Consider the following 57,671-nt stretch of genomic DNA (forward strand, 5'->3'; position numbering starts at 1 on the left):
CGTCGCCCCAGACGCCGGCCGCCTTGTCGGCGACGATCGCGTCGTCCTCCCAGCTGTCCCAGAGCTTCAGCGCCACGTCCAGGAACTCGGCGGCGCGGGCGTACCGCTCGGCGTGCGCGGGCTCGGCGTCCAGGCCGAAGTTGCGGGCGGCCTCGGCACCGGCGGTGGTGACGATGTTCCAGCCGGCCCGGCCGGCGCTGATGATGTCCAGCGAGGCGAACCTGCGGGCCAGGTTGTAGGGGGAGTTGTAGGAGGTGGAGGCGGTGGCGATCAGGCCGATGTGCTCGGTCGCCGTCGCCAGCGCGGTCAGCAGGGTGAGCGGCTCCAGGGCACCGGCCGGCCGCTGGGCGAGGCTGCCCCACAGCTGGGGGCCGTCGGCGAGGAAGAGGGAGTCGAAGGTGCCGCGCTCGGCGGTCCGGGCCAGGCCGACGTAGTGGGCGAGGTCGACGTGCGCGTACGGGTCGCTCTCCGGGAGCCGCCACGACGCCTCGTGGTGGCCGGTGTTCATCAGGAACGCGTTGAGATGGAGTTGCCGGGTCATGCGTGGTCCTCCGTGACGCCGAGCGCGGCCAGCAGCCGCTCCCGGTACTCGCCCAGCACCGGCTCCCGGTAGGAGCGCGGGTGGGGACGGTCGATGATCAGGTCGAGGCCGATCCGGCCCCGGTCCAGTACGAGGACGCGGTCGGCGAGCACGATCGCCTCGTCCACGTCGTGCGTGACGAGCAGCACGGACGGCCGGTGCCGCTTCCACAGCTCGCGCAGCAGGCCGTGCATTTTGATCCGGGTCAGCGCGTCCAGCGCGCCGAACGGCTCGTCCGCCAGCAGCAGTTCGGGCTCACGCACCAGGGAGCGGGCGAGCGCCGCCCGCTGGGCCTCGCCACCGGACAGCTCGCCCGGCCAGGCCCGCTCGCGGCCCCCGAGGCCGACCTCCGTCAGCGCGGCCCGGCCGCGTTCCTCGGCGTCCTTGCCTTCGAGCCCCAGCAGGACGTTCGCCAGCACCCGGCGCCAGGGCAGCAGCCGGGAGTCCTGGAACACCATCGACACCCGCTCGGGCGCGGTGAGCCGCCCGCCGCCGGCGACCCCGTGATCGAGGCCGGCGATCGCCCGCAGCAGGGTGGACTTGCCCGAGCCGCTGTGCCCGAGCAGGGCCGTGAACTGTCCGGCCGGCAGGTCGAGGTCGATGCCGTCGAGGACCGTACGGCCCTCGAACGACCGGGTCAGGCCGCGCAGGCGCACGGCGGGACGGGTCAGTTGCTCAGTGTGCGGCGCCACGACAGCACCCTCCGTTCGATCAGGCGGACCACGCTGTCGGAGACCAGGCCGAAGACGCCGTAGATCAGCAGGCCGACCAGGATGACGTCGGACTGGCCGTAGTTCTGCGCCTGGAACATCAGATAGCCGAGGCCGCTGGTGGCGTTGATCTGTTCCAGCACCACCAGGCCCAGCCAGGAGCCGGTGACACCGAGCCGGAGTCCCACGAAGAATCCGGGCAGCGCGCCGGGGATCACGACCTGGCGGACGAAGGTGAACCTGGACAGCCCCTGCACCTCGGCGAGTTCGACGAAGCGGCTGTCGATGCCGGACAGCGCGGCGTGCGTGTTCAGATAGATCGGGATGTAGACGACGATCGCGATGATGGCGATCTTGAAGGTCTCGCCGATGCCCAGCCAGAGGATGAACAGCGGGATCAGACCGAGGGTGGGGATCGCCCGGTTGAGCTGCACCGTCCCGTCGATCAGCGCTTCCCCGGTCCGGCTGAGGCCGGAGGCGAGCGCGAGCAGCACGCCCGCGGTCAGGCCGATCGCGAAGCCGTACGCGGCCCGTTCCAGGGAGGTCAGCACGTCCGTGGGCAGCGTGCCGTCCGTCCACAGGTGGCCGGCCGTCCGCAGCACCGTCCACGGCGCCGGTATGGCCCCCGTGTCCAGCGTTCCGGCGGCCGAGGCCGCGGCCCACAGGACGAGCAGCACCAGGGGGCCGGCCAGCCGGGCGGCGGGCAGCCGGCGGCCGGGGGACAGACGCCTGCGCCGGCGCACCTGGGGGAGTTCGGCGGCGTCCGATGCCGCCACGGCGGTCGTGGTCGTGGTCACGGCGCTCACCTCCGGTACTCCGCCGGTACGGCCTTCGCGGCGAGGGACTCGAAGCGGTGGTCGAACAGGGCGGAGACGTCGAACTTCTTCACGAACCCGCCCTCGGCGAGCAGGTCGGCCGTCTCCTGCTCCCACTTGACCGCCTCGTCCCAGGCGGGCGGGAACAGCGGCTTGTTGGCGAGGGCGGTGATGGACCTCGCCTGCTCCGGGGTCAGGTTCTGCGTCTTGACGTAGAACTCCTCGTCCCACTGCTCGGGGTGCTCGTAGATCCACACCTGGCCCTTGGCCCACGCGGGGATGTAGGCGGCGATCGCGGCGGCCTTCGCCGGGTCGTTCAGCACGGACTGCGGCGCCCACAGCAGGTTCAGCAGGTCGACGACGTCGGTCTTGATGACCTGGGCGCCCTTGCCCTCGTACTGCTTCAGGTACGCCGGCGCCTGGCTGTTGGCGAGCGGGGCGATGTCCACCTGACCGGACTGCAGGGCGGTCAGGAACTGGTTGCTGGTCAGCGGGACCAGCTTCACCTCGTCGTACTTCAGGCCCGCCTGCTTCAGGGCCCGCAGCAGGACGACGCCCTGGGCCTGCCCCTGGGAGAAGGCGAGGCGCTTGCCCCGGAAGCCGGCGACCGTGCGGATGTCGCTGCCGGGCTTGGTGGCGAACAGGTAGTTGGGCTTGCGGGTGATGCCGATCGCCACGATCTTCGCGTCGAAGCCCTGGTAGTGCGCCTGGATCGGCGGGATGCCCGCGTTGTTGGCGAGGTCCAGGGACCCCGCGCGGAAGGCGTTGATGACGTCCGGACCCGCCCCGATGTTCACCCAGCTCGACACGGTGAAGGGCAGCTCGGGCAGCTTCGCCAGCCGGAACTGGAGCTGCTGCGTGTCCTGGTACGAGGCGATCTTCAGGCTGGTGCCGGCCGGGACCTTGCCGGCCAGCGGCCGGGTGGCGGCCCCGGCGTCGGCGGAGGCGTCGCCCTTGGCGCAGCCGCTGAGGCCCGCGACGGCGGCGGACGCCCCTACCAGGGAGGTGAGAAAGGCACGACGGTGCATGGGAGAACTCCCAGAGGAAAAGTGCGGAAAGGCAGGAAGAATTCCGGTGAGGCAGGCCGGAGGAAGGGAAACTCACACAGCGGGAAACACGCGCTTCACGCGCGGCAATATGTCAGCAACAGAAGGTGCGACAGCTGATGAGTACGTCCATGACCAGGATGTTCCCGGCCACGAACGCCTCCTGTCAACATTCCGAGTTTCTGAATTAAATAGTCTCAGGTGACGCGGCCAGTGGATCTTTGAACAACACGTCGAGCATCACGGAGCCGCCCGCGAGCGCCAGCACGGAATCCGGAAAACTGGTCGGCAGCACGGCCGCCGCACGGCTGTGCCCGGCCGCTTCCCGCAGCGCGTCCAGACAGTCCTCGAAGTGGCTGACGCCCACCTCGGTCACCACGACCGTCTCCGGGTTCAGCACGTCCAGCAGCAGCCCGGCCGCCCGCCCGGTCGCCCGGGCCCGGTCCACCAGCAGCCGCCGCGCCGCCGCGTCCCCGCCGGCCGCCGCGGCCACCACGTCCATCGGATCGGCCGAATCGCTCACCCCGGCCGCCCGGGCCCGCCGGCACAGCGTCCGCTCGCTCAGCTCCGCCTGGAGGCACCCGGTACGGCCGCACGCGCACGCCTCGGTGCCGCCCGGCACCGGCAGATGGGCGATCGTCCCGGCCGCCGACCGCGGACCGTGGTGCACCTCCTCGCCGGTCGCGAACGCCGCGTCGACCACGTTGCCCACGAACAGGTGCAGCACGCTGCGGCTGCCCCGGGCCCGCCCGAACAGCCGCTCCCCGTTCACCAACGCCCGCGCGTGGCCGTCCACATGGACCGGCAGTCCGGTGCGGGCGCCGAGCAGGTCCCGTACCGGCACGTCCCGCCAGCCCAGCAGTTCGTGCTCGACCACGGTGCCGGTCTCCCGGTCCACCCAGCCGCCGACCGCGACCCCGGCCCCCAGCGGGCGCCGGCCAGGCACCTCGGCGGACAGCCGCGCGAGCCCCTCGGCGGCCCGCGCCAGCACCCGGACCGGATCGGTCCTCTCGTGCTCCAGCTCCCGCCGGGCCACCACCCGGCCCCGCAGGTCCAGCAGCGCCACCGTGGTGTACGGCACGGCCACATGCACGCCGGCGACCAGGAACCGCGTGTCGTCCAGGTCGACCGGCACGTGCGGGCGGCCGACCCCGTTCGAGCGGCGGGGCGCGGCCGACTCCCGGAGCAGGCCCAGACCGCGCAGCCGGGCGCAGTGCTCGGTCACCGACGCCGGGGACAGCCCGGTCAGCCGGGCGATGGTGCTGCGCGCCACCGGCCCGTGCTCCAGCACGGAGCGCAGCACGACGCTGGCGCTGGTGCGCAGCCGGTCGCTGTCGGCGGCACGCGGGACGGGGGAGAGGAGAGCGGGGACCGCGGTACGGGGCATGGAGGACCGTCCTCGGGAACGGGGCCGACACGTCTCGGGGGCTCGAAAGCGGGCGAGGCGCGCCGGAAGAGTCCGCCTCTACCCCCGGCGGCGACAGGTGGCCGTGCCCTGGCGTCGCAGGTCGACATAGCGACGCGAGGTGAGGTTCCGGGACTGGGCGACCATGGCCGGAAGGGTAGGGCAGGGAAGGTGAATCCGACCAGATGGCCGGGATTCATTTGGCGAGACCGCACAGTTTCGTCGACGTCCCCGACACGTGAGCGAAACGTCCCTGCCTCAGTGATCAGCGTCACGCCGCGACCGGTGTAACCAGCACTCTTTGTCCGGAGCCCACCAAGCCCTCGTTGCGGCCTTTGTCGAGCGCTGACGGTGATCGTCCCGAGTCGCCTGGGATAGCGTCACCGTTGTCCCAGCATGTCCCCGTCACCCGCGGAGTCCCCATGAGCACCGCCACCGCCGTCGCCCGCCCCGGCGCAGTCCTCGCCGACCTGCTGCCGTCCCCCAGGCTCTCGGCTTCGCTGGGAGGCGCCTCCACTCGCGTCCGTGACGCCGCCCTCGTCGTCGGCGGCGCCGCGCTCACCGGCCTCGCCGCCCAGCTGTCCGTGCCGGTCCCCGGCTCCCCGGTGCCGGTGACCGGCCAGACCTTCGCCGCGCTGCTCGTCGGCACCGCCCTCGGTGCCCGCCGCGGCTTCCTCTCCCTCGCCCTGTACGCGGCCGTCGGGGTGGCGGGCGTGCCGTGGTTCGCGGACGGCAAGTCCGGCGCGGGCATGGTCTCCTTCGGCTACATCCTCGGCATGCTGCTCGCCTCCGCCCTCGTCGGCGCCCTGGCCCGCCGCGGTGCCGACCGCTCGCCGCTGCGCATGGCCGGCACGATGATCCTCGGCGAGGCCGTCATCTACGCGGTCGGCGTCCCCTACCTGGCCCTGGCGGCCCACATGTCCGCGTCCGCGGCGATCGCGGCCGGCCTCACCCCGTTCCTGATCGGCGACGCCCTCAAGGCCGTCCTCGCCATGGGCGCGCTGCCCGCCGCCTGGAAGTTCGCCGGCAAGCGCTAGGCGTCCGCTCCGCGGTTCCCGTGGCAGAGGCCCGCCCGGTCGTCGTTCTCCGCGACCCGGCGGGCCTTTGTCGTATCCGCGCCGTGCGCCGGAGGCGGGAAAACGGCATGGCCGCACAACCTGGGTCAGGTTGTGCGGCCATGCCCGGTCCGGGACCGGATCAGCCGATGGAGACCTTGTCGGCCGGTGCCTCGGCGACGGGCGCCGGGCGGTTCGCCGTGACCTTCTGCTTGACCAGCGCGACCACCAGCACCACCGCGGCGACCAGCAGGGACAGCAGGACCGTCTCCCGGCCGTCGTGCTTGGTGTCGAAGAGCATGTACACCAGGACGAAGACGATCATTCCGGCCGTCGCCCAGGTCAGGTACGGGTACAGCCACATCTTCACGACGAGCTTCTCCGGCGCCTCACGCTGGATGATCTTCCGCATCCGCAGCTGCGAGAAGCAGATGACGAGCCACACGAACAGGGCGACCGCACCGCTGGAGTTGAGCAGGAAGAGGAAGACCGTGTCCGGGTACTGGTAGTTGAAGAACACGGCCACGAAGCCGAAGACGACCGAGGACAGGATCGCCGCCATCGGGACACCGCGGGACGTGGTGCGGGCGAACGCCTTCGGGGCGTCACCGCGCTGGCCGAGCGAGAAGGCCATCCGGGAGGCCGTGTACAGGCCGGAGTTGAGGCAGGACAGCACCGAGGTCAGCACGATGACGTTCATGACCTCGCCGGCGTGGGCGATGCCGAGGGAGTTCAGCGCGGCGACGTAGGAGCCGTCCTTCTGGATGGACGGGTCGTTCCACGGCAGCAGCGAGACGACGACCAGGATCGAGCCCAGGTAGAAGACGCCGATCCGCCAGATGATGCTGTTGGTGGACTTGGTGACCGCGCGCTCCGGGTCCTCCGACTCGCCGGCCGCCAGGGTGGCGATCTCGCTGCCCATGAAGGAGAAGACGACCAGCAGCACACCGGTGAGGATGGCGCCCGGCCCGTGCGGCAGGAAGCCGCCCTCGCCGGTCAGGTTGGAGAAGCTCGCCTTGTCGGCGTGCACGCCCGGCAGCACGCCGAACACGGCGAGCAGACCGACGACGACGAACGCGCCGATCGCCACGACCTTGATGCCGGCGAACCAGAACTCGAACTCGCCGTAGGAGCCGACGGAGACCAGGTTGGTCGCGGTCAGGACGACCATCACGATCAGCGCCCAGCCCCATTGCGGGACGGCCGGGACCCAGCCTTCGAGGATCTTCGCGCCGGCGGTCGCCTCGACGGCGAGCACGACGACCCAGAAGAACCAGTACAGCCAGCCGATGGAGAAGCCGGCCCAGCGGCCCAGGGCACGGTCGGCGTGCGCGGAGAAGGAGCCGGAGGTGGGGTTGGCGGCGGACATCTCGCCGAGCATCCGCATCACGAGGACGACGAGGGTGCCCACGAGGGCGTACGACAGCAGGATGCCGGGGCCCGCCGTGGCGATGCCGGAGCTGGACCCGACGAAGAGTCCGGCACCGATCACACCTCCGATGGCGATCATCGTGAGATGGCGGTTCTTGAGGCCTGCTTGAAGTCCGGAACCAGGGGTCATGGACGGATTTCCTTTGCGCCGGTGGAGCGTTTCCCGTACGAGCGGGGGTGCCGTTGTGCGGCTGGGTACGGGGCCTCGCACGAGCGGTGTACGAGGCGGTCCAGTGAATCGGAGGCGAACGAATTCGGGAACCTCTGAATCCGTATCGTTACTTGAGGTTGCCTTGAGGTTCTATGGCCCGGCTCACATTTTCCGGGGGGAAGTTCGCGCCGACACCCGGGGCTGCTGCCCCCCTGCGGGCGTGTCACACTCGTTGCATGCGCGTGTATCTCGGCTCGGACCATGCGGGCTACGAACTGAAGAACCACCTCGTCGAGTGGCTGAAGGCCGCCGGGCACGAGCCCGTCGACTGCGGGCCGCACATCTACGACGCCCAGGACGACTACCCGCCGTTCTGCCTGCGCGCCGCGGAGCGGGCAGCCGCCGACGGCGACGCCCTCGGCATCGTGATCGGCGGCTCCGGCAACGGTGAGCAGATCGCCGCGAACAAGGTGAAGGGCGTGCGCGCGGCGCTGGCCTGGAGCGAGGAGACGGCGGCGCTCGGCCGTCAGCACAACGACGCCAACGTGGTGGCCGTGGGTGCGCGCATGCACAGCACGGAAGAGGCCACCAAGTTCGTCGAGGTGTTCCTGAACACGCCGTTCTCCGGTGACGAGCGTCACATCCGCCGCATCGACATGCTGTCGGCGTACGAGACCACGGGCGACCTCCCGCCGGTCCCGGCCCACCACCCGCAGCAGGACTGAAGCCACCCCCGGGCCCGGACGGACACCGGGCCCGGAGGCTCCGAAAGGAACAGGAAACCGTGCCAGAGGGGCACACGATCCACCGGCTGGCGCAGGACTACGCAGCCCGCTTCCTGGGCACGGCCCCCCGCGTCACCAGCCCCCAGGGCAAGTTCTCCGACGCCGCCGCCCTCCTGGACGGCACCGCACTGACCGCCACCGAAGCCCACGGCAAGCACCTCTTCCTGGGCTTCCGGGACGCCGACTGGGTCCACATCCACCTCGGCCTCTTCGGCAAGGTCGGCTTCGGCGACGCCCCGGCGCCCCCGCCCACGGACACCGTCCGGCTCCGGCTCGCAGGCGGCACCTCGTACGTCGACCTGCGCGGCCCCACCACCTGCGCCCTGATCACGGACGCCGAGAAGCGCGCCGTGCACGACCGGCTCGGCCCCGACCCGCTGCGCGCGGACGCCGACCCGGGCACGGCGTACCGGAGGGTCTCCCGCAGCCGCACGACGATCGCCGCGCTGCTCATGGACCAGAAGGTCGTCGCCGGCGTCGGCAACGTCTACCGCGCCGAGGTCCTCTTCCGGCACGGCATCGACCCCTACCGCGCGGGCCGGGACATCACCCCGGCCGAGTGGGAGGCGATGTGGGCCGACCTGGCCGGGCTGATGCGGGAGGGCGTGCGCAACAACCGCATCGACACCGTCCGCCCCGAGCACACCCCGGAGGCGATGGGCCGTCCGCCCCGCGTGGACGACCACGGCGGCGAGGTGTACGTCTACCGCCGGGCGAACCTGCCCTGCCACCTCTGCGGCGACGAGATCCGCACCGCCGGCCTCGCCGCCCGCAACCTCTTCTGGTGCCCCCGCTGCCAGAACCGGTGACCCCCGGCCCGGCTCCCCGGGAGTGCCCTCCCGGGCCGCGGGCGGCCCGTGTGCCGCACGCCGGCAGGGGAGAGGCCCCTTCCCGGCCCCGTCCGGCCGAAGGTCCCTAGAAGCCGTGCGGCAGCCACGGGGCCACCGGCGAGCCGAACGCCACCGACGCCTCCGCCAGCGCCCCTGGCCGCAGCTCCCGCACCCGCCCGGCCGACGCCAGCGACAGCAGGGCCACCCCGCCCAGGTAGGCCGAGCCCAGCTCCCGTACGGACAGGGCGAGATCGGCCGCGTCGGCCGTACGCTCGCAGGACGCGCCCTTCGGGTCGCCCGTCAGCCGCCAACGCCCCGCGTTCCACGGGCAGAAGGCGTCCTCGACCTCGAACACGACGTCCACCGGCGTCTGATAGGTCCGCGCCGACAGCGCCGCGCCGACGTCCACGAGCCGGAGGTAGGCGTCGTCGCGCAGCCGCGGCTCGCAGCGGCGGGTGTCGGAGACCAGGTGCCGCCAGGCGTCGTCCACCGGACGCGACCCCACCGACACGGTCGTCATCAGGTCGATGCCGCACAGGAAACGCCACAGCGCCGCCTCGGTCGCCGGGTCGAGCCCGGCCAGGTCCTTCACCCGCACCGTGCCGTCCGGGCCGCTCGGACTCCACTGGGCCTTGGTGTGGAAGCGGGCGTATCCGGTGATCTCGCCGTCCCGCTCGGCGACCACGCACTGCAGCGGCGACGCCCCGTCCCGCTCGCTCGCCGGGTCGACCAGGGGGGCCCGCTCCCAGTGCGGCCGCCGGACCAGCATGCCCGGCCGCCGCGGGACCAGGGCCGCGTACACCGCCTCACAGGCGTCCAGGACGTCGGCCGGCGCCGCGTACCGCAGCCGCACCTCCTCGGCGCCGGCGGGCAGGGCCAGGGTCACCCGGTTCGTGTCGATCTCCGCGCTCAGCCGGAAGGTCGCGGCGCCGTACCCGAACCGGCCGTAGATCGCCGGCTCCGACGCCGTCAGCATCGCGACCGGCTCGCCCAGCGCGCGCACGTCGTCCAGCTGCCGGCGCATGAGGGAGGTCAGCACCCCGCGCCGCCGGTGGGTGGCCGCCACGCTCACCATCGTCACCCCGGCCGCCGGGACCGCCGCCCCGCCCGGCACGGTCACCCGGAAGCTGAACGCCCCCGCCGTGCCGACCAGCGCGTCCCCGTCCCAGACCGCGAGCGAGCGGTCGAACTCGGTGACCGCCTTGTCCACTTCGCGCTCCTCGGCCGGGGCCGGCCCCGACCCGAAGGCCCGGTACAAGGCGTCGTACCACCGGTCCCACTCGTCCTCGCGCAACACCCTCAGCTCGGTTCCGTGAACAGTCCCCATGGGCCATGCCTATCAGGGCATTGGGGGACGAGCCAGTGAATTTCCCCGCTCCGGGAACCCGCCGGCGGGGGCCGGCGGGCGGCGAAAGCGGAATCTCGCACGGGGGACAAGTGGGACCTCCCGTGCCAAGCGGCCGGTCGGCTGGATAGGGTCCCGAACTGATGGCAGCAGGACGACAGCGGCGAGCGAAGGCCGACACGTTCACGGCCCGGTGGAAGATGCAGTGGCACCGGGCCCGGATCGGGCTGCGCAGAAGCGCCGTCGACTACTTCCGCGGCGACGGCTCCGACTGGATCGCCTTCGCCGGACTGCTGCTGACCGTCCCGGTCCTCGCGGCCATGACCCTCTTCGACTCGGTGTGGTGCTCCCCGGCCACCCTGGTGCTGCCGATCGTCGCCGGCGGCCTGGTGCTGCGCCCGGCGAGCCTGCTCGGCCTGTACGCGGCGGCGGCCACCGCGCTGATCGTGGAGTCGGTGCGGCTCGGCCCCTACACCGAGGGGCCCTCCCGGGTCACCCCGGGCATCGTCCTGGTGGTCGCCGCGTGCGGCTTCTTCGGGCTGCTGACCGCGCAGTTCCGCAGCCGGGTCGGCGTGCCGTGGCGGCGCGGCGGCACCATGCTGTTCGACCTGCGCGAGCGGATCCGGGTGCAGAGCAAGCTGCCGAAGCTGCCGAAGGGCTGGCACCACGAGATGGCGCTGCGCCCGGCGGGCGGCCAGTCCTTCTCCGGGGACTTCGTCGTCGCCTCCCGGACGAACGGCGGCCGGACCCTGGAGGTCGTGCTGACCGACGTGTCCGGCAAGGGCATGGACGCGGGCTCGCGCGCCCTGCTGCTGTCCGGCGCCTTCGGCGGCCTCGTCGGCTCCCTGCCCCCGCACGCCTTCCTCCCGGCCGCCAACGGCTATCTGCTCCGCCAGGACTGGGACGAGGGCTTCGCCACCTCCATCCACCTGGTGCTGGACCTGGACTCCGGGGACTACGAGCTGTACTCCGCCGGCCATCCGCCGGGGCTGCAGCTGAGCGCGGGCAGCGGACGCTGGGAGGAGAAGGCGGCCGAGGGCCCGCTGCTCGGTGTGTATGACGGCGCCCAGTTCGACTCCGTGAAGGGCTCGCTGCGGCCCGGGGACGTGCTGATGCTGTTCACGGACGGTCTGGTGGAGACCTCCGACCGGGACATCGTGGAGGGCATCGACCGGCTCACCGGCGAGGCCGACCGCTATGTGGCCGGGGGCTTCCACGGCGCCGCCTGGCACCTCATCGAAGCGGTCGCCAGGGACGTCAACGACGACCGGGCGCTGCTGCTGATCTGCCGTGAGGCGGCCGCCGCCCGCTGAGCCGGGTGAGGCCGCCGCGGCCCGCCCGCGCCGCAGGGGGCGTGCCGGGGCGGTGCGCGGGAGACACTGGGCGGCATGACCCACCTCACCCTGCCCGAGGTCGAGAGCCTCGCGCGCGCCGCCCACGAGGGGCAGACCGACAAGGCGGGACGGCCGTACGCCGAACACCTCGCGGCCGTCGCCGAGGGCGTACGCGCCCGCGGCGGCGACCCGGAACAGATCGCGGCGGCCTGGCTGCACGACTCCGTGGAGGACGCCGCGCTGAGCGAGGAGTGGCTGGCCGCGGCCGCCCTCACCGAGCGCACCAAGGCGATCGTGGGCGCCCTCACCAAGCGGCCGGGGGAGCCGCCGGAGGCGTACGCGGGCCGGATCCTGGCCACCCCGGGCGCGCTGCTGGTGAAGGAGGCCGACCTGGGGCACAACGCCGACCCGCGGCGCCTCGCGGTCCTCGACGAGCCGACCCGGAGACGGCTGACCGAGAAGTACGCCCGGATGCGCGCACTTCTCGGCCTGGAGGAGGAACCGGGCTGATCCGAACGCCTCCCTAGGCGCTGGCCTTCTCCCGCTGCTCGTGCCGCTCGCGGGCCGGCCCGGCCGCGTCCTGCCGGAACGCCCACTCCAGGCTCGGCTCCATCGCGAAGCGGAACAGGCGCCGCACCGGCCGCGTGCACAGCGCCGTGACGGCGGCCGCGGCGAGCGCGGTCACCAGGATCTCGCCGAGCGGGCGGTGCAGCCAGGAGTGGTCGTACCAGCCGCGGTAGTCGGCGAGCTTCACCAGGAAGCCGTGCAGCAGGTAGCCGTAGAGCGTGCCCGCGCCGAGCGCCGTGAACCACATCCTCCGGCGCGGCACCCAGGCGAAGAAGCCGGCCGTCAGCGCCAGCGAGCAGCCCATCAGCGCGAGCGTCATCACCGGGCCGCACCACCACGGGGCACCCAGTTCCTGTGCCGAGTCGCGGTGGTAGAACCACCCGGTGTTCATGCGCGGCACCGCCCACCAGCCGAACGCCAGCGCCGCCGCGAACACCGGCACCGAGGCGATCCGCACCCAGCGGCGGCGCACCAGCTGGAAGTGCTCGGTCTTCATGCACAGGCCGAGCACGAAGTACGGCAGGAACTGCAGGACACGCTGCAGGTCCAGATCGTCACCGATCTCCGGGCTGACGGTCGCCAGCATGGCGATGCCGACGGCCAGCGGCAGCGGCCGGCGCACCAGCTTCCAGACGGGCGTGGTCAGCCGCCAGACGAACAGGGCGACGAGGAACCAGGTCAGGTACCAGGGGTCGAGGAGGCTGATGTCCTCGTGGGAGCCGGTGACGAGGTTCTTGAAGAGCGGGTACGCCGTCTCGAACAGCACGTACGGCACGACGACCCCGGTGATCAGCCGCTTCAGCCGGTCCGGGCGCATGTCGAAACTGCGTGAGAAGAAGCCGGAGATGATGATGAACGCCGGCATGTGGAAGCTGTACACGACGGAGTACGCGGCCTCCACGATCCGGCTGTCGTCCTTCAGCGGTTCCCACGCGTGACCCATCGCGACGAGCACGATGGCCAGGTACTTGGCGTTGTCGAAGAACGCGTCGCGCTCGCCGCGGGGTCTGTCCCGCGCCGTCTGCCGCTCCTCCCGGGCACCGACCGGGGTGCGCGGGCCGGGCACTCCGTCCGCCGACGGCTGGGCCGGGGGGAGTGGACTGCGGTTCTGGCCGGGGGACGGGGCGGCGTCAAACATCTGAGGCACCCTAGCGTCGCCCGCGGGTATTCGTAAAACGCCCGTAGTCATTCCTGGCTATTCGCGTTCGAGTACCCGCTGTTTTACCGAACTTGCCCCCCGGTGCGCGTGATGGTGCGCACACCCGGGTCGCCAGTTCACCCTTGATGTACCGATTCATCCTGACTAATTGGGGCATGCCTCGCCCCTGTGTCGCCAATTCGAATTACCTGCGCACAAGATGTGTGGACACGGAAACGAAGTCGCGCAATTCCACGGCGAGTCACCTGCGGGTGCCCATTCGAATTGCAGTGCGGAAGATCGCCCGCGACGGGACGGCACCCGACGTTGTGTCACGGGCCGCATAGGGTGGCCGGGTTGGTGGCACGATGGTTCTGGCGGGGGTGTGCGGGCCGTACCCCCGGGCCGGGAGAGCGGACCGACCGAGGGTGTGATCAGTTGTGGCCATTTCACTGTCTGTGGTGCTGCTGTTGGCGATCATCCTGGTGGTGCTGATCCGAGGGGGGAACATCAAGGCCGGCCCCGCCATCGTCGCCATCCTCTTCGGTTTCTTCCTGGCCTCGACCGGCATGGCACCATCGATCAGCCGCTTCCTGAACTCGATAGCGGAGTCCATCAACTCGATCAGGTTCTGACCGGCGGGGGAGCCGGCAGGGGGCCGTGACGGGCTGAACAACTGAAACAACGGGGGGACGTACGGGAATGGCGCTGCGCGACTCGGACCCGGCGGAGGTCGGCGGCTACCGGATCGACGACCGCCTCGGCAGCGGCGGCATGGGGGTGGTCTACCTCGCCCGCTCCGCCTCCGGCCGCCGGCTCGCCGTCAAGGTCGTCCACGCCCAGTACGCCGACGACGACGAGTTCCGCATCCGGTTCCGCCGCGAGGTGGCCGCCGCCCGCCAGGTCAGCGGCGCCTTCACGGCCCCCGTGGTGGACGCGGACGCCGACGCGTCCCGCCCCTGGATGGCCACCGTCTACATCCCCGGCGAGGACCTCGGCACCCACGTCCGCCGGCACGGCCCGCTCCCGCCGGACCGGCTCCGCGAACTCGCCGCCGGCCTCGCCGAGGCCCTGCGCGACATCCACCGCGCCGGAGTGGTGCACCGGGACCTGAAACCGGCCAACGTCATGCTCGCCGAGGACGGCCCCCGGGTCATCGACTTCGGCATCTCCCGCGCGGCCGAGGCCGCCGGGATGGACGCCCTCACCCAGACCGGCCGGGTGATGGGCACCCCGCCCTTCATGTCCCCCGAGCAGTTCGCCGCCCCGCACGAGGTCGGCCCGGCCACCGACATCTTCTCCCTCGGCGCCGTCGTCGCGTACGCCGCCACCCGGCGCGGTCCCTTCGACAGCCCGAGCCCCTGGGAGACCGCGACCCGGGTGGTCGAGGGCGACCCCGACCTGGCCGGCGTCCCCGCCGACCTGCTGCCCTTCGTCCGCCTCTGCCTGGAGAAGCACCCCAAGTCCCGTCCCGGCCCCGACGAGCTCCTGCACCTGCTCCGCGAGGGCCGGCTGCCCGACCCCCGCCCCGAGGCCGCCCCGCCCGACACCGCGCCGCCGCGCCCGCGCCGGCGCCGCCGCTGGCCCGCCGCCGTCGCCGCCACCGCCGTGCTGGCCGCCGTCGCCGCCACCGGCACCCTCCTCGCCCGCGACGGCGGGGACACCCCGCACGCCCTGCCGGCCGGCTGGCACACCTGGCACCGGCAGGCCGAGGACCCCCTGGCCGGGGACCCGGACTCGATGGGCCCGAGCGGCCCCTTCAGCCGCTGCGTGCTCGCGGACGGGTCGCTGCTGTGCGCCGGCGACAGCATCATGGCCACCCGCTTCACCCTCGCCGACGGCCGCAACGTCTGGACCCGGCCCATGGACCCCACCCCCGCCGAGACCAGCTCCAGCGGCGGCGGCACGATCATCGGCACCCGCCCGGGCGCGGTGTACGTCTACGGCGCCGACGACCGCGACATCAAGGGCGGGGACGAGCCCGAGAGCCGCACCCGGTACACCGTGCAGGCCCTCGCCCCCGCCACCGGCAGGCCGATCTGGCGGACGGTCGTCGCCGACAACGTCGACGGCATGGGCCCGGACATCAACGGCGCCGTCGCCGTCCCGGCCGGGGTCATCACCACCTACGGAAACGCCTCCGACTCCTACGCCCTGCTCGACGCCACCGACGGCGGCGTCCGCTGGCACCACAGGCTGCCCGCCGGCGCCGCCCCCGACTGCCAGCTGACCGGCGCCGCAGGCCAGGTGTACCTGATCTGCCACACCTCCGACGACGACGGAAACTACGAGCGCACCACGGCCGCCCAGCTCGACCCCGCCACCGGCAAGGCCCGCTGGCGGATCACGGCCAAGGGCCAGCTCTACCTGTTCGGGCAGACCCGCGGCCACCTCGTCCTCGGCACCGACCCGCTGATGAACCGGCTGACCGGGCTGACCCTGATCAACGCCTCCTCGCACGTCCTGACGACCGTACGGCTGACCGCCCCGCGCACCGCGACGGGCGTCCACCTCGTCCGCGACACCCTCTACCTCACCCTGACCAGCGGCAGCGTCCACGCGGTCGACCCCTGGACCGGGCGGGAGCGGTGGCAGAGCAACTCCACCGTCGAGCAGCCGGGGCCGCCCACCGCCTCGGCCACCCGGCTCTACCTCGCCTCGCCCACCGGCCGGCTGGCCGCCCTGGACCTGCGCACCGGCCGGGTCACCGGCACCCTCCCCGGCCGCGACGACGGCGACACCGGCGGAGGCCCCGACAACACGGCGGCCCCCGTCCTGTCCGGCGACGCCCTCTACGTCCCCTACGGCATACGCGCGGTGTACAGCGTGGATGTCAGGGACCTGTGAACACGCCGGGGCCCGGCCCCACCGGTCCCCGAACGGCCGAAGGCCCAGGGAGAGGAAATCAATCTCTCACCTGGGCCTTCGGCATCCAGAGCGGGCGACGGGAATCGAACCCGCGTAGCTAGTTTGGAAGACTAGGGCTCTACCATTGAGCTACGCCCGCAACGCTGCGCCGCAGGTCGGTGACCGCGGCACTGAAGGCATCGTAGCGGGTCGCCCGCCGCCGAGGCCAACGAGTTCGGCGCGCGGCGATTCGCGCGCGCCGCCTCGGAGAATGCGGCCGACGCGAACCGCCCGGGCATGTACCCTACGTGTCGCACCAGACGGGGTGTGGCGCAGCTTGGTAGCGCGTCCGCTTTGGGAGCGGAAGGCCGTGGGTTCAAATCCCGCCACCCCGACCACCGGCTCGTGTCGTTGCGATGATCACCTTTTGGGGTGCTGACCGGCTGCGGTTACTATGCAAGCTGCGCGCCCGTGTGTCCCGGCCCACTCGGCCTACGAACTCCTCCGGGCGGCGAAATCCGCCGGACCAGTCTGGCTCCGGCAGAACCCAAGAAGTCAGCCACAAGGAGACCGAACCGTGAAGAGCGCCGTGGAGACCCTGAACCCGACCCGGGTTCGGCTCACTGTCGAGGTGCCCTTCGAGGAGCTCAAGGACAGCCTCGACGCGGCGTACAAGAAGATCAACCAGCAGGTCACGGTGAAGGGCTTCCGCAAGGGCAAGATCCCGGCCCGCGTGATCGACCAGCGGTTCGGCCGCGGTGCGGTGCTGGAGGAAGCCGTCAACGACGCGCTGCCGAAGTTCTACACCGAGGCGGTGAACGAGGCCGAGCTCTCCGTCCTGGGCCAGCCCGAGGTCGACATCACCGAGCTGAAGGACGGCGAGACGCTGAACTTCACCGCCGAGGTCGACGTCCGCCCGGCCCTGGAGATCCCGGACTACTCCGGTATCGAGGTCGAGGTCGACGCCATCGAGGTCACCGACGAGGACATCGAGAAGTCGGTCGAGCAGCTCCGTGAGCGCTTCGCCTCCACCTCCCCGGTCGAGCGTGCCGCCGAGGACGGCGACGTCGTCACCATCGACCTGGAGGCCAAGGTCGACGGCGAGGTGCTGGAGGACGGCATCGCCAACGGCGTCTCCTACACCATCGGCTCCGGCGAGCTGCTCGACGGCATCGACGACGCCGTCAAGGGCAAGTCCGCCGGCGAGGAGGCCACCTTCACCTCCGAGCTGAAGGGCGGCTCCGCCGCGGGCCGCGAGGCCGAGGTCACCGTCAAGGTCACCCAGGTCGCCGCCCGCGAACTGCCCGAGCTGGACGACGACTTCGCTCAGCTCGCCTCCGAGTTCGACACCCTGGAGGAGCTGAAGGCCGACAGCCGCAAGCGCCTCACCAACATGAAGCAGTTCGACCAGGCCACGCAGGCCCAGGAGCGCGTCCTGGAGAAGCTGCTGGACCTGGTGGAGGTGCCCGTCCCCGAGAAGCTCCTCGAGGACGAGGTCAACACCCGCAAGCACAACCTGGAGCACCACCAGCTCGGCCAGATGGGCCTCGACCTCGACAAGTACCTGGAGATCCAGGGCAAGACCGCCGAGGAGTTCGAGACCGAGACCCGCGAGGCCGCGGTCAAGGGCATCAAGACCCAGTTCGTCCTGGACGAGCTGGTCAAGAAGGAAGAGCTGAACGTCAACCAGGAGGAGCTCACCGAGCACCTCATGCGGCGTGCGGCCTCCTCCGGCATGTCCCCCGACCAGTTCGCCCAGGCCGTCGTCGAGGGCGGCCAGGTTCCGCTCCTGGTCGGCGAGGTCGCCCGCGGTAAGGCCCTGGCCGTCGTGGTCGAGGCCGCCACGGTGAAGGACACCAACGGCGAGGTCGTCAACCTGGACGACGAGGAGGAGGAGACCGAGGCCGCCGAGGCGTCGGAGACCTCCGAGGAGAACGCCGAGGGCTGAGCCGCCCCGCGGCGCCTCTGACGGCGTGGACGGGCCCCCGGGAGTGTCTCCCGGGGGCCCGTTCGTCACACGGGGGGCGTGAGCCGCCCCCAGGGGCGCGGGGAACCGCGCGAACAACCCGAACGCGCCCGCGGTCCGAAGACCACCCGCACCACCCCTGTGCACCGCACCGTCTCTCCGCGTGAGCGCTACGCCCCCGGCGAACACCCCCATCTCCGGGATTCCCCGAAGGGGCCTGAGCGTTAGGGTCCATAAATACGGGGGCAGGGGAGTCTTCTGAAACCCCCCGCCAAGCCTCCGGCAGGACGACGTGAGACGGCCCGGCGCCGTCGTAAGACGAGCAGGTGGATACGTGACGAATCTGATGCCCTCCGCCGCCGGCCAGCCTTCCATCGGCGGTGGCCTCGGTGACCAGGTGTACAACCGGCTGCTCGACGAGCGAATCATCTTCCTCGGTCAGCAGGTCGACGACGACATCGCGAACAAGATCACCGCGCAGCTGCTGCTCCTCGCCGCGGACCCGGACAAGGACATCTTCCTCTACATCAACAGCCCCGGCGGCTCGGTGACGGCCGGCATGGCGATCTACGACACCATGCAGTACATCCCGAACGACGTCATCACGATCGCCATGGGCATGGCCGCCTCGATGGGGCAGTTCCTGCTGACCGGCGGCACCGCCGGCAAGCGCTTCGCCCTCCCGCACGCCGACATCATGATGCACCAGGGCTCCGCGGGCCTCGGCGGTACGGTCTCGGACATCAAGATCCAGGCCGAGTACCTGCTGCGCACCAAGAGGCGCATGTCCGAGCTGACCGCGCTGCACTCCGGCCAGACGGTCGAGGCGATCATCCGCGACGGTGACCGCGACCGCTGGTTCACCCCGGAAGAGGCCAAGGAGTACGGTCTCATTGACGAGATCATCACGCACGCCTCGGGTGTTCCGGGCGGCGGCGGCACCGGTGCCTGACCGGCCAGACCGCGCCACGCACCGCCGAGACCGAAGCCCCCAGAACGCCACCAGGACGGTGAACACCCCATGAGCAACTTCCCCGGCGCCGCCAGCGGCCTGTACGAAGGGCCCCGCCCCGACAGCCGCTACGTCATTCCGCGCTTCGTCGAGCGCACCTCCCAGGGCATCCGCGAGTACGACCCGTACGCGAAGCTCTTCGAGGAGCGCGTGATCTTCCTGGGCGTCCAGATCGACGACGCCTCCGCCAACGACGTCATGGCGCAGCTGCTGTGCCTGGAGTCGATGGACCCGGACCGCGACATCTCGATCTACATCAACAGCCCCGGTGGCGACATGACCGCCCTCACGGCGATCTACGACACGATGCAGTTCGTGAAGCCGGACATCCAGACGGTCTGCATGGGCCAGGCGGCCTCCGCGGCGGCCATCCTGCTCGCCGCCGGCACCCCCGGCAAGCGCATGGCGCTGCCGAACTCGCGCGTGCTGATCCACCAGCCGGCGGGCTCCACCGGCCGCGGCCAGCTCTCCGACCTGGAGATCATCGCCAAGGAGTTCACCCGGATGCGTGAGCAGCTGGAGGACATGCTGGCGAAGCACTCGAACCAGCCGCTCGAGAAGATCCGCGAGGACATCGAGCGCGACAAGATCCTCACGGCCGAGGAGGCGCTGGAGTACGGCCTCGTCGACCAGATCATCTCCACCCGCAAGCTGAACAACGCATCGGTCCGCTGACGCGGAACCGAGCACTTCCGTCCCCCCTTGGCGCGGTGCACGTCAAAGTGAACCCTGCCAAGGGGGGCCCGAACACCGGGCCCGGCAAGGTACCGTCGGACATAAGGCAGCACCAGGAGCCGCTGGACTGATGACGTCCAGGCGTCTCCCAGGCGAAGGGGAAGCACACCGTGGCACGCATCGGTGACGGCGGCGATCTGCTCAAGTGCTCGTTCTGTGGCAAGAGCCAGAAGCAGGTCAAGAAGCTCATCGCAGGGCCCGGTGTGTACATCTGCGACGAGTGCATCGATCTCTGCAACGAGATCATCGAGGAAGAGCTCGCGGAGACCAGCGAGGTGCGCTGGGAGGAACTGCCCAAGCCCCGTGAGATCTACGAGTTCCTCGAGGGCTACGTGGTGGGCCAGGAGGCCGCCAAGAAGGCACTCTCCGTCGCGGTGTACAACCACTACAAGCGGGTCCAGGCGGGCGAGAACGGCGGCGCGAGCGGCCGTGACGACGCGATCGAGCTGGCGAAGTCCAACATCCTGCTGCTCGGCCCCACGGGCTCGGGCAAGACGCTCCTCGCGCAGACCCTGGCGCGGATGCTGAACGTCCCCTTCGCGATCGCCGACGCGACGGCGCTGACCGAGGCGGGGTACGTCGGCGAGGACGTCGAGAACATCCTGCTGAAGCTGATCCAGGCGGCGGACTACGACGTCAAGAAGGCCGAGACCGGGATCATCTACATCGACGAGATCGACAAGGTCGCCCGTAAGAGCGAGAACCCGTCGATCACCCGTGACGTCTCCGGCGAGGGCGTCCAGCAGGCCCTGCTGAAGATCCTGGAGGGCACCACGGCCTCGGTCCCGCCCCAGGGCGGCCGCAAGCACCCCCACCAGGAGTTCATCCAGATCGACACGACGAACGTGCTGTTCATCGTGGGCGGTGCCTTCGCCGGGCTGGAGAAGATCATCGAGGCGCGGGCCGGCGCCAAGGGCATCGGCTTCGGCGCGACGATCCTCTCCAAGCGCGAGCTGGAGGCCAAGGACGTCTTCGAGGACGTCATGCCGGAGGACCTGGTCAAGTTCGGCATGATCCCCGAGTTCATCGGCCGGCTCCCGGTCATCACCTCGGTCCACAACCTGGACCGCGAGGCCCTGCTCAAGATCCTGGTGGAGCCCCGCAACGCGCTGGTCAAGCAGTACCAGCGCCTGTTCGAACTCGACGGTGTGGAGCTGGACTTCGAGCGCGAGGCGCTGGAGGCCATCGCCGACCAGGCCATCCTCCGCCAGACCGGCGCCCGCGGCCTGCGCGCCATCATGGAGGAGGTCCTCCAGGGCGTGATGTACGAGGTCCCGTCCCGCAAGGACGTGGCCCGCGTCGTCATCACCGCCGACGTGGTCCTCTCCAACGTCAACCCCACCCTCATCCCCCGGGACGCACGGGGCCGGGGCTCGGGGGAGCAGAAGACGGCCTGAGCAACTCGACGCCGACGGGCAGGCACACCCCAGCGCGGGGTGCCTGCCCGTCGGCGTGTCAGACAATGGGCGGTCGTATACCGCCATCGTGCTGCCAGGCCCTGGAGCCGAATCCCGCTTTCATGATCCAATGAGTCGACCTATCCGAACGTTTGTTCGATAGGAGGCCTGCGGCTTCGGGGCGATCAAAACTCCCTTCGGCCCCATGCCGAGCCCGGGTTGTGAACTGGGCCTGAGCAAACTCAACATCAAGGGCGAAGTGTCGAGTCCCGCCTGCCGTCGCGCCTGACAAGCAGGACTGAGGCGCAGAGGGGTGCCCGTCATGCACCGGTGGGCACCCCTCCGGGGTAAACGTGGTTCAGATCTTCACTCGTACGTCGTTGCGGAGCTTGGCCGCGATCTCTGCGGCGTCGTCGACCGAACCCCCCTCGCCCGAGGCGATGGAGGCGACGCTGTACGACGAGACGATGGCGACGGTGCTGTGGTCGCCCCAGATGCAGATCGGCAGCTTCAGGGTCTTGGGTACCCCTGCCTCCGAGGACGCCGAGGCGCTGCTGTCGATCTGGGCCACCTGGCACTTCATGATGCCGTTGAAGTCCGCAGGGTGGACGATCTCGGGGCTGCCGACCAGCTTGCCCTTGGTGTCGGAATCGCCCTGGTCCTTCTCGGACTCCGTCTTGGCCTTGGCGAACATCGCGTCGACAACCGCCTCGGGGTCGTCGATCGTTCCGTACACGCCGCTGAAGCCGAGGCCCTTCATGGTCAGGCCCTTGCCGCTCTCGTACTTGGCGCTGACCTCCGTGGGGTTCTTGACCCCCCACTTCTCGAAGTCCGAACGGTCGGAGTCACTGATGTCGTCCGACGAGTCCGAGTTGCTGGACTTCTTGTACTCCGTCACCACCGTGTCCGGCGTCGTCAGCTTGTGCGGGCCGTCGTCCGCGACGTCGGTGCCGCTGCCGGCGAGCACGAAGTAGGCGCCCACCGCCAGCGCGGCGACCACGGCGACCGCGCCGATGATCAGGCCCGTCTTCTTCTTGCCCCCGGCAGGCTGCGGCGGCTGCGGAACGGCGAACCCCTGCTGGCCGTACGGGTTCGGCTGCTGGCCGTACGGGGCCGGCTGCTGCGGCACGCCCTGCTGCGGGTATCCGTAACCCGGCTGCGGGGCCGCGGGCGCCTGCTGGGGGTAGCCATAGCCGGGCTGCGGCGCCTGCGGCTGCTGGCCGTAGGGGCCCGGCTGGCCGTACGCACCAGGCTGCCCCGGCTGGCCGTAAGGACCCGGCTGCTGGGGCGGCTGGCCGTACGGGCCCGGCTGGTTGTGACTCATTCCTGGGTTCCCCTCCAGATGCCTTATGTGTTCCTGACATCCTGGCGCAGGCACGGGAGGCACACGGCACCGGGGGCCGCACCGTTACAGAACAAACGCGTTTCGGGACCACCCCGTGACACCTCTAAACTGACCCCCGTGACCGAGAACGCTCAGCAGCAGCCACCCGCGCCCGACCCCGAACTGCCGACCCAGTACGCGCCGGCCGATGTAGAGGGGCCGCTGTACGAGCGCTGGGTAGAGCGCGGTTACTTCGAGGCGGACGCGAAGAGCGAGAAGCCGCCGTACACGATCGTCATCCCGCCACCGAACGTCACCGGCTCGCTCCACCTGGGCCACGCCTTCCAGCACACGCTCATGGACGCCCTCACGCGCCGCAAGCGCATGCAGGGCCACGAGGCGCTGTGGCTGCCCGGCATGGACCACGCCGGCATCGCCACCCAGAACAAGGTCGAGCAGCAGCTCGCCGAGGAGGGCAAGTCCCGCCACGACCTGGGCCGCGAGGAGTTCGTCGAGCGCGTCTGGCAGTGGAAGGAGGAGTACGGCGGCAAGATCCTCGGCCAGATGCGCCGCCTCGGTGACGGCGTCGACTGGTCGCGCGAGCGCTTCACCATGGACGAGGGCCTGTCCAAGGCCGTCCAGACCATCTTCAAGAAGCTCTACGACGACGAGCTGATCTACCGGGCCGAACGCATCATCAACTGGTGCCCGCGCTGCCTGACGGCCATCTCCGACATCGAGGTGGAGTACCAGGAGGACGACGGCGAGCTCGTCTCCATCAAGTACGGCGAGGGCGACGAGACCCTCGTCGTCGCCACCACCCGCGCCGAGACGATGCTCGGTGACACCGCCGTCGCCGTCCACCCCGACGACGAGCGCTACCGGCACCTCGTCGGCAAGCGCATCAAGCTGCCGCTCACCGACCGCAGCATCCCCGTCGTCGCCGACACCCACGTCGACCCCGAGTTCGGCACCGGCGCCGTCAAGGTCACCCCGGCCCACGACCCGAACGACTTCGCCATCGGCCAGCGCCACGGCCTGGAGTCCATCACGGTCATGGACGAGCGCGGCGTCATCACCGCGCACGGCCCCTTCCAGGACCTCGACCGCTTCGAGGCACGCAGCGCCATCGTCGCGGCGCTGCGCTCCCAGGGCCGGATCGTCGCCGAGAAGCGGCCGTACGTCCACAGCGTGGGCCACTGCTCCCGCTGCAAGACCACCATCGAGCCGCGCCTGTCGATGCAGTGGTGGGTCAAGGTCGGCCCGCTGGCGAAGGCCGCCGGTGACGCCGTCCGCGACGGCCGGGTCAAGATCCACCCCGAGGACATGTCGAAGCGGTACTTCGACTGGGTCGACAACATGCACGACTGGTGCATCTCGCGCCAGCTGTGGTGGGGCCACCGCATCCCGGTCTGGTACGGCCCGGACGGCGAGATCGTCTGTGTCGGACCGGACGAGGAGCCGCCGGCCGGCGAGGGCTGGCGCCAGGACACGGACGTCCTCGACACCTGGTTCTCCTCCGGCCTGTGGCCGTTCTCCACGCTCGGCTGGCCCGAACAGACCGAGGACCTGCAGAAGTTCTACTCGACCGACGTCCTGCTGACCGGCCACGACATCATCTTCTTCTGGGTCGCCCGGATGATGATGTTCGGCCTGTACGCCATGGACGGCGAGGTCCCCTTCAAGACCATCGCCCTGACCGGCCTGGTCCGCGACGAGCGCGGCAAGAAGATGTCGAAGTCCTTCGGCAACGTCGTCGACCCGCTGGACTGGATGGACAAGTACGGCTCCGACGCCGTCCGCTTCACGCTGGCCCGCGGCGCCAACCCCGGCACCGACGTGCCGATCGGCGAGGACTGGGTCCAGGCGTCCCGGAACTTCGCCAACAAGATCTGGAACGCGACCCGCTTCGCGCTGATGAACGGCGCGACGGTCGAGGGCCCGCTGCCCGACCCGGAGCAGCTGTCCGCGACCGACCGGTGGATCCTGTCCCGCCTGAACAAGACCGTCGCCGAAGTCGACGCGTTCTACGAGGACTTCCAGTTCGCGAAGCTCAGCGACGCCCTCTACCACTTCGCCTGGGACGAGGTCTTCGACTGGTACGTCGAGCTGTCCAAGACGGTCTTCCAGGCGGGCGGCGCGCCGGCCGAGGCCAGCAAGCGTGTCCTCGGCGAGGTCCTCGACGTCACCCTCAAGCTGCTCCACCCGGTGGTCCCGTTCGTCACGGACACCCTGTGGACCACGCTGACGGGCGGTGAGTCGGTCGTCGTCGCCGAGTGGCCGAGCGACAGCGGCTTCCGTGACGCGGCCGCCGAGCGGGAGATCGAGACCCTCCAGTCGGTCATCACCGAGGTCCGCCGCTTCCGCGCCGACCAGGGCCTGCAGCCCGGCCAGCGGGTCCCGGCCCGCCTGACCCTGGACGGCACGGCCCTCGCCCCGCACGAGGCCGCCATCCGCCAGCTGCTGCGTCTGCAGCCGGAGGGCGACTCCTTCACGGCCACGGCCACCCTGCCGGTCGCCGGCGCCGAGGTCGCCCTCGACCTCTCCGGCACGATCGACGTCGCCGCGGAGCGCAAGCGCCTGGCGAAGGACCTCGCCGCGGCCGAGAAGGAGAAGGCCCAGGCCACGGCCAAGCTCGGCAACGAGGCGTTCCTGGCGAAGGCCCCGGACAACGTGGTCGACAAGATCCGCGGGCGCCTCGCCAAGGCCGAGGAGGACATCACCCGCCTCCAGTCCCAGCTGGACCGCCTGCCGCAGGCGTAGGCACCGGTACGACGACGAAGGCCCCGGCACCGACGAGGTGCCGGGGCCTTCGGCTACCCGCGGCGCCGGCCCAAGAGGGACCCGCACCCGGCAACGCTCCGCACCTTCGCGGCGACGGACCGCCCCCGGCCCCGGCACCTCGACGGCCGACGGCACGGCCGTGCCCCAGGGGCGCGGGGAACCGCGCGCCCGGCCGAGACCCACCCGCACCCGGCGACGGCGGTCAGGCACCCCCAAACCGGCCCGTTGTCACCTGCGCTCCGTAGACTGGCCCTGTGAGCGACCTCCCACACGAAAACGACCAGCCAGACCCCCTCGACGCCTTCGAAGAACTCGTCGCCGAGGAGACCGACCGCGACCCCGACCTCGCGGTCATCGAGGCCGGCAGCCGCACCTTGCGCACCCAGGGAGGCCCGCCGGAGGCCGACGTACCCGCGCGCCCGGCGGACCCGGAGGTCGACAGGGCGCTGCGCGAGGTCGAGACCGAGCTGGCCACCCGCTGGGGCGAGACCAAGCTGGAGCCCTCCGTCGCCCGGATCGCCGCCCTGATGGACGTCCTGGGCGAGCCCCAGCGCGCGTACCCCTCGATCCACATCACGGGCACGAACGGCAAGACCTCCACCGCCCGCATGATCGAGGCCCTGCTCAACGCCTTCGAGCTGCGCACCGGCCGCTACACCAGCCCGCACGTGCAGTCGATCACCGAGCGGATCAGCCTGGACGGCGCGCCGATCTCCGCCGAGCGGTTCATCGAGACGTACAACGACATCAAGCCGTACGTCGAGATGGTGGACGGACAGCAGGAGTACCGGCTGTCCTTCTTCGAGGTCCTCACCGGCATGGCGTACGCCGCCTTCGCGGACGCGCCCGTCGACGTCGCCGTCGTCGAGGTCGGCATGGGCGGCTCCTGGGACGCCACCAACGTGATCGACGGCGATGTCGCCGTGGTCACCCCGATCGACCTGGACCACACCGACCGCCTCGGCGGGACGCCCGCGGAGATCGCCACCGAGAAGAGCGGCATCATCAAGCAGGACGCCACCGTCATCCTGGCCCAGCAGCCGGTGGACGCGGCGCAGGTGCTGCTGAAGAAGGCCGTCGAGGTGGACGCCACGGTCGCCCGCGAGGGGCTGGAGTTCGGCGTCGTCGCCCGCCAGGTCGCCGTCGGCGGGCAGCTGCTCACGCTGCGCGGTCTCGGCGGCGAGTACCCGGAGGTGTACCTCCCGCTGCACGGCGCCCACCAGGCGCACAACGCGGCCGTCGCGCTCGCCGCGGTGGAGGCGTTCTTCGGCGTCGGCGCGCAGCGCTCGGAACCGCTGGACGTCGACACCGTGCGGAAGGCCTTCGCGGCCGTCTCCTCCCCGGGCCGCCTGGAGGTCGTACGCCGCTCCCCGACGATCGTGCTGGACGCCGCCCACAACCCGGCGGGCGCCGAGGCCGCCGCCGAGGCCGTCCGCGAGGCGTTCGACTTCACCCGGCTGATCGGCGTCGTCGGCGCGAGCGGCGACAAGAACGTGCGGGGGCTGCTGGAGGCGTTCGAGCCGATCTTCACCGAGGTCGTCGTCACCCAGAACTCCAGCCACCGCGCCATGGACGCGGACGAGCTCGCCGCGATCGCCGTCGAGGTGTTCGGCGACGAGCGGGTGCAGGTCGAGCCGCGGCTGCCGGACGCCCTGGAGGCCGCGATCACGCTGGCCGAGGAGGAGGGCGAGTTCGCCGGCGGCGGCGTCCTGGTCACCGGTTCCGTCATCACGGTCGGCGAGGCCCGGCTGCTGCTGGGGAAGGGCTGAGATCTCCCGTGCGTACGCTCTGTTCATCGACCCTGATCGGCGAGTTCTTCGTCATCGGCTTCGCCGGGCTCGTCGCCATGAAGGACCCGGACCTGTCCACGTCGACGGTGTGGCTGGTCAGCGGTATCGCCATGCTGCTGTGCGTGCTGCTGTGCGGCATGGTTACCCGCCCCGGCGGGGTGGCGCTCGGCTGGGCCCTGCAGCTCGCGCTGATCGCCTCCGGCGTGGTCGTCCCGGCCATGTACTTCATGGGCGCGGTGTTCGCCGCGCTGTGGTGGGCATCGGTGCACTTCGGGAGGAAGGTGGACGAGGCGAAGGCGAGATTCGCCGCCCAGGCCCAGTCCTCCTCCCCGGGGGCTGACGCTGCGTAACAGGCGCCCCGACACGCCCTGTAACCTCGTCCCACCGCACCCGCAAGCCGTGTTAGGAGCCCCTCGTGAGCCAGCGCACCCTCGTCCTCCTCAAGCCCGACGCCGTCCGTCGCGGCCTGACCGGCGAGATCATCAGCCGAATCGAGCGCAAGGCGGGCTGGCGGATCACCGCGCTGGAGCTGCGCACCCTGGAGCGGGCCACGCTGGAGCAGCACTACGGCGAGCACGTGGGCAAGCCGTTCTACGAGCCGCTGGTCGAGTTCATGTCCTCGGGCCCGGTCGTCGCGTTGATCGTGGAGGGCGAGCGGGTGATCGAGGGCGTGCGCCAGCTGGCGGGCCCGACCGACCCGATCGCCGCCGCGCCGGGTTCGATCCGCGGCGACTACGGCGTGATCGTCCGCGAGAACCTGATCCACGCCTCGGACTCCGAGGAGTCCGCCGAGCGCGAGGTGAAGATCTTCTTCCCCGGCCGCGCCTGAGTCCGGCGCGCTGACGTCCCGGTGAATTTTTCTGAGGGGACGTCAGCCGCTTCGGGGCGCCTGACCAGGGACGGCCGTGCATTTTCGGCCGTCCTCCGGCATATGTCTTGCCGATCGGGGGAACGCGTGCCTCCGATGGGCCGTCTCCACAAGCGAGGCGGCACGCCATCTGGTGACAATGGCGGAGACCCTCGCGCAGTGTTCGTGCAGGCGCGTTTACGATGGAAGCCTTCACGTCACAGCACCCGCCTCGCCGACCTGATATGCCCTCACATGCTCAGGAAGGCCAGATGAATCCGGATGGGGAACTCAATGTCGTTCATCGGCCGTGACATGGCTGTCGACCTCGGGACCGCCAACACGCTGGTGTACGTCAGGGGTCGCGGGATCGTACTGAACGAGCCGTCCGTGGTGGCGATCAACACCAACACGGGTGGCATCCTCGCGGTCGGTGCCGAAGCGAAGAAGATGATCGGCCGCACGCCGGGCAACATCGTGGCCGTCCGCCCGCTGAAGGACGGCGTGATCGCCGACTTCGAGATCACCGAGCGGATGCTCCGCTACTTCATCCTGAAGATCCACAAGCGGCGCTATCTGGCCCGGCCGCGGGTCGTCGTGTGCGTGCCCTCGGGCATCACGGGCGTCGAGCGCCGCGCGGTCATCGAGGCCTCCTCCCAGGCCGGCGCCCGCCAGGTGCACATCATCGAGGAGCCCATGGCCGCGGCCATCGGCTCCGGCCTGCCGGTCCACGAGGCCACGGGCAACATGGTGGTGGACATCGGCGGCGGCACCACGGAGGTCGCGGTCATCTCGCTCGGCGGCATCGTCACCGCCCAGTCCATCCGCGTCGCCGGCGACGAACTGGACAACGCGATCATCCAGTACATCAAGAAGGAGTACAGCCTCCTGCTGGGCGAGCGCACGGCGGAACAGATCAAGATCACGATCGGTTCGGCGTACGACCTCGACAGCGACGAGCACACCGAAGTCCGCGGCCGCGACCTGGTGTCCGGGCTGCCGAAGACCGTCGTCATCTCGGCGGCCGAGGTCCGCAAGGCGATCGAGGAGCCGGTCAACGCCATCGTGGACGCGGTGAAGACCACCCTCGACAAGTGCCCGCCGGAGCTGTCCGGCGACATCATGGACCGAGGGATCGTTCTGACCGGCGGCGGAGCCCTGCTGCGCGGGCTCGACGAGCGGCTGCGGCGGGAGACCGGCATGCCGATCCACATCGCCGAGGACCCGCTGGACAGCGTCGCGCTCGGCTCCGGAAAGTGCGTCGAGGAGTTCGAGGCGCTGCAGCAGGTGCTGGACGCCCAGCCCCGCAGATGACGTAACTCTTCGATTCCGCCGTACGAGACGTTCTCCTCTCGTGCGGCGGATCGTTGATATAGAGGCATAAGCTCCCCCAAATGGGCCTCTTCGGTTCACGCCGCACCATTCGCGTTTTCCAGGGAGTCCCCGAATTCCTACTTGAGGAAGGGCACGGCCGCCGCACGTGAGGGACACGAAAGAGAGCCGGCTGCTCCTGGTCCTGTTGGTCGCCATCGCGTTCGCGCTGATCACGGTGGACATCCGCGGGGGACGCAACTCCCCGGTCGACGGTGCCCGGCACGCCGCTGCGGCGGTGTTCGGCCCCGTCGAGGACGGACTGAGCTCGGCGGTCGACCCGGTCGGCAACGCCGTCTCCGCGGTCCGCGCCTCGGGCGGCCGGCACGACCGGCTCGCCGCGCTGGAGAAGGAGAACGCGGCCCTCAAGGCGAAGCTCGGCAGCGACGACCGCAACCGCAGCCGCCTCAAACAGCTCGACAAGATGCTGAAGGTCGCCGGCGAGGGGCAGTACGGCATCAAGGGCGCCCAGGTCATCGCCATAGGGTCGGCGCAGGGCTTCTCCTGGACCGTCACCATCGACGCCGGCGCCGACGACGGCATCAAGCGGGACATGACCGTCCTCAACGGCGACGGCCTGGTCGGCCGCGTCACCACCGTCGGCCCCGGCACCTCCACCGTGCTGCTCGCCAACGACCCCGACTTCACCGTCGGCACCCGCATGGAGGGCGACGACGAACTCGGCTTCGCCTCCGGCCAGGGCGACCGCCCGCTGCGCGTGGAACTGCTCAACGGCAAGGCGGAGGTGAAGAAGGGCGACCGGCTCGTCACCTTCGGCTCGCAGGCCGACCGGCCGTTCGTGCCCGGCGTCCCGGTCGGCGTGGTCTCCCGCGTGGACCCCTCCGGCGGCGGCCTCACCCGCACCCTCTACGTCACCCCGTACGTCAGCTTCACCAAGCTCGACATCGTCGGCGTGGTCGTCCAGGCCCCGGAGAAGGACCCGCGGGACACCGTGCTCCCGGCCAAGCCGAAGCCGGTCCCGACGCCGACGGTGACCGTCACGGTCACGCCGTCCGCCGACGCCCCCGACACCGCCACCGACGAGCAGCAGTAGGAGCTGTATCCCATGCGTGTCAACCGGATCCTGCTCTCCAGTGCGCTGGTCGTAGTGGCCCTGGTGATCCAGGTGAGCGTGCTCGCCCGGCTGCACCTGCCGGGCGCCGTGCCCGACCTGCTGCTGCTCACCGTCCTCGGCCTGGCGATGGTGTACGGCCATGTCGGCGGCGCCCTCGTCGGCTTCGGCGCCGGCCTGCTCGCCGACCTGGCCCCGCCCGCCGACCACGCGGCCGGCCGCTACGCCCTCGTCCTGTGCGTCACCGGCTACTTCGCCGGGCTCATCCGGCCGGAGAACGGCCGGCTGAAGTCGGCGACCGGCCCCATGGCCGTCGTGGTCGCCGCCGCCGTCGGCTCCACCCTGCTCTACGCCGGGGTGGGCGCCCTGGTCGGCGACACCGCCGCCCGGCACGTCGGCCTGACCAGCCTGCTGATCTCGGCGGCCCTGTACGACCTGCTGCTCGCCCCGTTCGTGGTGCCCGGAGTCATGTGGCTGGCCCGCCGCGCCGACAACGACCCGCTCACCGAGACCGGCCCCGCCGCCAAGGCCGGGGACATCTCCTCCGGCTGGCTCTCCTCCGGCACCGGCCTGCGCATCGGCAGCCAGCGCGGCGGCCTCGGCGCCCTGAAGGCCAAGGCCCGCACCCGCTCCGCCCGGGTCGGCCGCATCAAGGGGGTCAAGCGGCTGTGACCGGCGAGGAGTTCACCCGAACGGGTAGGCCCGCCCGGAACGCGGGCTCACAGGCTGGTCGTTCATCATTCGTACGCGTGCGGCCGGTTCGTACGGACGCGCTGCGCGCACCTGCGTCCGCGCACTGAGAGGGGGAGACAGCCGCAGTGACCAACATCCCCGAGACCGGTCGGACCCCACGGGTCCAGATCAGGCTCGTCGTGATCCAGATCCTCGTACTCTCCCTCCTCGGCACGCTCGGCGGCCGGCTGTGGTATCTGCAGATCCGCGAGGGCGCCGAGTACCAGCGGGAGGCGTCCGGCAACCACGTCCAGCAGGTGGTCGACCCCGCCGTGCGCGGCGACATCCTGGACGCCCGCGGCGTCCCCCTCGCGGACAACGAGACCCGCCTGGTGGTCTCCGCCTCCCGCACCGACCTGCTGAAGCAGAAGGACGACGGCAAGGCCGTCCTCACCAAGCTGGCCGGCGTCCTCGGCATGCGCCCCGAGGAGGTCGAGCAGAAGGTCCGGCTGTGCGACTCCGAGACCCCCCAGCCCTGCTGGAACGGCTCGCCGTACCAGCCGATCCCCATCACCGACAAGGCCACCGCCCGGCAGGCCCTGCAGATCCGCGAGCGCTCCGAGGACTTCCCCGGCATCACCGCCGAGCCCAAGGCCGTCCGCCGTTACCCCGGCCCCGGCAAGTCCAACACCGCGCAGGTCCTCGGCTATCTCTCGCCCGTCACCGACGACGAGATCCAGCAGGCCAAGGACACCGAGTCGCCGTACCTGCGCTCCGACATGGTCGGCCGCTCCGGCCTCGAGCGCACCTACGACAAGATGCTGCGCGGCAAGGCCGGCGTCACCCGCTACGAGGTCGACAACCTCGGCCGGGTCATCGGCAAGGCCAAGTCCGACGCGGCCGAGTCCGGTTCGAACCTGGTCACCAGCATCGACTCCCGGGTCCAGCGGGTCGCCGAGTTCGAGCTGAACCAGGCCATGAAGAAGGCCCGCGAGCAGTTCGACAAGATCACCGGCACGAACTACAAGGCCGACTCCGGCGCCGTCGTGGTGATGGAGGCCAAGACCGGCCGGATCGTCGCGATGGCCTCCGCGCCGACGTACGACCCGAACGTCTGGGTCGGCGGCATCTCGGCCAAGGACTACAAGGCCCTCACCGGCAAGGACTCGGACTACCCCCTGCTCAACAGGGCCATACAGGGTCAGGCCGCGCCCGGCTCGACGTTCAAGGTGGTCTCCACGGCCGCCGCGGTCGAGGCCGGCTACCCCTTCGACGGCCGCTACCCGTGCACCAGCTCGTACTCGGTGGGCAGCCAGGTCTTCAAGAACTTCGAGGGCGAGAACTTCGGCCCCATCTCCCTGGGCCGGGCCCTGGAGGTCTCCTGCGACACCGTCTTCTACGGCCTCGCCGACAAGGAGTGGAAGCGGGACGGCGGCATCAACCCCAAGAAGGGCCAGCCGAAGGACTACTTCTACAAGGCCGCCCACCAGTTCGGCCTCGGCAAGGAGACCGGTCTCGACCTGCCCAACGAGGTCACCGGCCGGGTCCCCGACCGCCAGTGGAAGCAGGACTACTGGAAGGCCAACAAGGACGCCTGGTGCAAGACCGGCAAGAAGGACGGCTCCTACGTCGAGAAGATTGCCTACGAGAACTGCCTCGAAGGCAACAAGATGCGCGAGGGCGACTCGATCAACTACTCCATCGGCCAGGGTGACACCCTCGTCACCCCGATCCAGGAGGCCGTGATCTACGGCGCTGTCGCCAACGGCGGCACGATGTACCAGCCGACCATCGGCAAGGCGGTCATCAGCGCCGACGGCAAGAGCGTGCGGGAGATCAAGCCGAAGAAGCGCGGCAGGCTGCCGGTCAGCCAGGCCACCATCAAGGGCATGGACGACGCCTTCGCCGGCGTCATCACCCGCGGTACGGCGGCCTGGAAGTTCGGCGGCTGGCCGCAGGACAAGATCCCCCTGCACGCCAAGACCGGCACGGCCGAGGTCTACGGCAAGCAGACCACGTCCTGGCTGGCCACCTACTCCAAGGACTACACGGTGATCATGACGATCGCCCAGGCCGGTACGGGTTCCGGCGCCTCCGGTGAGGCCGTGCGCAACATCTACAGCGCGATGTACGGCGTCCAGGGCGACGGCTCCGTTGACAGCAGGAAGGCGCTGCTGCCCGAGCCGCAGAAGGGCCTGCCCAAGATCCGCACGGACGGCACCATCGCCGCCCCGAAGATCATCGGTGACCCGGCGAAGGACGCCGAGGCCGCCCAGAAGAACAACCCCACCAACGGCGACGACCAGCAGCCCGCGGGCACCACCGCCTCGCCCTCCCCGGGCAACCGCGACACCCGCAGGCGTCGCAGGCACCGCGCGCGGGGAAGCCGGAGGATGCCCTCATGACCGGCGCGAACAGCTTCTCCGTCTCCGGGTACGGCCCCGAGCGGGCCGGCTGGACCAAGATCTTCGCCCGCGACTCGCTCACCCGCCGGCTGGACTGGCCGATACTGCTGGCGGCCATCGCGCTGTCCCTGATGGGCTCGCTGCTGGTCTTCTCGGCGACCCGCAACCGCACCGAGCTCAACCAGGGCGACCCGTACTTCTTCCTGGTCCGGCACCTGATGAACCTCGGCATCGGGATCGCCCTGATGATCGGCACGGTCTGGCTCGGCCACCGGGCCCTGCGCAACGCCGTACCGATCCTCTACGGCCTGTCGGTGCTCCTCGCCCTGGTCGTCCTGACCCCGCTCGGCGCGACGATCAACGGCCAGCGCAACTGGCTCGTGATCGGCGGCTTCTCCCTCCAGCCGGCCGAGTTCATGAAGGTCACGATCATCCTGGGCATGGCCATGCTGCTGGCCGCGCGGGTGGACGCGGGCGACAAGCCGTTCCCCGACCACCGGACCGTGTTCCAGTCGCTGTGCCTGGCCGCCGTACCGATCCTGATCCTGCTCCTCATGCCCGACCTCGGCTCGGTGCTGGCCATGGTGGCCATCATCCTCGGCGTGCTGCTCGCCTCCGGCTCCTCCAACCGCTGGGTCTTCGGCCTGCTCATCGCGGGAGTGCTCGGCTGCGTGGCCATCTGGCAGCTGCACATCCTGGACGAGTACCAGATCAACCGGTTCGCGGCCTTCGCCAACCCGGACCTGGACCCCGCGGGCGTCGGCTACAACACCAACCAGGCCCGGATCGCCATCGGCTCCGGCGGCCTCACCGGCGCCGGGCTCTTCCACGGCTCGCAGACCACCGGCCAGTTCGTGCCCGAACAGCAGACGGACTTCGTCTTCACGGTCGCGGGGGAGGAGCTGGGCTTCCTCGGCGCGGGCCTGATCATCTTCCTGATCGGAGTCGTCCTGTGGCGCGCCTGCCGGATAGCGCGCGACTCGACCGAGCTCTACGGCACGATCGTGGCCGCCGGGATCGTCGCCTGGTTCGCCTTCCAGTCGTTCGAGAACATCGGCATGACCCTCGGCATCATGCCCGTCACCGGCCTGCCCCTGCCGTTCGTGTCGTACGGCGGCTCGTCCATGTTCGCCGTCTGGGTCGCGATCGGACTGCTGCAGTCGATCAAGGTGCAGCGGCCGATGTCGGCGTGAGCCACCGAGCCGGCACCAGGTCGTTCACCGGGTGGATGGTGTGACTTCTCCGGCCATTCACCCGGGACGGCCCCTGCCGCGCCGGCCTCTCGCCCACTAGATTCGGTGCATGGCGGATGCGAAACGCGAGATCGAGCGCAAATACGAATCCGATGAGAGCGGCCTGCCCGACCTGACCGGAGTCGGCGCAGTGGCCACGGTCCTCGACAAGGGCCTGGTCGACCTGGACGCCACCTACTACGACACCGCCGACGAACGCCTGGCCGCGGCCTCGCTCACCCTGCGCCGCCGCACCGGCGGCTCGGACGCCGGCTGGCACCTGAAGTTCCCCGTCGCCCCCGGCGTCCGCGACGAGATCCGGGCCCCGCTCTCCGACACCGTCCCCGAGGAGATCGCCGCCCTGGTCCGCTCCCGGACCCGCGACCGCGCACTGATCCCCCTCGTGCGGCTGCGCTCCTCCCGCGACGTACGGCACCTGGTCGACGCCGACGGCGCCCTGCTGGCCGAGGCGAGCCTCGACACCGTCACCGCCGAGCGGCTCACCGGCGCGGGCGGAGCCGCCCAGTGGACCGAGATCGAGATCGAACTGGCCGACGGCGGCGATCCGGCCCTCCTCGACCAGGTGGACAAGCGCCTGCACAAGGCGGGCGTACGACCGTCGAAGTCACCGTCGAAGCTGGCCCGCGCCCTGGAACAGACCACGCCGGGCCAAAGCGGGAAACGGCGCCCGAAGAAGGCCGGGCCCACCGGCCCCGTGACGGCCGGCGACCACGTCCTCGCCTACCTCCGCGCCCAGCGCGACGCACTGGTCGGGCTGGACCCCGCCGTCCGCCGCGACATCCCCGACTCGGTGCACCGGATGCGGGTCGCCACCCGCCGCGCCCGCAGCACCCTGCGCACCTTCGGGAACATCCTGGACCGCGCCGTCACCGACCCGGTCGCCGCCGAGCTGAAGTGGCTCGCGGGCGAGCTGGGCATCGACCGCGACCAGGAGGTGCTCGCCGACCGCCTGTCCACCGCCCTCGACGCACTCCCGCCCGGCCTGGTCACCGGCCCCGTCCACGAACGGCTCACCGCCTGGGCCGGCCGCCGGCACGGCGGCGCCCACGCCCACCTGACCGGCGTCCTGGACTCCCGCCGCTACCTGATCCTGCTGGACTCCCTGGACACCCTGCTCGTGGACCCGCCGCTGCGGAAGGCGGCCCGCAAGAAGCCGGAGAAGGCGCTCGGCAAGGCCGTACGCAAGGACGAGAAGAAGCTGACCGGCCTCGTGGAGCACGCACTGGAGCTGCCGCCGGGCGAAGACCGCGACGTCGCCCTGCACGAGGCCCGCAAGAAGGCCAAACGCACCCGGTACGCGGCCGAGGCCGTCACCGACGCCCTGGGCGGCCCCGCCCGCTCCCTCACGAAGTCCATGAAGTCCCTCACCACCCTGCTCGGCGACCACCAGGACAGCGTCATGGCCCGACGCACCCTGCGCGAGTTCGCGGCCGTGGCCCACGCGGCGGGAGAGAGCGCCTTCACGTACGGGCTGCTGTACGGCAGGGAGGAGGCGCGGGCGGCGGAGCTGGAGGCCGAGCTGCCGGAGCGGTGGAGGAAGATCACGAACGGGTAGGCCGGCCGAGCGTACGGGGGAGTCCGCCGGGCGGGTTACGCTTGATGGTCACCCCTGTCAGCTCACGAAGGTTCGCGAGATGCCTGCCGAAGCCGCCGAGTCGGTGTTCCCGCAGCTCGAAGCACTGCTCCCGCATGTGCAGAAGCCCATCCAGTACGTCGGCGGAGAGCTCAATTCCACGGTCAAGCCGTGGGACGAGTGCGATGTCCGCTGGGCGCTCATGTACCCGGACGCGTACGAGGTCGGTCTGCCCAACCAGGGCGTCATGATCCTCTACGAGGTACTCAACGAGCAGGAGGGTGTCCTCGCCGAGCGCACCTACAGCGTCTGGCCGGACCTCGAGGCGCTGATGCGTGAGCACGGCGTCCCGCAGTTCACGGTCGACACCCACCGCCCGGTGAAGGCCTTCGACGTGTTCGGCCTCAGCTTCTCCACGGAGCTGGGCTACACCAACATGCTCACGGCCCTGGACCTGGCGGGCATCCCGCTGGAGTCCAAGGCCCGCACCGTCGACGACCCGATCGTCCTGGCGGGCGGCCACGCGGCCTTCAACCCGGAGCCGATCGCGGACTTCATCGACGCGGCGATCATCGGCGACGGCGAGCAGGCCGTGCTGGACATGACGCGGATCATCAAGGAATGGAAGGCGGAGGGCCGCCCCGGCGGCCGCGAGGAGGTCCTCTTCCGCCTGGCGAAGACGGGCGGGGTGTACATCCCGGCGTTCTACGACGTCGAGTACCTGCCCGACGGCCGTATCGCCCGCGTCGTCCCCAACAAGTCCGGCGTCCCGTGGCGGGTCTCCAAGCACACGGTGATGGACCTGGACGAGTGGCCCTACCCCAAGCAGCCCCTCGTGCCCCTGGCCGAGACGGTCCACGAGCGCATGTCGGTGGAGATCTTCCGCGGCTGCACCCGAGGCTGCCGCTTCTGCCAGGCCGGCATGATCACCCGCCCCGTCCGTGAGCGCTCGATCACCGGCATCGGCGAGATGGTCGAGAAGGGCCTCAAGGCGACCGGCTTCGAGGAGGTCGGCCTGCTCTCCCTGTCCTCCGCGGACCACTCGGAGATCGGCGACATCGCCAAGGGCCTCGCGGACCGCTACGAGGAAGACAAGATCGGCCTCTCGCTCCCCTCGACCCGCGTCGACGCCTTCAACGTCGACCTGGCGAACGAGCTGACCCGCAACGGCCGCCGCTCCGGCCTGACCTTCGCCCCCGAGGGCGGCTCGGAGCGCATGCGCAAGGTCATCAACAAGATGGTCTCGGAAGAGGACCTGATCCGTACGGTCGCCACGGCCTACGGCAACGGCTGGCGCCAGGTGAAGCTGTACTTCATGTGCGGGCTGCCGACGGAGACCGACGAGGACGTCCTCCAGATCGCCGACATGGCGATGAACGTGATCCAGAAGGGCCGAGAGGTCTCCGGCCAGGGTGACATCCGCTGCACGGTCTCGATCGGCGGCTTCGTCCCCAAGCCCCACACCCCCTTCCAGTGGGCCCCGCAGCTCTCCGCCGAGGAGACGGACGCCCGCCTGGAGAAGCTGCGCGACAAGATCCGCGGCGACAAGAAGTACGGCCGCTCGATCGGCTTCCGCTACCACGACGGCAAGCCCGGCATCGTCGAGGGCCTGCTCTCCCGCGGCGACCGCCGCCTCGGTGCGGTCATCCGCGCGGTGTACGACGACGGCGGCCGCTTCGACGGCTGGCGCGAGCACTTCTCCTACGACCGCTGGATGGCGTGCGCGGACAAGGCCCTCGCCCCCTCCGGCGTGGACGTCGACTGGTACACCACCCGCGAGCGCACCTACGAGGAGGTCCTGCCCTGGGACCACCTCGACTCCGGCCTCGACAAGGACTGGCTCTGGGAGGACTGGCAGGACGCCCTCGACGAGACGGAGGTCGAGGACTGCCGCTGGACCCCGTGCTTCGACTGCGGCGTGTGCCCGCAGATGGACACCAGCATCCAGATCGGCCCGACCGGCAAGAAGCTCCTGCCTCTGACGGTCAAGAACGCGGGCCCGACGCCGGCTTCCAGCGGTCACACGCACTGACGTGGGCGGGGTCTGCCGGAGCAGGGGTGCCTGCTGAAGACCTTGGGGAGCCCCCTTCGATACGGAGGGGGCTCCTTCGCTTTTGGGGTGCGTCCGGAGGCAGCGCGGGACACGGTGCCTCCGTGCCCTGCGGGCGCTGAGACCCGCGCGGACTGCCGTGAGGTTCGTGCGTCAGTAGGTGGCCACCAGCAACACCCGGTCCTCCAGCGGCAGTCGCCAGGGACGGCCGCGCTGAACATCGTCGCCACGGCGCCGTACCAACGCCACCAGCCTGGCGAACTTCACCTCGGACAGCCCGGAGAACGGCTCGATCCACTTCGGATCATCCGCTGAGATCACCCACCCATGCCCAGGCAACGCACCAATTCTTTCGCAACGACCTGCCCAAGTTCGCCTCGTCCGGCAGCTCTTCAGGTTGTTACCGGAGGGACACGGATTAGAGGCCTTTGAGTCGCCTGCTGACCGAGGGAAGGGCTCAGAAGGCGGCGCCACCATCGCGGCGACCCTGTACCCATCGGCTCCCCGAGAAATCTGGCACCGCAGAGATCGGGTTCCTCTACGACAACACGCCTCGCGCGGAGCACCAGCACCGCAGCCCCCGACATGAGCGAGCCCGCCGACTTCACCCTGCTCAACCGACTATGGCACGTTCGCCGAAATCCAAGCAGTAGACCCAGAGCACACCACAGCCACCCCATTCGGACCGCATGTCAGGGGCGCAAGTGGGTCAGTAGTTCGTCACCGGCGGGGTACGGCTGTTCCTGGGGGAGGAGTCGAGCAGCGGAGTCCGCATCGCCGCCACTGACGAGGGCGCGGATTTGGCGGGCGAGCGGAGTCACATCACTGATGGACACGATCCACTCGTCCGCGTAACGTGCCGATGCCTCGCCCGAGAGCCCCAATTGCAGCGATCGGTACGGCAAGGGACACAAATTCAGGTCGCGTTCGGGATCCCACTGCACCCGCGCCGGGGACCGCCGCAACTGCCGCTTCCACGCCGCCTGATCCGCGTACAGCTCGGGCACGTAGTGCGACAGACACGCGTTGCGCAGCGCCCAGTCGAAGCCGTCGCGATCGATCTCGACTGCAAGAACGGTCTCCTGCCCGGCGCTCGTGCCCCAGTTGGAGCGGTACATCATCCACAGGAAGCTGGGCTTGATCCACGTCATGCGGTCAGGCTTCCACGCGGCGGGAAAGCGGCCGTCACGGATGGCGGGCCTTCCGATTTCAGGGGAGTACGCCTGGTAGACGGTGATCGTGGATGCCGTGTGGAGCGCGCGGATCCTGCGGTGCGGTTCTTCCATGGCGTACAGCGTGGGCTCGTCCGGCTCCGGTGGCCACTGGTTTTCGACAGTCGCTCGCCGCGAGGGCACACCGGCCACGCCTCCACGGAGGGGTCCGATGGCATGGACGCTGCCAAACAAAAAGGAGGGCGGGGGTCGCCGAGTGTCCGGTGCGTGTGCAGTGGGACCCGGACCGGTCGACCGGAACACCTTCGTCGGCGATTGGGAGCGGACGGCTGACTGGCTCCGACCGGTCAGCCGCGACTCGCACGCCGATCGGCAAGAAGTTGCTGGCTCAGTGAAATCCGCATCACCCGTACGGCGGCCCTGGCGTGCAGCCGGTCGCCGCAACCGGAAGCCTAGGATTCCTCACTGGACAACGGGGAAATACCTGCCTTGTCAAGACATAGGCAGACCCGCTCCCTGGCCGAAGGAGACGGGATGTCGCACCGTGCCGGCAAGACCCGTTGGCGGCGCTTCGCGGCGATCCTGGTTTCCGGCGTCGCAGCCTGCGCAGCCCTCGGCGTCGCCATGGGGCAGGGGGCACTGGCCGCGTCGTTCCTCATTTCCGGCCAGAGGTTCCAGGTCACCGCGGACACGCTGACCGCTCGGGGATTCAGTGTCTACGGCATGGTGGATGTGACCAGGCAGGGCGAGCGTGTACCGGTCCAGGTCACCGGAGCCCGGCACTCGACGATCAGCGGACTGTGCGAGTCCGTAGTGGTCGACGTCCCGGTGCTGGGCCCGCAGACGCTGAAGCTCACCGGCGGACGCGAACGCCCGATCGAGGCATCGAGTCTGTTCCTCGACACGACGTCCCAGTCGGCCGGACAGGCGGACTTCAAAGGCCTCGACCAGGGCATCGCGCAGGGGGAGATCACCAAGGGACCGATCAGTCCGGACGACAGGAGCTCGCGGTTCTTCGATCCCAACGGTTTCGGGCAACAGGCCGCGTCGGTCATCCTGACCGACGTGCACGTGACCGCGGTCGCGCTCTCTGCCGGTACGTTCAACATTCCCGGCCTGCGCGTGCGGATCGAACAAGCCCGTCATGAATGCTCCTGACTCCCGTGCGGGCCGGGCCCGCCGAACGCCCCCGCCTTCGCCTCACACGGCCCGTGCCAGACCGCACCGCTGATCAGGAAGACACGTGATCACCAACCTCTTCGGCAGACGGCCCCGGCTGCGCGTCACGGCGGCGCGCACCCGACGCGGGTTCAGAACCTGGCGTGGTGAACGTCCCTTCTGGGCCGGGCTTTTCACCCTGATGGCCGGATTGCCCATCCTGTACTGGCCGTACGCGCATCTCGACCTGGGCGGAATTCCCCTGGCCATGTCGACCACGTCCGGTGCCGGAGCCCTGATCATCGGAGTTCTGCTCATCACCCTGGGTCTCACCCATTGGTATCAACCGCACCTTCGCGTGTTCGCCGGGATCGCCACTCTCCTGCTCACTCTCGTCTCCTTCCCCGTCGCGAACTTCGGCGGCCTCTTCCTCGGACTGATCACCGGTCTGATCGGCGGCTCCCTGGCCTGCTCCTGGGCTCCCCCCGTCACCACCGAACCGTCGACGGCGTCGGCGGACCGCGCGCCCACGGCTGTTCCGGCAGGCGAAAGACGACCTGGCAGCTGACCAGGCCAGTCGGTTCACGCAGCCTCGCCCGGACCCGCGGACGGGAGGGGCCCTCGGCGTGGTCTGACGCGGGGGGTGGGTCAGGCTGCCGGGGTGCCGGTCTCCTGCGCGGAGACCGCGAACGCCTCGGGGCCCTTCTCCGCCGCCGCCGGGTCCATCCACATGACCTGCCAGCCGTGGCCGTCGAGGTCGAAGAAGCTGCGTGAGTACATGAAGCCAGTGAGAAGTCGCACCCCGACCTCTACTGGGGCGTACTGCAGGTGGCCGCCGGCGCGCAGCGCATCGCGCAGGACACCGCGGCCGACAAGCGGTTCCATATGCGTCTGGGCATCGGGACCAACGGGACGACCAGGGCACAGATCCGTGCGAACGCCAACGTCAACGCCATCGGCCAGTTCTACGGCACCGTCCAGGAACTGCGTGCCGTCCTCGGCCCGCGCTGAACACCGGCACGGCCGAGGAGCGCGCCCGCAACAGCGCGTCCGTCCGTCAGGTGACCCCCGGTGAGGCGAGCGAACTGCTGAGCGCGACCACACCGATCGAACGCTTCGCCACCAAGTCGGCGATGCTGGACTCCCGGACGCTCCTGACCGACCGGCAGGTCGGCGCCGCGGCCGAGCGCCTTCTGGAGTGGCCCGGCAGCGGCAACGAGGACGGAGCCGGGTTCGCGATGTTCGCCCTCGGCGGTGAGATCAACCGGGTGGCGCCGGACTCGACCGCGTTCGTGCACCGCGACGAGCTCTTCGTCCTCGCCGCCGAGACCTCGTGGGCGGACTACGACCGCCCGGCGTCGCCGACACCAACCTCCGCTGGCTTGACCGGTTCTACGGCGACATCTTCGCCGAGGGCACACCCGAACACTCCTACCAGAACTTCCCCGACCCGACGCTGAAGAACTGGCAGGACGCCTACTACGGCACGAACTGCCCCCGGCTTGTCCAGGTGAAGCGGAAGTACGACCCGACCGGCTTCTTCAGCTACCAGCAGGCGATCGGCACGCGCTGAGCCCGAACGGCGCGGGGCACGTCGGATGAGGAGGCGCCGTCCGGTTCGCGGCGAGTTGTCTTGAATCGGGCGGCGGGCCGTTGCTAAGCCTGGGGCACCCAACTCCAGGGAGCACGCCGTGCATCGAGAGCCCCCTCCTGTCGTTCCCCCGCGTTCACGTGCCCGGGCGTTCCGCTGCGCCCTCGCGGCCCTCGCCCTCGTGACGCTCACCGCCGCGACCGGCCGCCCCGACGCGGACACCCGGACCGCGTCGGACCCGGCGGCCGTGGTCCGCGAGTGGAACGCCATCGCCACCGACACGATCAAGGCCGCCCTCGGCCCGCGTCCCTCCGGGCAGGCGGCGATCTGGCAGGGGTTCGTCTCCGTCGCCGTGTACAACGCCGTGGTGGGGATCGAAGGCCGCTACGCCCTGTACGAGTGGCGCGAGCGCGGTCCGGCGAACGCGTCCTCGGCGGCGGCCGCCGCCACCGCGGCCCACGACGTGCTGCTCGCCTCCTTCCCCGCCTTCAAGGAGCGGATCGACACCTCCTACGCGAACTCGATCGCCGCTCTCCCCGCCGGTCAGGCCAGAGACCGGGGCGTCGGCTACGGAAAGCGCGCTGCCGCCCGCCTCATCGAACTCCGGGAAGGGGACGGCAGGTTCGCGGACGTTCCCTTCACCGCCTCCCCGGCACCGGGGGTCTGGCGGCCCACCCCGCCCGCGTTCCAGCCCTTCATCGACACCTGGCTCGCCAGGCTCCGCCCTCTCCTGCTCACCTCCCCCCGGCAGTTCCGCCCCGGCGGACCACCCGCCCTGTCCTCGGCCGCTTACGCCGAGGACTTCCGGGAGCTGAAGACCATGGGTGCGAAGACCGGCTCGGGCAGGAGCGCGCGGCAGACCGAGACCGCCCTCTTCTTCAGCGGCAACCTGGTCGAACAGGTGCAGACCGCCGTCCGGGACCACGCCGCCCGGCACCGGCTGGGCATCGCCGAGACGGCCCGGCTGTTCGCCGCGGTGAACGCGTCGGCGACCGACGCCGTCGTCACGGCATGGGACGCCAAGCTCCACTACGGCTCCTGGCGGCCGATCACCGCCATCCGGCTCGCCGACACCGACGGCAACCCCGGCACCACGGCGGACCCGGCGTGGGAGCCGCTGCTCGTCACCCCGCCGCATCCGGACTACGTCGCCGGGCACACGACCGTCGCCGGCGCCGTGGCGCGGGCCCTGACCGGTGTCCTCGGCACCTCGCGCATCGACCTCCGCGTCCCCTCCGAGATCACCGGCACCACGCGGTTCTACGGGTCCGCCGACGACCTCGACCGGGACGTCGTGGACGCCAGGGTGTGGGGCGGCGTCCACTCCCGCACGGCCGACGTGGCCGGCTGCCGGGCCGGCACCCGCGTGGCCGCCTGGGCGCTGGACCACTACTTCCGGCCGCTCGCCGAGGACGGCACCCCGCGGTCCCCGCGGACACCTCGGCAGCACAGGCCCGCCGAGCCGGCGTGCGGCGATCCGTCCGGGGCCGGGGGTAGCGTGAAATAGGGACCCCGGCAGGCCGCCGGGCCGGGCCCGGCCGCGGGGCCCCGACGAGGAGGCCGGCACCGGCGTCGTTCTCGTCCGGAACGCCCGCCGGGCCCGGCAGGCGCTGAGAGACGGAAGGTCACTCATGCCTCGATCCATGCGCGCGCTCGTGGCCGGGAGGGCCGGCGAGCCCGCCGATGTCCTGCGGCTGGAATCCCGGCCCGTACCCACGCCGGAAGCCGGTCAGGCGTTGATCCGGGTGAGGGCGACCCCGGTCCACGCCAGCGATCTGCACGTGCTGCGCGGCCGCTACGGTTTCTCCCCCGAGTTCCCCGCCGTCGGCGGTCACATGGAGTGTGTGGGCCGTATCGAGGCCCTGGGCCCGGACACCGGGGGACTGAGGATCGGCGAGCGTGTGGTGGCCGCCGCGATCCCGGCGGTGCCCGGGCCCCCGGTGGCCGGTACCTGGCAGGAATACCTCGTCGCCGACACCCGAAGGCTGCTGCCGGTCCCCGACGATCTGAGCGACTCCAGCGCCTGCCAACTCGCCGTCAACCCGTTGACCGCGCTGCTCCTCGTGACGCGCGAACTCGACGTACGGCCGGGCGAATGGCTGCTGCAGACGGCCGCGGGCTCCACCGTCGGCCGGCTGGTCATCCAGCTGTGCCGGCATCTGGGGATCCGCACGATCAATGTCGTGCGGCGGCGCGACGCCGTCGAGGAGATCAAGGCGCTCGGCGGCGACGAGGTCGTCTGCACGCAGGACGAGGACCTGGTGCGGCGTGTGGCGGAGACGGCGGGGCCGGCCGGCGTGCGCAAGGCCGTCGACTGCGTCGCGGGCCCCGTCGGTGCCCAGGTGTCCCAGGCGTTGGCTCCGGGGGGCGAGGTCGTGGTCTACGGCGCGCTCTCCACCCATCGGCAGACCGACCCGGCGGCGCTGACGATCCCGCTGCAGGCACGCTCGGTGATCTACGAGACCAAGACGGTCCGCGGCTTCTGGCTGAACCGCTGGTTCGGCACCGCCTCACCCGAGGAGGTCCTGCGCGCGCTGTCCCGGGTCCGGGGCCTCGTCGCCGAGCACGTGCTGAGCATTCCCCGGGGCCGGCCGTTCCCGCTCGAACGCTTCGCCGAGGCCATCGCGCTCGCCGAGACACCCGCACACGGCACCAAACCCTTCTTCGTCTTCGAGGACGCCCCGGACGGAGACGACGCCTCGCAAGCGGTCCTGGGGGCAGGCGCCGATCTTCCGGGTGCGTGAGCGCTGTGCATGTGTCTTATATGTACGAGAAGTGCCACAAGACGGCGTGAGGGAAGGCGGGTGCCGGAGCAGTGGAAGCGGCTTCGCCGGAACCCGAGGGCAGGGAGGATCCCACCGCCCTCGGGGGATATCAGCAGGAGCTGAAGCGGACGCTCGGCTCCTTCCAGGTGTTCGCCGTCTCGTTCGCGTTCATCTCGGTGGCGGTCGGCATCTTCTCGACCTACGACGACGTCCTGCAGAACGCGGGGCCGGTGGGCATCTGGCTGTGGGTCGTCGCGACGGTCGGCCAGGTGCTGGTCGCCCTCGTGGTGGCGCAGCTCGCGGGGCGCATCCCGCTCAGCGGCTCGTCGTACCAGTGGGCCTCGCGGCTGGCCAACCCGAAGGTCGGCTGGGGATTCGGCTGGCTGAGCTTCTGCTACCTGGCCATCGCGGTGGTGGCGATCGACAACGCGCTCGCGAGCCAGGCGTTCATGCCGCTCATGGACATGCGGCCGGACGAGGACACCGCACGGGTGATCACCCTGGTGATCCTGCTGATCCAGGCGGTGATCGTGGTGGCCTCGACCCGCCTCGTCAGCCTGATCAACACGGCTGCGGTCGGGCTGGAGCTGGCGCTGGTCGTGGTGGTGGCGCTCGCCCTCGCCATCGCGGTGGCCGTCACCGGCCGTGGTGCGGCCGGCAACCTCACCTCACGCGGCATCACCGAGAACGCCCCCCACTACTTCGACGTCGGCGGCGGACTGATGATCGCGATGATCATGGGGCTCGCCACCCTCGTCGGCTTCGACTCGGCGGCGAACCTGGCCGAGGAGGCCAAGGACCCCTTCCGCAGCGTCCCGCGCGCCATCGTGGGGTCCGTCGTGGCCGCCGGCGCCCTCGGGATCGTGTTCCTGATCTGCCTCACCATCGCGATCGAGGACATCCCACGCGTCACCGCGAGCGAGTCGCCCGTCGCGGCGATCATGCGTGAACAGCTGGGACCGCCGATGGAGACGGTGCTCCTGGCGGCCGTCGCGATCGCGTTCTTCGGCGCCGGGACGGTGGTGATGACCGCGTGCTCACGGATGGTCTTCGCGATGGCGCGCGACGGACGCTTCCCCGCCCACCACCTCATGCGCCGGGTCAACCCCCGTACGCGGACACCGGTCCCCGCGACGGTGCTGATCCTCGTCGTGGGCCTCGCCCTGATGGTCGCGCTGCCGGGCGCCGCGCTGCTGAAGCTGATCACGGCGTCCACGATCCTCCCGGCGATCATCTACGGCGCCACGGTCGTCCTCTATCTGGCGGTGCGCCGCCGCCTGGACCGCAGGAAGGGCGCGTTCGACCTCGGGCGGTTCGAGCTGCCGGTCGCGGTCTGCGCGCTGGTGTGGACGCTCGCGTCCCTGTTCATCCTGGTGTCGCCGGCCGAGGCGCTCGTCCCCGTGCTGATCGTGGTGGGTCTGCTCGTCGCGGGCGGGCTGTTCTTCGCCGGCCTGCTGCTGTTCAACCGCCCGGCGCTGGAGACCCAGCCCCAGGACGCCGCCGTCCCGGAACGCTGACGAGGCGGGCCCGGCACGGTGGCGGGGCGCCGACGGGGCCGGTGGCTAGCGCGCGCCCGCGTCGTACGGCATCGGCTCCGGCCCGGTCGCGCACCGGTCGGCGAGGATCATGGCCACGTCGTCCGCCAGATCGCCCTCGGTGTGGCGGGTCAGCGCACGGTGCAGTTGTTCCAGGAACACCGGTGGGGAGGTGTCGGCGCGTATCCGCTCCATGGCCTCCGGCAGAGCGAAGAACTCGCCGCCGGGGTCGCGGGCCTCGATGACGCCGTCGGTGTACAGCAGCAGGCGGTCCCCGGGAACGAACGGATAGCTCTCCGGCTTGGCGGGGAGGTCGAGGCCGAGGTCCTCCAGACCGAGGGGCGGCGACGGCGAGGGCGGCACCAGCGGCGTCGCCCTTCCCCGGTGCAGCAGCAGGGGCGGCGGGTGCCCACGGTTGATCAGCTGCACCACGTGCTCGTCCGGGACCTGCGCGATGAGCGCCGTGATGAACCCTTCCAGCCGGACCTCCTCCTCGAACGCGCCCGGTACGGCGACCTCCCGGCGCAGCGCGGCCGCACAGCGGTTCATGACCTCCACCAGCTCGTCCTCGTAGTGCACGGCCTCCCGGAACGCGCCCAGCGCCACGGCGACGGCCCGCACCGCGGACAGTCCCTTGCCGCGGACGTCCCCCACGATCATCCGGACGCCGTACGAGGTCTCCACGGCCTCGTACAGATCACCGCCCACCCGGGCCCCCGTCCCCGCCGCCAGGCAGAGGCTGCCCGCCGCCACCGGGCCGAGCCGCGCCGGCACGGGCCGCAGCACGACCTCCTGGGCCGCCACGGCGATCCGGCGTACCTGGTCGAGCTCTCGCTGCCGGCGGGCCTGCACGGCGCTGCTCGTGATGAAGCCGGCCACGGAGACCAGGGCGAGGGCGAGGAAGTTCGTGTAGACCTGGAGGGTGCCCCAGGCGTCGTTCCAGGTCGCGGTGGTCGCGCTGATCGCCAGCGCGAAGGCCGTGGCCGCGGCGGTGCCTCTAGGGCCCAGCGTCACCGCCGCGAGCGCCGGGACGGCGGTGAGCAGGGGGCCGGTGTAGAGGAAGTGCGCGGGCGTGAGCTCGATGAGCAGGACGGCCAGCGCGATCAGGAAGGGCACCCCCTGCATCAGGGTGAAGAGGACCCGGCCGCGACCGCCCGCTCGCCGCCGAGGGGGTGAGCGCAAGTGCGACTTCATGCACCAAGCCTGCCTCGCCGCAGCCCACCCCTCCACTCGCCGCCGGCCCCGGGACCGCCGGCCCGCTCACGCCGTACGGGTCAGCAGCACAGGGCCTGGGCCACTGCCTCGCCGGAATCGTCCTTCGCCAGTGCCCCGGCCGGAATCGTGAAGTACAGCGTTCCGGCGTCCCCCCAGCCCCGTCCCAGGCCGGTGTCCTCGGCGAGCTGCAGCAGATGGACCGCCGGGCCGTCGGCGTCGCGGGACGACACCCGGAGCGTGTGCGAGGTGTCCGGCCGGCCGAAAGCGCAGTGGGAGCCGGCGTCCCAGCAGTCCGGGAGCATGGTCACCGCGGCCGTGTGGACGGGCGTCGCCGCCCAGAGCGGCGGAGTCCTCGACCCGCATGCCGGGATCCTCTCGGCCCCCGTGCGGTCCCGGGCGCCCGGGCGGGTGACCGGTGGCCGTCCGGGCGGCCCCGCGCTGTTGCGGAGGGAAGCGGCCCGGCGTTGGAATCAAGTGTGAGGCACTTCGCTGGCGCCGAGTCCGCCGGCCGCCCCGCTCCCGGGACGGGCGTCGGCCGGAAAGGGCTCAAGAGCGACGCCCTGGGCTTGATCTCCTCGGTGGTCATGGGCCTCGCCTCCAGCGGCCCGGCGTACAGCCTGGCCGCCACGCTGGGCATCATCGTCACCGGGGTCGGACTGCAGACCCCGATCGTCACCATGCTGGCGTTCATCCCGATGCTGCTGGTCGCCTACGCCTTCCGGGAGCTCAACGCGAGCAACGCCGACTGCGGCACCACCTTCACCTGGGCCACCCGCACCTTCGGGCCGCACGCCGGCTGGATGGGCGGCTGGGGCCTCATCGTCGCCAACATCATCGTCATGGCGAACCTCGCCGTGATCGCCGCCGCCTACGGCTTCCGGCTGGTGGGTCTGGACGGCCTGGCGGAGAGCCGGCTGTGGACCACGGTGGCGGGCGTCGCCTGGATCGCCGTACTGACCGCGATCTGTTACGTCGGCATCGAGTTCTCGACGGCCGTCCAGCGCTGGCTGCTGTGCCTGGAAGTCCTGATGCTGACCGTCTTCGCCGTCGCCGCGCTGGTCCGGGTCTACACCGACCCGCCGCCGACGGCGCTCCATGTCTCCGCCTCCTGGTTCAACCCGTTCGAGGTGCCCTCGGCGCGGGCCCTGACCTCGGGCGTCCTCGTGGGCGTCTTCATGTACTGGGGCTGGGACACCGCCTTCTCGGTCAACGAGGAGACCATCGACAGCACGCGCGTCCCCGGCCGCGCCGCGGTTCTGTCCACCGTGCTGCTCCTGATCACCTACGTGCTCGTGTCCACCTCGGCACAGGCGTTCGCGGGAGTCGGCACCACGGGCATCGGGCTCGCCAACACACAGAACTCGGACGACGTGTTCTCCGGACTGGGCGAGGCCGTGTTCGGGAGCGACGAGACGGGTCTGTTCCTGTCGAGAATGCTCATCCTGATGGTGCTGACCTCCGCGCTGGCCTCCGCCGAGACCACCATCCTGCCCCTGGCCAGGACCGTCTTCTCCATGGCGGTCCACAAGGCGGTCCCCGCCCGGTTCGCCCGCATCCACCGCAGGTACCTCACCCCGACCTGGGGGACCATCGGCATGGGAGCGGCCTCGATCGCCGTACTGCTCCTGCTGACGTCGTTCAGCCGGAACGTGCTGGCCGACTCGATCGACTCGGTCGGACTCGCGATCGCGTTCCAGTACGGCCTGACCGGCTTCGCCTGCGTCTGGTACCACCGCAGGATCCTCACCCGTAACGGCAGGGACCTGGTCTTCAAAGGGCTGCTGCCGGGGCTGGGCGGCCTGATCATGCTCCTGCTGTTCGTGTACGCCGCCTTCGTGGTCTACGCCGACCCCGACTACGGCACGACCTCCGTCGACCTGCCGCTGATCGGCAGGACCGGCGGGGTCACCGTCCTGGGCCTGGGCGCCCTGCTGATCGGTGTCCTGCTGATGCCGGTGGTCACCCGCGGCCACAGCGTGGCCCTGAAACTGCAGCGCAGCCTGCTGCCACGCCGTCTGCCGCCGTACACCGCCGTCGACGCGGCGAGCCGCTACGTGCCCGCCGACAGCGGGTCCGGGGTGGGCGGCGACTGGTACGACGTCATCCCGCTGTCGGGAACCAGGGTCGGCCTGGTCGTCGGGGACGTGCTCGGCCACGGTCTGCGGGCCGCGGCCACCATGGGACGCCTGCGCACCGGGGTGCGCGTCCTGGCCCGGCTGGACCTGGCCCCGGACGAGCTCCTGTCCCGCCTGGCCGACCTCGTCGAGCAGAGCGCGCACGAGGGCATGGCCGCGCCCGCCCCGGTCCGCCGCCGGAGGCCGCACACCGACGAAGCGAGGGGAGTGAGCTGCCTGTACGCGGTGTACGACCCCGTCTCGGGCAAGTGCAGCCTGGCGCGGGCCGGTGATCCGGCGCTGGCGGTCGTCGACGCGCACACGGGCGCCGTCCACTGTCCGCAGCTGCCGCAGGGCCCGCCGCTCGGCATCGGCGGCGTGCCGTACCGCGGCACGGAACTGGAGCTCGCGCCGGGCAGCCTTCTCGCCCTCTTCACGGACGGCCTCCTCCAGGCGGCCGACAGCCGGGACGTCGGGCTCGCACGGCTCTGCCAGGTCCTCGCCGGTGAGCCGGCGCCCCTGGAGGCACTGTGCGACCGGGCGGTGACGGTCCTGCTGCCCGGGGCGGTCGACGTGGACGCGACGCTGCTCGTGGTGCGCACCCGCCGGCTCGACCGGAACCGGTTCGCCGAGTGGGCGCTGCTGCCGGACCCGGCGGCGGTGGGCTCCATCCGCACCGCCGTCAGCAAGCAGCTCGGCGACTGGGGACTGGACGACCTGCAGTTCACCACCGAGCTCATCGTCAGCGAGCTGGTCACCAACGCGATCCGCTACGTCGGCGGGCCGTGCCAGGTGCGCCTGATCCGCGACCGGAGCCTGATCTGCGAGGTCTCCGACCACGGCCACACCTCGCCCAATCTGCGGCACGCCGCGAACGACGACGAGGGCGGCCGGGGCCTGTACATCATCGCCCAGATGACCCACCGCTGGGGCACGCGCTACACCCCCACCGGCAAGACGATCTGGACCGAGCAGGACCTGCCGCGACCGGACGGCCCGTAGGCCCCCGCCGCCACGGCGGTGCCGTCCGAGGACGGCCGCCCCGGGTCAGGCCGGCTGGGGGCGGGGGGCCGCGACGGTCAGTCTGGCGCGGGCGAAGTCGCGGTTGGCGACGACCCGCTCGCGGTGGGCGTCGGGCAGCTTGCCGCCGTCCAGGAGCTGCTCGCAGCACTCCAGTGACTCGCGGTACGCGCCCACCCAGTACGCCGACACCGCCAGCTCGTCCAGGATGCGCCAGTCGTACCAGCCGTGCTCGACGAACAGGACGTCGTCGGGCCGGGGGATCTCCGCCGCGCGCCGCGCGAACAGGTGGGCGAGCGGCCAGCGTTCGCCCTGCACACGGCAGAGATGGGCGAGTTCGCCGAGCGGTTCGGCCCGGGTGGGCCGGTACTCGTACGCCTCCAGGAGGCGGGACACGACCTCGGGCGTCGGGTGCTCGAGCGTCATGGCGAGCCGGGCGGCGTACAGCCGGGAGCAGAACGCCTCCTCGGCGAAGCCGCCCATGGCCGCGCGCCGGTCGTAGGCGGCCAGTGCCTTCGCCGGTTCGTCGGCATCGCGCCAGCTCTGCGCGAGATAGAAGACGTAACGGGCGTTGTCCGGTTCCCTGGCGAGCCCGTCCTCCAGGACGGCGGCGTCGCGCAGGTACTTCGTGCGCTGGTCACCGTCCTTCTGACGTCCGCCGCCGCCCATGATGACCATGCGGGTGCCGTCGAGGGTCGCGCGGCTGAACGGCGTGTCGCAGTCCAGGTACTCGTGCAGGACGCCGACGTACCGCCAGGGGAGGCGGGTCGACACCATCGTCGGGCGCCAGTGGACGATGGGTCCGTGGCGCACCTCGAAGTCGTAGCAGTCGTGGGTCAGCTCCGGCATGGTGAAGCCGGCGTCGGTCTCCATCACGTCGTCGGCGTCGATGAACAACAGGTAGTCCCCGCGGTCCCGGGCCCGTTCGATCGCCTCCGTGCGGCTCAGGTCGAAACCCTTCCACGGGCTCTCGTACAGCGTCCCGGGCAGGTCGGCGAACGTCTCGCGGATGACGTCCTGGGTCCCGTCGGTCGAGCCCGTGTCAAGGATCACCCAGGTGTCGACGAGGGGGCGTACGGATTCGAGGCAGCGCCGGATCACATGCGCCTCGTCCTTGACGATCATATTGAGGCAGACCGTTTTCATGGACCTGTTCTTCTTTCCCCGGGAGAAAGGACCGGCCGGTGAATTTATCGAGCCGCGGCGGTCCGCACAAGCAGCCACCGGCGTATCTCCCGGCGCCGTACGGGAGTTGTCTCGCAGGTCCGGGGCGGTTCTTATGGTTATCACCGCACGGCTTCCGCCGTCCGGCGGAGAACGCGCGGAGCATACGGTGAACGGGACGTATTACCTGCTGAATTGTCTCCGGAATTCTCTTCGAGACACTTCGGAATTCCCTTCGCCCGTCGCCCGAGGGCCGGCGGTGCCGCCCTTCCCACGGGGCCGCGCCCGGCCGTACGACGGGCGCGGGGCGGGCCGGGGGCGGCAGGATGGGAGGGACGGGGGTGGCCACCGGACCTGACGGGAGGAACCCCCATGGCTCAGCAGACGGCGACGAAAGCCCCGGCCAGGAAGCCCGTCACCACCGGCGGCGTCTTCCTCTCGTTCGCCCCGTGGATCATCTTCGGCGTGGTCGCCAGTCCCAGCACCTGGGAGTACGCCGCCCTCGCCGCCCTGGTCGCCTCGATCGTCCTGTCGGGACAGGACCTGCTGCACGGCAGGCTCCGCGTCCTCGACATCACCGGCATCGTGTTCTTCGCCGTCCTCTCGGTCCTCGCGCTGGCCCTGGAACGCGCGCAGCTCGACTGGCTGGAGCAGTACGCCCAGGTCATCTCGAACGGACTGGTGGCCGTCGTGGCGCTCGGATCGCTGTTCACCGACCCGTTCACCGCGCAGTACGCCCGCGAGCAGACACCCCGCGAGGTGTGGGACTCGCCCGTCTTCCGGCACATCAACCGTGCGCTGACGGCCGGGTGGGGAGCGGTCTTCGCCCTGATGACGGTGTCGACCTGGCTGGCCGTCCGGTACCCCGCCCAGGACGACTGGTTCAACTGGGTCATCCCCATCGCCCTGCTGGTCCTCGCCGTGAAGTTCACCGCGCGCTACCCGGAGTCGTACAAGGCCCGCACCACATAGCCGGATCCGGACGCGCGGTCCGTGCGTCTACCCCTGTATGGATCTGCAGAAGCCACCACCTCCGCCGGCACAGCCCGAAGGGTGCCTCGTCGTCGCCGTCCGCCTGCCCGTGCGGATCGTCGTCCTCGTGCTGGTCGTGCCCGTGCGGATGGTGTGGGACGCGCTCGTCGTCGCCGGGCGGATGCTGCGGGACACCGTGCTCAGGCCGCTCGGACGGGCTCTGCTGTGGACCGGCCGGGCCCTGTTCGTCTGGCCGTTCGTGGCCCTGTGGCGGTACGTCCTGGTCCCCGTCGGCAGGGCGCTCGCCTGGCTCGGCAACGTCCTCGTCGTCGTCCCGGCGGTGTGGTTCCACCGCTGGGTCCTCACCCCCGTCGGGCACGCCGTCGCCTGGCTGGCGCGCGGCGTGGGCGCCGGGCTCGCCTGGGTGTACGCGCGCGTGCTGTGCCCGGTCGGGAACGCGGTGACCTGGCTGCTGAAGGGCGTCGGCGCGGTGCTGGCCGCCATCGGCGTCGGGACGTACACGGCCGTCGCCTGGCTGCTGCGGTACCTGTTCGTCATACCCGCCCGGTGGCTGTACACCTGGGTCCTCGCGCCCGTGGGCCGGGCCGTCGCCTGGTGCGCGCGCGGCGTCGGGGCGCTGCTGGGACTGCTCGTCACCGGCGTCGGCCTGGCCCTGTACTGGACCGCGCGGGTGCTGTTCGTCCTGCCCGCGCTCGCCCTGTGGCGCTGGGTCCTCGCGCCCGTCGGCCGGTTCCTGGCCCTCGTCGCGCGCGAGGTGGGGGAGGCCCTCGGGCACGCCTGGCGGGTGGCGGGGCGGATCTCGCGTGCCGTCGGGCGGGTTCTCGGGACCCTCTTCCGGTGGATCTTCGTGGAGCCGGTGCGCTGGGTGTACCGGACCGTCCTCACCCCGGTCGGGCACGTCGTGCGGGACGCCGTCCTGCGGCCCGTCGCCGCGGGACTGCGCGCCGTGGGACGGGCCACGCGCGAGGCGCTGGCCACGGCCCGCGACACGGTGCGGCAGGCCCGCGCCGAGTTCCGGCGGATGCTCTTCGGCGCCGCCCCGCGGCCGGAAGCGGTGGACCGGCGGGAACCCGTGGCCCGGGACACACGTACTCTTGGTAGGAGTACGACCGCACTCACGAAGGACTAGGACACTGGGCAAGCGACAGCCCGAAGGCCCGCCGCCCGCACCCGCGGTGCAGCGCATCCGACTGCGCTACACCAAGCGCGGCCGCCTGAGGTTCACCAGCCACCGAGACTTCCAGCGCGCCTTCGAGCGTGCGCTGCGCCGCGCCGAGGTGCCCATGGCGTACTCGGCGGGGTTCACGCCGCACCCCAAGGTGTCGTACGCCAATGCCGCACCCACCGGCACGGGCAGTGAGGCGGAGTACCTGGAGATCGCGCTCACCGCACCGCGGGACCCGGAGACCCTGCGCGTCCTCCTCGACGAGTCGCTGCCCACCGGGCTCGACGTCGTCGACGCGGTCGAGGCACGGACTTCGGGCCTCGCCGACCGGCTGACGGCCTCCGTCTGGGAGCTGCGGCTGGACGGCGTGGAGCCGGCCGACGCCGAGCGCGCGGTCGAATCCTTCGACCGGGCCGACAGCGTCGAGGTACAGCGGATGACCAAGAACGGTGTCCGCACCTTCGACGCCCGCCCCGCCGTGGTGAGCCTGGAAACGCACGGTTCACCGGCTGATAGGCCGACCGACCAGCCCTGTGCGATACTGCGGCTGGTTGTTCGGCACGTGACGCCTGCCGTACGACCCGACGACGTCCTGTCCGGTCTCCGCGCCGTGGCCGACCTGGCGCCGCCGGTCCCCGCAGCGGTGACCAGGCTGGCGCAGGGGCTGCTCGATGAAGAGACCGGCACGGTGACCGACCCGCTCGCGCCCGACCGCGAGGCAGCCGAGGCCCTGACGGCCCAACCGGCCGCCGCCGCGACGGCGCCGACGCCGGAAGGTCCCGCGTAAGGACGGGCGTCGTAGCGCAGCCCTCGTACTCGGGAGCCACCTGGGTCGGGCAGCGCACCGACCAGAAGACTTTCGCCAGGCCGTACCGACAAGGCGTACGGAACCGGCGAGACAGGACACAGAGTGCTCCCGTGTGGCGCCCGCGCCCCGGACGGCGGCCATCGCGCATCGCGCGGGCCGCGGACGTCAACGGCGGACGGTCCCCTGAGACCGTCGCCGGACCAGGCGCGGCGCCCGGGAGCCTGACGGGAGAAACGCCCGCATGCTCGAGCCGACCGAATCCCATGAGGGTTCCGAACTGAACACCCCCAGCGACACCCTGCCGCCGCGCAGGCGTCGCCGTGCCGCCTCCCGACCGGCGGGCCCGCCGGTCGCGGGCGCCGAGGCGCCCGAGGAGGTCACCGTCCCGGCCATACCGGTCGCGGAGGCCGGTGAGCTCACCGAGGAGCTGGAGGCCGAAGAGGCCGCCGGTGCCGAGGAGGCCGGGGTGACCACCGAGGCCGAAGAGGCCGTGGAGGAGCCCGCCCCCGCGCGTCCGCGCCGCCGGGCCACCCGCCGCGCGTCCGCGCCCACCGGTTCCCCGACGTCCGCCGAGGCCGTCGAGACCGTCGTACCGGCCGCGTCCGCCGCCGAGCAGGCCCCCGCCGTCGTCGCCGAGGCCGGCGCGGTCGTCGTCGGCGAGGAGGCCGCGCCGCGCCGCACCCGTCGGCGGGCCACGCGCAGCGTCACCGCGCCGACCGCCGCCGCGGAGACCGTGACCGCCGAGAGCGCCGCCGACGCCAAGGCCGCCGAGAGCACCGCCGACGGCGGGGCGCCCGCCGGGGCTCCCGCGACGGAAGCGGCCGCCGAGGCCGCGCCCGCCGCACGTCCGCGCCGTCGCGCGACCCGCCGTGCGTCCGCTCCCGCCGGTGCGCCCGGGTCCGCCGAGGCCCCCGAGACCGTGATCCCGGCCACCGCCCCGTCGGCCACGACGGCTGCTGTCCCGGAGACCGAGGCTGCCATCGAGGTTCCCGCCGCCGAGGCCGCGCCCGCGCGTTCGCGTCGGCGTGCCACCCGTCGTGCGTCCGCGCCTGCGGGTGCCCCGCAGGGTGGGGAGGAGGCTCCGGCCGCCGTCGTGGCCGCCGAGCCGGAGGCCGCCCCGGAGACCGAGGCCGCCGTCGAGGTTCCCGCCGCCGAGGCCGCGCCCGCGCGTTCGCGTCGGCGTGCCACCCGTCGTGCGTCCGCGCCCGCGGGTGCCCCGCAGGGTGTGGAGGAGGCTCCGGCCGCCGTCGTGGCCGCCGAGCCGGAGGCCGCCCCGGAGACCGAGGCCGCCGTCGAGGTTCCCGCCGCGCAGGAGGAGCCCGCCGCCGAGGAAGCCGCCCCGCGTCGCACCCGCCGTCGCGCCACCCGCCGGGTGTCCGCGCCCGCCGGCGAGCCCGAGAGCGCGGAGACCGCCGAGGTGAGCGGCGACAAGGCGCCGGCCGCCGAGGCCGCGCAGCCGGAGGCCCCCGCTACCCCGCCCACCACCGAGCCGGCCGCCGCCGAGGCCGCGCCCGCCGAGGCCGCCGCGCCGCGCCGGGCCCGCCGCCGGGCCGTCCGGGCCGCTTCCGGGTACTCCGAGCCCCCGCGGTCCGCCGAGGCCACCGAGGCCGAGGCCGAGGCCTCGCGCCGCCCCGCCCGCCCCTCCGTCGCCGTCTTCCAGGCGCCGGTGTTCGCCGAGCCCCGGTTCCAGACCCCGGAGCGCGCCGCTGCCGAGGCCGCTGCCGTGGCCGCCGAGCCGGAGGAGTCCGAGGAGTACGCGGAGGAGCGCACGGAGACCGGCTCCCGCCGGCGCCGGCGCCGCCGCAGTGCCGCCGCCGAGGAGACCCGGCCGGTCGAGGCCGCCGCCGAGGAGGAGGAGCCGGAGGAGGCCGAGGAGGCCCCGGAGTCCGCCGAGGACCTCGCCGAGGGCGAGGAGGGCGACGAGACCGAGGGCGCCGAGGGCTTCGAGGAGTCCGGTTCGCGCCGCCGTCGCCGCCGTGGCGGACGCCGCCGCCGGCGCGGTGACGCCGCCGACGGCGAGGGCGCGGAGGCCGACGAACTGGCCGCCGAGCAGGCCGCGCAGGACGCCGAGGACACCGCCGAGCAGGAGGAGGAGGACGCCGAGGACGCCGAGGACGACGCCGGTTCCTCCAGCTCCAGCCGCCGTCGCCGGCGCCGCCGTCGCCGCGCCGGTGACACGGCCGCCGACAGCGAGCCGTCCTCCGACGACCCCGAGCGCACGGTCGTCAAGGTCCGCGAGCCGCGCAAGCCCAGCGAGCCGTCCGACGAGGTGCAGTCCATCAAGGGCTCGACCCGCCTGGAGGCCAAGAAGCAGCGCCGCCGGGAAGGCCGCGAGCAGGGCCGCCGCCGCGTCCCGATCATCACCGAGGCCGAGTTCCTGGCCCGCCGCGAGGCCGTCGAGCGCGTGATGGTGGTCCGCCAGCACGGCGACCGCACCCAGATCGGCGTCCTGGAGGACAACGTCCTCGTCGAGCACTACGTCAACAAGGAGCAGTCGACCTCCTACGTCGGCAACGTCTACCTGGGCAAGGTCCAGAACGTCCTGCCGTCGATGGAGGCCGCCTTCATCGACATCGGCAAGGGCCGCAACGCCGTCCTGTACGCCGGTGAGGTCAACTTCGAGGCGCTGGGCATGGCCAACGGGCCGCGCCGCATCGAATCCGCCCTGAAGTCCGGCCAGT

48 protein-coding genes, 2 tRNA genes and 1 pseudogene (2 of these 51 running past the window's edge) are annotated in these 57,671 nt (G+C 71.2%); 35 read left to right on the top strand and 16 right to left on the bottom strand.

The window, feature by feature from the left end; translation table 11 throughout:
* The 5 genes from FHS34_RS02000 to FHS34_RS02020 all read right to left on the bottom strand — a co-directional run.
* On the bottom strand, positions 1-541 hold the 5' portion of the coding sequence (locus FHS34_RS02000; RefSeq protein ID WP_184959701.1) for an LLM class flavin-dependent oxidoreductase. It extends 800 nt beyond the left edge of the window; 541 of the gene's 1,341 nt are visible here — the first part of the coding sequence; the start codon lies at positions 539-541; the stop codon falls past the left edge of the window.
* Positions 538-1,272, bottom strand: a complete 735-nt coding sequence (locus tag FHS34_RS02005) for an ABC transporter ATP-binding protein (RefSeq protein WP_184959704.1) — start codon at positions 1,270-1,272, stop codon at positions 538-540. Before FHS34_RS02005 ends, FHS34_RS02000 begins: the two co-directional genes overlap by 4 nt.
* On the bottom strand, positions 1,248-2,096 hold the full coding sequence (locus tag FHS34_RS02010; RefSeq protein ID WP_184959706.1) for an ABC transporter permease: 849 nt from the start codon (positions 2,094-2,096) through the stop codon (positions 1,248-1,250). Before FHS34_RS02010 ends, FHS34_RS02005 begins: the two co-directional genes overlap by 25 nt.
* Positions 2,093-3,133, bottom strand: a complete 1,041-nt coding sequence (locus tag FHS34_RS02015) for an ABC transporter substrate-binding protein (protein WP_184959708.1) — start codon at positions 3,131-3,133, stop codon at positions 2,093-2,095. Before FHS34_RS02015 ends, FHS34_RS02010 begins: the two co-directional genes overlap by 4 nt.
* 205 nt (positions 3,134-3,338) lie before the next feature.
* Positions 3,339-4,538 (bottom strand): ROK family transcriptional regulator, encoded by a 1,200-nt coding sequence (locus tag FHS34_RS02020; protein ID WP_184959710.1) that lies wholly within the window; start codon positions 4,536-4,538, stop codon positions 3,339-3,341.
* A gap of 440 nt (positions 4,539-4,978) precedes the next feature.
* Between FHS34_RS02020 and FHS34_RS02025 the strand changes: the two genes are divergently transcribed.
* Positions 4,979-5,593: a biotin transporter BioY gene (locus FHS34_RS02025; RefSeq protein WP_184959712.1), complete on the top strand. Its 615-nt coding sequence runs from the start codon at positions 4,979-4,981 to the stop codon at positions 5,591-5,593.
* A 160-nt stretch (positions 5,594-5,753) separates the two neighbouring features.
* Here the strand turns inward: FHS34_RS02025 and FHS34_RS02030 are convergent, their stop codons facing one another.
* Positions 5,754-7,172: an amino acid permease gene (locus tag FHS34_RS02030; RefSeq protein WP_184959714.1), complete on the bottom strand. Its 1,419-nt coding sequence runs from the start codon at positions 7,170-7,172 to the stop codon at positions 5,754-5,756.
* A 257-nt stretch (positions 7,173-7,429) separates the two neighbouring features.
* On the opposite strand from FHS34_RS02030, the gene FHS34_RS02035 reads away from it, so the two are divergent.
* Both FHS34_RS02035 and FHS34_RS02040 read left to right on the top strand, forming a co-directional pair.
* Positions 7,430-7,918, top strand: a complete 489-nt coding sequence (locus FHS34_RS02035) for a ribose-5-phosphate isomerase (RefSeq protein ID WP_184959716.1) — start codon at positions 7,430-7,432, stop codon at positions 7,916-7,918.
* A gap of 59 nt (positions 7,919-7,977) precedes the next feature.
* Complete coding sequence (locus FHS34_RS02040; protein WP_184959718.1) at positions 7,978-8,787, top strand: Fpg/Nei family DNA glycosylase; 810 nt, start codon at positions 7,978-7,980, stop codon at positions 8,785-8,787.
* A 106-nt stretch (positions 8,788-8,893) separates the two neighbouring features.
* Here FHS34_RS02040 and FHS34_RS02045 read toward each other — a convergent pair whose 3' ends face one another.
* Positions 8,894-10,135 (bottom strand): GNAT family N-acetyltransferase, encoded by a 1,242-nt coding sequence (locus tag FHS34_RS02045; RefSeq protein WP_184959720.1) that lies wholly within the window; start codon positions 10,133-10,135, stop codon positions 8,894-8,896.
* A gap of 161 nt (positions 10,136-10,296) precedes the next feature.
* On the opposite strand from FHS34_RS02045, the gene FHS34_RS02050 reads away from it, so the two are divergent.
* Complete coding sequence (locus FHS34_RS02050) at positions 10,297-11,466, top strand: PP2C family protein-serine/threonine phosphatase (protein WP_184959722.1); 1,170 nt, start codon at positions 10,297-10,299, stop codon at positions 11,464-11,466.
* A 75-nt stretch (positions 11,467-11,541) separates the two neighbouring features.
* The gene (locus tag FHS34_RS02055) at positions 11,542-11,997 is read left to right on the top strand and encodes an HD domain-containing protein (protein ID WP_184959724.1); all 456 of its coding nucleotides are present in this window, start codon (positions 11,542-11,544) and stop codon (positions 11,995-11,997) included.
* A gap of 13 nt (positions 11,998-12,010) precedes the next feature.
* Here FHS34_RS02055 and FHS34_RS02060 read toward each other — a convergent pair whose 3' ends face one another.
* Positions 12,011-13,192: an acyltransferase family protein gene (locus tag FHS34_RS02060; RefSeq protein ID WP_184959726.1), complete on the bottom strand. Its 1,182-nt coding sequence runs from the start codon at positions 13,190-13,192 to the stop codon at positions 12,011-12,013.
* Between the two features lie 440 nt (positions 13,193-13,632).
* Here FHS34_RS02060 and FHS34_RS02065 point away from each other — a divergent pair, with 440 nt between their 5' ends.
* The gene (locus FHS34_RS02065) at positions 13,633-13,827 is read left to right on the top strand and encodes a hypothetical protein (protein WP_184959728.1); all 195 of its coding nucleotides are present in this window, start codon (positions 13,633-13,635) and stop codon (positions 13,825-13,827) included.
* A 67-nt stretch (positions 13,828-13,894) separates the two neighbouring features.
* Positions 13,895-16,039, top strand: a complete 2,145-nt coding sequence (locus tag FHS34_RS02070) for a serine/threonine-protein kinase (RefSeq protein WP_184959730.1) — start codon at positions 13,895-13,897, stop codon at positions 16,037-16,039.
* Positions 16,040-16,128: 89 nt separating this feature from the next.
* Here the strand turns inward: FHS34_RS02070 and FHS34_RS02075 are convergent.
* Positions 16,129-16,199 (bottom strand) — tRNA-Gly (locus FHS34_RS02075).
* A gap of 161 nt (positions 16,200-16,360) precedes the next feature.
* Here FHS34_RS02075 and FHS34_RS02080 point away from each other — a divergent pair.
* From FHS34_RS02080 to clpX, 5 genes are all read left to right on the top strand, one after another.
* A tRNA-Pro gene (locus FHS34_RS02080) sits at positions 16,361-16,437 on the top strand.
* A 179-nt stretch (positions 16,438-16,616) separates the two neighbouring features.
* Positions 16,617-17,987 carry a trigger factor gene (gene tig, locus FHS34_RS02085; protein ID WP_184959731.1) on the top strand — a complete coding sequence of 457 codons (1,371 nt, stop codon included), beginning with the start codon at positions 16,617-16,619 and terminating at the stop codon, positions 17,985-17,987.
* Between the two features lie 364 nt (positions 17,988-18,351).
* Positions 18,352-18,957 carry an ATP-dependent Clp protease proteolytic subunit gene (locus FHS34_RS02090; RefSeq protein ID WP_184961287.1) on the top strand — a complete coding sequence of 202 codons (606 nt, stop codon included), beginning with the start codon at positions 18,352-18,354 and terminating at the stop codon, positions 18,955-18,957.
* A 69-nt stretch (positions 18,958-19,026) separates the two neighbouring features.
* Entirely contained in the window at positions 19,027-19,692 is a 666-nt protein-coding gene (locus tag FHS34_RS02095) for an ATP-dependent Clp protease proteolytic subunit (protein ID WP_184959733.1), read from the top strand.
* Between the two features lie 170 nt (positions 19,693-19,862).
* Positions 19,863-21,149, top strand: a complete 1,287-nt coding sequence (gene clpX, locus FHS34_RS02100; protein WP_014672712.1) for an ATP-dependent Clp protease ATP-binding subunit ClpX — start codon at positions 19,863-19,865, stop codon at positions 21,147-21,149.
* Positions 21,150-21,507: 358 nt separating this feature from the next.
* On the opposite strand, the gene FHS34_RS02105 is transcribed toward clpX, so the two are convergent.
* Positions 21,508-22,473, bottom strand: coding sequence for a hypothetical protein (locus FHS34_RS02105; RefSeq protein WP_184959735.1), 966 nt, complete (start codon positions 22,471-22,473; stop codon positions 21,508-21,510).
* 138 nt (positions 22,474-22,611) lie between these two features.
* On the opposite strand from FHS34_RS02105, the gene FHS34_RS02110 reads away from it, so the two are divergent.
* The 11 genes from FHS34_RS02110 to FHS34_RS02160 all read left to right on the top strand — a co-directional run bounded on the left by FHS34_RS02110 (position 22,612) and on the right by FHS34_RS02160 (position 38,272).
* Positions 22,612-25,236: a valine--tRNA ligase gene (locus tag FHS34_RS02110; protein WP_184959744.1), complete on the top strand. Its 2,625-nt coding sequence runs from the start codon at positions 22,612-22,614 to the stop codon at positions 25,234-25,236.
* A 275-nt stretch (positions 25,237-25,511) separates the two neighbouring features.
* A complete protein-coding gene (folC, locus tag FHS34_RS02115) occupies positions 25,512-27,026 on the top strand; it encodes a bifunctional tetrahydrofolate synthase/dihydrofolate synthase (protein ID WP_184959746.1) in 1,515 nt (504 codons plus the stop codon).
* Between the two features lie 8 nt (positions 27,027-27,034).
* Positions 27,035-27,397, top strand: coding sequence for a DUF4233 domain-containing protein (locus tag FHS34_RS02120; protein ID WP_184959748.1), 363 nt, complete (start codon positions 27,035-27,037; stop codon positions 27,395-27,397).
* A 65-nt stretch (positions 27,398-27,462) separates the two neighbouring features.
* Complete coding sequence (gene ndk, locus FHS34_RS02125; RefSeq protein WP_184959751.1) at positions 27,463-27,876, top strand: nucleoside-diphosphate kinase; 414 nt, start codon at positions 27,463-27,465, stop codon at positions 27,874-27,876.
* Positions 27,877-28,188: 312 nt separating this feature from the next.
* Positions 28,189-29,208, top strand: a complete 1,020-nt coding sequence (locus FHS34_RS02130; protein WP_020940056.1) for a rod shape-determining protein — start codon at positions 28,189-28,191, stop codon at positions 29,206-29,208.
* Between the two features lie 166 nt (positions 29,209-29,374).
* The gene (gene mreC / locus FHS34_RS02135; RefSeq protein ID WP_184959753.1) at positions 29,375-30,319 is read left to right on the top strand and encodes a rod shape-determining protein MreC; all 945 of its coding nucleotides are present in this window, start codon (positions 29,375-29,377) and stop codon (positions 30,317-30,319) included.
* Between the two features lie 12 nt (positions 30,320-30,331).
* Positions 30,332-31,009: a rod shape-determining protein MreD gene (mreD, locus tag FHS34_RS02140; RefSeq protein WP_184959755.1), complete on the top strand. Its 678-nt coding sequence runs from the start codon at positions 30,332-30,334 to the stop codon at positions 31,007-31,009.
* A gap of 146 nt (positions 31,010-31,155) precedes the next feature.
* Positions 31,156-33,414, top strand: a complete 2,259-nt coding sequence (gene mrdA / locus FHS34_RS02145; RefSeq protein WP_184959757.1) for a penicillin-binding protein 2 — start codon at positions 31,156-31,158, stop codon at positions 33,412-33,414.
* Positions 33,411-34,607 carry a rod shape-determining protein RodA gene (rodA, locus tag FHS34_RS02150; RefSeq protein ID WP_184959759.1) on the top strand — a complete coding sequence of 399 codons (1,197 nt, stop codon included), beginning with the start codon at positions 33,411-33,413 and terminating at the stop codon, positions 34,605-34,607. The genes mrdA and rodA overlap by 4 nt, the downstream gene beginning before the upstream one ends.
* A 109-nt stretch (positions 34,608-34,716) precedes the next feature.
* The gene (locus FHS34_RS02155; RefSeq protein ID WP_184959827.1) at positions 34,717-36,222 is read left to right on the top strand and encodes a CYTH and CHAD domain-containing protein; all 1,506 of its coding nucleotides are present in this window, start codon (positions 34,717-34,719) and stop codon (positions 36,220-36,222) included.
* Between the two features lie 79 nt (positions 36,223-36,301).
* On the top strand, positions 36,302-38,272 hold the full coding sequence (locus FHS34_RS02160; protein WP_184959829.1) for a TIGR03960 family B12-binding radical SAM protein: 1,971 nt from the start codon (positions 36,302-36,304) through the stop codon (positions 38,270-38,272).
* A gap of 174 nt (positions 38,273-38,446) precedes the next feature.
* On the opposite strand, the pseudogene FHS34_RS02165 reads toward FHS34_RS02160, so the two are convergent.
* Positions 38,447-38,611, bottom strand: a pseudogene (locus FHS34_RS02165) (IS5/IS1182 family transposase); the annotation flags it as partial.
* A 371-nt stretch (positions 38,612-38,982) separates the two neighbouring features.
* Complete coding sequence (locus tag FHS34_RS02170) at positions 38,983-39,576, bottom strand: DUF4291 domain-containing protein (protein ID WP_184961289.1); 594 nt, start codon at positions 39,574-39,576, stop codon at positions 38,983-38,985.
* Positions 39,577-39,996: 420 nt separating this feature from the next.
* On the opposite strand from FHS34_RS02170, the gene FHS34_RS02175 reads away from it, so the two are divergent.
* Positions 39,997-40,620, top strand: a complete 624-nt coding sequence (locus FHS34_RS02175; protein WP_184959832.1) for a DUF6230 family protein — start codon at positions 39,997-39,999, stop codon at positions 40,618-40,620.
* 85 nt (positions 40,621-40,705) lie between these two features.
* Entirely contained in the window at positions 40,706-41,188 is a 483-nt protein-coding gene (locus FHS34_RS02180) for a DUF6114 domain-containing protein (protein WP_184959834.1), read from the top strand.
* An 80-nt stretch (positions 41,189-41,268) separates the two neighbouring features.
* Here FHS34_RS02180 and FHS34_RS43995 read toward each other — a convergent pair whose 3' ends face one another.
* A complete protein-coding gene (locus tag FHS34_RS43995) occupies positions 41,269-41,505 on the bottom strand; it encodes a hypothetical protein (RefSeq protein ID WP_372478561.1) in 237 nt (78 codons plus the stop codon).
* Between FHS34_RS43995 and FHS34_RS43315 the strand changes: the two genes are divergently transcribed.
* The 5 genes from FHS34_RS43315 to FHS34_RS02205 all read left to right on the top strand — a co-directional run bounded on the left by FHS34_RS43315 (position 41,506) and on the right by FHS34_RS02205 (position 46,493).
* Positions 41,506-41,631 carry a hypothetical protein gene (locus FHS34_RS43315; protein WP_263978377.1) on the top strand — a complete coding sequence of 42 codons (126 nt, stop codon included), beginning with the start codon at positions 41,506-41,508 and terminating at the stop codon, positions 41,629-41,631.
* A 322-nt stretch (positions 41,632-41,953) separates the two neighbouring features.
* Entirely contained in the window at positions 41,954-42,193 is a 240-nt protein-coding gene (locus FHS34_RS43695) for a BBE domain-containing protein (RefSeq protein WP_225817411.1), read from the top strand.
* A gap of 118 nt (positions 42,194-42,311) precedes the next feature.
* Complete coding sequence (locus FHS34_RS43700) at positions 42,312-43,718, top strand: vanadium-dependent haloperoxidase (protein ID WP_184959836.1); 1,407 nt, start codon at positions 42,312-42,314, stop codon at positions 43,716-43,718.
* A 124-nt stretch (positions 43,719-43,842) separates the two neighbouring features.
* A complete protein-coding gene (locus FHS34_RS02200; protein ID WP_225817412.1) occupies positions 43,843-44,955 on the top strand; it encodes a zinc-dependent alcohol dehydrogenase family protein in 1,113 nt (370 codons plus the stop codon).
* A 71-nt stretch (positions 44,956-45,026) separates the two neighbouring features.
* Entirely contained in the window at positions 45,027-46,493 is a 1,467-nt protein-coding gene (locus tag FHS34_RS02205; protein WP_184959838.1) for an APC family permease, read from the top strand.
* Between the two features lie 45 nt (positions 46,494-46,538).
* Here FHS34_RS02205 and FHS34_RS02210 read toward each other — a convergent pair whose 3' ends face one another.
* Complete coding sequence (locus tag FHS34_RS02210) at positions 46,539-47,705, bottom strand: PP2C family protein-serine/threonine phosphatase (RefSeq protein ID WP_184959840.1); 1,167 nt, start codon at positions 47,703-47,705, stop codon at positions 46,539-46,541.
* 80 nt (positions 47,706-47,785) lie between these two features.
* Complete coding sequence (locus tag FHS34_RS02215; protein ID WP_184961293.1) at positions 47,786-48,028, bottom strand: DUF1963 domain-containing protein; 243 nt, start codon at positions 48,026-48,028, stop codon at positions 47,786-47,788.
* Between the two features lie 174 nt (positions 48,029-48,202).
* On the opposite strand from FHS34_RS02215, the gene FHS34_RS02220 reads away from it, so the two are divergent.
* Positions 48,203-50,842 carry an amino acid permease gene (locus FHS34_RS02220; RefSeq protein ID WP_225817413.1) on the top strand — a complete coding sequence of 880 codons (2,640 nt, stop codon included), beginning with the start codon at positions 48,203-48,205 and terminating at the stop codon, positions 50,840-50,842.
* 45 nt (positions 50,843-50,887) lie between these two features.
* Here the strand turns inward: FHS34_RS02220 and FHS34_RS02225 are convergent, their stop codons facing one another.
* A complete protein-coding gene (locus FHS34_RS02225; protein ID WP_184959842.1) occupies positions 50,888-52,006 on the bottom strand; it encodes a glycosyltransferase in 1,119 nt (372 codons plus the stop codon).
* A 390-nt stretch (positions 52,007-52,396) separates the two neighbouring features.
* Between FHS34_RS02225 and FHS34_RS02230 the strand changes: the two genes are divergently transcribed.
* From FHS34_RS02230 to FHS34_RS02245, 4 genes are all read left to right on the top strand, one after another.
* Positions 52,397-52,996 (top strand): DUF3159 domain-containing protein, encoded by a 600-nt coding sequence (locus tag FHS34_RS02230; protein ID WP_184959844.1) that lies wholly within the window; start codon positions 52,397-52,399, stop codon positions 52,994-52,996.
* 37 nt (positions 52,997-53,033) lie between these two features.
* Entirely contained in the window at positions 53,034-54,146 is a 1,113-nt protein-coding gene (locus FHS34_RS02235) for a phosphatidylglycerol lysyltransferase domain-containing protein (RefSeq protein WP_184959846.1), read from the top strand.
* A 46-nt stretch (positions 54,147-54,192) separates the two neighbouring features.
* Positions 54,193-54,969: a TIGR03936 family radical SAM-associated protein gene (locus tag FHS34_RS02240; RefSeq protein ID WP_184959848.1), complete on the top strand. Its 777-nt coding sequence runs from the start codon at positions 54,193-54,195 to the stop codon at positions 54,967-54,969.
* Between the two features lie 262 nt (positions 54,970-55,231).
* Positions 55,232-57,671 carry the 5' portion of an Rne/Rng family ribonuclease gene (locus FHS34_RS02245; protein ID WP_184959849.1) on the top strand. It continues 2,030 nt past the right edge of the window, so the window shows 2,440 of its 4,470 coding nt (coding positions 1-2,440); it begins with the start codon at positions 55,232-55,234; its stop codon lies beyond the right edge, outside the window.

The organism is Streptomyces echinatus (assembly GCF_014203595.1).
Taxonomy (GTDB): domain Bacteria; phylum Actinomycetota; class Actinomycetes; order Streptomycetales; family Streptomycetaceae; genus Streptomyces; species Streptomyces echinatus.

Bases quoted from the DNA above. Each gene is read 5' to 3' on its own strand.
- FHS34_RS02060 (WP_184959726.1), bottom strand. From the start codon at position 13,192: ATGTTTGACGCCGCCCCGTCCCCCGGCCAGAACCGCAGTCCACTCCCC.
- FHS34_RS02230 (WP_184959844.1), top strand. From the start codon at position 52,397: ATGGCTCAGCAGACGGCGACGAAAGCCCCGGCCAGGAAGCCCGTCACC.
- FHS34_RS02035 (WP_184959716.1), top strand. From the start codon at position 7,430: ATGCGCGTGTATCTCGGCTCGGACCATGCGGGCTACGAACTGAAGAAC.
- FHS34_RS02215 (WP_184961293.1), bottom strand. From the start codon at position 48,028: ATGCTCCCGGACTGCTGGGACGCCGGCTCCCACTGCGCTTTCGGCCGG.
- FHS34_RS02200 (WP_225817412.1), top strand. From the start codon at position 43,843: ATGCCTCGATCCATGCGCGCGCTCGTGGCCGGGAGGGCCGGCGAGCCC.
- rodA (WP_184959759.1), top strand. From the start codon at position 33,411: ATGACCGGCGCGAACAGCTTCTCCGTCTCCGGGTACGGCCCCGAGCGG.
- FHS34_RS02050 (WP_184959722.1), top strand. From the start codon at position 10,297: ATGGCAGCAGGACGACAGCGGCGAGCGAAGGCCGACACGTTCACGGCC.
- FHS34_RS02015 (WP_184959708.1), bottom strand. From the start codon at position 3,133: ATGCACCGTCGTGCCTTTCTCACCTCCCTGGTAGGGGCGTCCGCCGCC.
- FHS34_RS02045 (WP_184959720.1), bottom strand. From the start codon at position 10,135: ATGGGGACTGTTCACGGAACCGAGCTGAGGGTGTTGCGCGAGGACGAG.
- FHS34_RS02210 (WP_184959840.1), bottom strand. From the start codon at position 47,705: ATGAAGTCGCACTTGCGCTCACCCCCTCGGCGGCGAGCGGGCGGTCGC.
- FHS34_RS02055 (WP_184959724.1), top strand. From the start codon at position 11,542: ATGACCCACCTCACCCTGCCCGAGGTCGAGAGCCTCGCGCGCGCCGCC.
- FHS34_RS02175 (WP_184959832.1), top strand. From the start codon at position 39,997: ATGTCGCACCGTGCCGGCAAGACCCGTTGGCGGCGCTTCGCGGCGATC.
- FHS34_RS02030 (WP_184959714.1), bottom strand. From the start codon at position 7,172: ATGACCCCTGGTTCCGGACTTCAAGCAGGCCTCAAGAACCGCCATCTC.
- FHS34_RS02025 (WP_184959712.1), top strand. From the start codon at position 4,979: ATGAGCACCGCCACCGCCGTCGCCCGCCCCGGCGCAGTCCTCGCCGAC.
- FHS34_RS02235 (WP_184959846.1), top strand. From the start codon at position 53,034: ATGGATCTGCAGAAGCCACCACCTCCGCCGGCACAGCCCGAAGGGTGC.
- FHS34_RS02070 (WP_184959730.1), top strand. From the start codon at position 13,895: ATGGCGCTGCGCGACTCGGACCCGGCGGAGGTCGGCGGCTACCGGATC.
- FHS34_RS02170 (WP_184961289.1), bottom strand. From the start codon at position 39,576: ATGGAAGAACCGCACCGCAGGATCCGCGCGCTCCACACGGCATCCACG.
- mreD (WP_184959755.1), top strand. From the start codon at position 30,332: ATGCGTGTCAACCGGATCCTGCTCTCCAGTGCGCTGGTCGTAGTGGCC.
- FHS34_RS43995 (WP_372478561.1), bottom strand. From the start codon at position 41,505: ATGGAACCGCTTGTCGGCCGCGGTGTCCTGCGCGATGCGCTGCGCGCC.
- FHS34_RS43315 (WP_263978377.1), top strand. From the start codon at position 41,506: ATGCGTCTGGGCATCGGGACCAACGGGACGACCAGGGCACAGATCCGT.
- FHS34_RS02160 (WP_184959829.1), top strand. From the start codon at position 36,302: ATGCCTGCCGAAGCCGCCGAGTCGGTGTTCCCGCAGCTCGAAGCACTG.
- FHS34_RS02020 (WP_184959710.1), bottom strand. From the start codon at position 4,538: ATGCCCCGTACCGCGGTCCCCGCTCTCCTCTCCCCCGTCCCGCGTGCC.
- FHS34_RS02095 (WP_184959733.1), top strand. From the start codon at position 19,027: ATGAGCAACTTCCCCGGCGCCGCCAGCGGCCTGTACGAAGGGCCCCGC.
- FHS34_RS02225 (WP_184959842.1), bottom strand. From the start codon at position 52,006: ATGAAAACGGTCTGCCTCAATATGATCGTCAAGGACGAGGCGCATGTG.
- FHS34_RS02105 (WP_184959735.1), bottom strand. From the start codon at position 22,473: ATGAGTCACAACCAGCCGGGCCCGTACGGCCAGCCGCCCCAGCAGCCG.
- FHS34_RS02130 (WP_020940056.1), top strand. From the start codon at position 28,189: ATGTCGTTCATCGGCCGTGACATGGCTGTCGACCTCGGGACCGCCAAC.
- FHS34_RS02090 (WP_184961287.1), top strand. From the start codon at position 18,352: ATGCCCTCCGCCGCCGGCCAGCCTTCCATCGGCGGTGGCCTCGGTGAC.
- FHS34_RS02155 (WP_184959827.1), top strand. From the start codon at position 34,717: ATGGCGGATGCGAAACGCGAGATCGAGCGCAAATACGAATCCGATGAG.